General features: G+C 72.6%; 53 protein-coding genes and 1 tRNA gene (2 of these 54 only partly in view). 34 read left to right on the top strand and 20 right to left on the bottom strand.

Annotated elements, in window-relative coordinates:
- The 5 genes from HF995_RS09670 to HF995_RS09650 form a co-directional block, all read left to right on the top strand.
- On the top strand, positions 1 to 33 hold the final stretch of the coding sequence (locus HF995_RS09670) for a hypothetical protein (protein WP_168447546.1). Its footprint begins 825 nt before the window's first position; the window shows 33 of its 858 coding nt (coding positions 826-858); its start codon lies off the left edge, out of view; it ends in the stop codon at positions 31 to 33.
- Positions 15 to 1688: a murein biosynthesis integral membrane protein MurJ gene (gene murJ, locus HF995_RS09665; protein ID WP_350308827.1), complete on the top strand. Its 1674-nt coding sequence runs from the start codon at positions 15 to 17 to the stop codon at positions 1686 to 1688. The genes HF995_RS09670 and murJ overlap by 19 nt, the downstream gene beginning before the upstream one ends.
- 1 nt (position 1689) lies before the next feature.
- Positions 1690 to 2754, top strand: a complete 1065-nt coding sequence (locus HF995_RS09660) for a glycosyltransferase (protein WP_168447545.1) — start codon at positions 1690 to 1692, stop codon at positions 2752 to 2754.
- A 90-nt stretch (positions 2755 to 2844) separates the two neighbouring features.
- Positions 2845 to 4509 carry a CTP synthase gene (pyrG, locus tag HF995_RS09655; protein ID WP_350308826.1) on the top strand — a complete coding sequence of 555 codons (1665 nt, stop codon included), beginning with the start codon at positions 2845 to 2847 and terminating at the stop codon, positions 4507 to 4509.
- Positions 4506 to 5165: an NUDIX domain-containing protein gene (locus tag HF995_RS09650; protein WP_168447544.1), complete on the top strand. Its 660-nt coding sequence runs from the start codon at positions 4506 to 4508 to the stop codon at positions 5163 to 5165. Before pyrG ends, HF995_RS09650 begins: the two co-directional genes overlap by 4 nt.
- 104 nt (positions 5166 to 5269) lie before the next feature.
- On the opposite strand, the gene HF995_RS09645 is transcribed toward HF995_RS09650, so the two are convergent.
- The 3 genes from HF995_RS09645 to HF995_RS09635 form a co-directional block, all read right to left on the bottom strand.
- Positions 5270 to 6247: a COX15/CtaA family protein gene (locus HF995_RS09645; RefSeq protein ID WP_350308825.1), complete on the bottom strand. Its 978-nt coding sequence runs from the start codon at positions 6245 to 6247 to the stop codon at positions 5270 to 5272.
- 62 nt (positions 6248 to 6309) lie between these two features.
- Positions 6310 to 7092: an ABC transporter permease gene (locus HF995_RS09640; RefSeq protein ID WP_168447543.1), complete on the bottom strand. Its 783-nt coding sequence runs from the start codon at positions 7090 to 7092 to the stop codon at positions 6310 to 6312.
- Complete coding sequence (locus tag HF995_RS09635; RefSeq protein ID WP_350308824.1) at positions 7089 to 8027, bottom strand: ABC transporter ATP-binding protein; 939 nt, start codon at positions 8025 to 8027, stop codon at positions 7089 to 7091. The genes HF995_RS09640 and HF995_RS09635 overlap by 4 nt, the downstream gene beginning before the upstream one ends.
- A gap of 112 nt (positions 8028 to 8139) precedes the next feature.
- Between HF995_RS09635 and HF995_RS09630 the strand changes: the two genes are divergently transcribed.
- The 10 genes from HF995_RS09630 (at position 8140) to HF995_RS09585 (ending at position 18842) form a co-directional block, all read left to right on the top strand.
- A complete protein-coding gene (locus HF995_RS09630; RefSeq protein ID WP_168447541.1) occupies positions 8140 to 9900 on the top strand; it encodes a CDP-glycerol glycerophosphotransferase family protein in 1761 nt (586 codons plus the stop codon).
- 54 nt (positions 9901 to 9954) lie between these two features.
- A complete protein-coding gene (locus tag HF995_RS09625; RefSeq protein WP_168447540.1) occupies positions 9955 to 11718 on the top strand; it encodes a fibronectin type III domain-containing protein in 1764 nt (587 codons plus the stop codon).
- 284 nt (positions 11719 to 12002) lie between these two features.
- A complete protein-coding gene (locus tag HF995_RS09620) occupies positions 12003 to 12761 on the top strand; it encodes a helix-turn-helix transcriptional regulator (protein WP_286189426.1) in 759 nt (252 codons plus the stop codon).
- Positions 12758 to 14200 carry a Fe-S cluster assembly protein SufB gene (gene sufB, locus HF995_RS09615; protein WP_168447538.1) on the top strand — a complete coding sequence of 481 codons (1443 nt, stop codon included), beginning with the start codon at positions 12758 to 12760 and terminating at the stop codon, positions 14198 to 14200. The genes HF995_RS09620 and sufB overlap by 4 nt, the downstream gene beginning before the upstream one ends.
- Complete coding sequence (gene sufD / locus HF995_RS09610) at positions 14200 to 15432, top strand: Fe-S cluster assembly protein SufD (protein ID WP_168447537.1); 1233 nt, start codon at positions 14200 to 14202, stop codon at positions 15430 to 15432. Before sufB ends, sufD begins: the two co-directional genes overlap by 1 nt.
- Entirely contained in the window at positions 15429 to 15764 is a 336-nt protein-coding gene (locus tag HF995_RS09605) for a non-heme iron oxygenase ferredoxin subunit (RefSeq protein ID WP_168447536.1), read from the top strand. Before sufD ends, HF995_RS09605 begins: the two co-directional genes overlap by 4 nt.
- Before the next feature lie 20 nt (positions 15765 to 15784).
- Positions 15785 to 16540: a Fe-S cluster assembly ATPase SufC gene (gene sufC / locus HF995_RS09600; protein ID WP_168447535.1), complete on the top strand. Its 756-nt coding sequence runs from the start codon at positions 15785 to 15787 to the stop codon at positions 16538 to 16540.
- A gap of 126 nt (positions 16541 to 16666) precedes the next feature.
- A complete protein-coding gene (locus tag HF995_RS09595) occupies positions 16667 to 17938 on the top strand; it encodes a SufS family cysteine desulfurase (RefSeq protein ID WP_168447534.1) in 1272 nt (423 codons plus the stop codon).
- Between the two features lie 11 nt (positions 17939 to 17949).
- Positions 17950 to 18522, top strand: coding sequence for a Fe-S cluster assembly sulfur transfer protein SufU (sufU, locus tag HF995_RS09590; RefSeq protein ID WP_434060850.1), 573 nt, complete (start codon positions 17950 to 17952; stop codon positions 18520 to 18522).
- Positions 18519 to 18842, top strand: a complete 324-nt coding sequence (locus HF995_RS09585; protein WP_168447533.1) for a metal-sulfur cluster assembly factor — start codon at positions 18519 to 18521, stop codon at positions 18840 to 18842. The genes sufU and HF995_RS09585 overlap by 4 nt, the downstream gene beginning before the upstream one ends.
- Positions 18843 to 18909: 67 nt before the next feature.
- Here HF995_RS09585 and HF995_RS09580 read toward each other — a convergent pair whose 3' ends face one another.
- The 5 genes from HF995_RS09580 to HF995_RS09560 form a co-directional block, all read right to left on the bottom strand.
- A complete protein-coding gene (locus tag HF995_RS09580; RefSeq protein ID WP_168447532.1) occupies positions 18910 to 21222 on the bottom strand; it encodes a DEAD/DEAH box helicase in 2313 nt (770 codons plus the stop codon).
- A gap of 10 nt (positions 21223 to 21232) precedes the next feature.
- Positions 21233 to 22105, bottom strand: coding sequence for a KPN_02809 family neutral zinc metallopeptidase (ypfJ, locus tag HF995_RS09575; protein WP_168447531.1), 873 nt, complete (start codon positions 22103 to 22105; stop codon positions 21233 to 21235).
- Positions 22106 to 22124: 19 nt separating this feature from the next.
- The gene (locus tag HF995_RS09570) at positions 22125 to 22742 is read right to left on the bottom strand and encodes an energy-coupling factor transporter transmembrane component T family protein (RefSeq protein ID WP_168447530.1); all 618 of its coding nucleotides are present in this window, start codon (positions 22740 to 22742) and stop codon (positions 22125 to 22127) included.
- Positions 22743 to 22810: 68 nt separating this feature from the next.
- Positions 22811 to 23590 carry an energy-coupling factor ABC transporter ATP-binding protein gene (locus HF995_RS09565; RefSeq protein ID WP_168447529.1) on the bottom strand — a complete coding sequence of 260 codons (780 nt, stop codon included), beginning with the start codon at positions 23588 to 23590 and terminating at the stop codon, positions 22811 to 22813.
- Positions 23587 to 24255 carry a biotin transporter BioY gene (locus tag HF995_RS09560; RefSeq protein WP_168447528.1) on the bottom strand — a complete coding sequence of 223 codons (669 nt, stop codon included), beginning with the start codon at positions 24253 to 24255 and terminating at the stop codon, positions 23587 to 23589. Before HF995_RS09560 ends, HF995_RS09565 begins: the two co-directional genes overlap by 4 nt.
- A gap of 117 nt (positions 24256 to 24372) precedes the next feature.
- Between HF995_RS09560 and HF995_RS09555 the strand changes: the two genes are divergently transcribed.
- Positions 24373 to 25971, top strand: a complete 1599-nt coding sequence (locus tag HF995_RS09555; RefSeq protein WP_168447527.1) for an ABC-F family ATP-binding cassette domain-containing protein — start codon at positions 24373 to 24375, stop codon at positions 25969 to 25971.
- Here HF995_RS09555 and HF995_RS09550 read toward each other — a convergent pair.
- From HF995_RS09550 to HF995_RS09540, 3 genes are read right to left on the bottom strand one after another with little or no spacing between them, the layout of a single operon-like run.
- Positions 25944 to 26906, bottom strand: a complete 963-nt coding sequence (locus tag HF995_RS09550) for an SURF1 family cytochrome oxidase biogenesis protein (RefSeq protein WP_168447526.1) — start codon at positions 26904 to 26906, stop codon at positions 25944 to 25946. The two genes, HF995_RS09555 and HF995_RS09550, sit on opposite strands and share 28 nt — an antisense overlap.
- On the bottom strand, positions 26903 to 27130 hold the full coding sequence (locus HF995_RS09545) for a hypothetical protein (protein WP_168447525.1): 228 nt from the start codon (positions 27128 to 27130) through the stop codon (positions 26903 to 26905). Before HF995_RS09545 ends, HF995_RS09550 begins: the two co-directional genes overlap by 4 nt.
- The gene (locus HF995_RS09540; protein ID WP_168447524.1) at positions 27127 to 27525 is read right to left on the bottom strand and encodes a DUF3099 domain-containing protein; all 399 of its coding nucleotides are present in this window, start codon (positions 27523 to 27525) and stop codon (positions 27127 to 27129) included. Before HF995_RS09540 ends, HF995_RS09545 begins: the two co-directional genes overlap by 4 nt.
- A gap of 212 nt (positions 27526 to 27737) precedes the next feature.
- Here HF995_RS09540 and fabG point away from each other — a divergent pair, with 212 nt between their 5' ends.
- The 3 genes from fabG to HF995_RS09525 all read left to right on the top strand — a co-directional run bounded on the left by fabG (position 27738) and on the right by HF995_RS09525 (position 29796).
- Positions 27738 to 28424 (top strand): 3-oxoacyl-ACP reductase FabG, encoded by a 687-nt coding sequence (gene fabG / locus HF995_RS09535; RefSeq protein WP_350308823.1) that lies wholly within the window; start codon positions 27738 to 27740, stop codon positions 28422 to 28424.
- A gap of 70 nt (positions 28425 to 28494) precedes the next feature.
- On the top strand, positions 28495 to 29262 hold the full coding sequence (gene fabI / locus HF995_RS09530; protein ID WP_168447523.1) for an enoyl-ACP reductase FabI: 768 nt from the start codon (positions 28495 to 28497) through the stop codon (positions 29260 to 29262).
- A 12-nt stretch (positions 29263 to 29274) separates the two neighbouring features.
- Positions 29275 to 29796: a SixA phosphatase family protein gene (locus HF995_RS09525; RefSeq protein WP_168447522.1), complete on the top strand. Its 522-nt coding sequence runs from the start codon at positions 29275 to 29277 to the stop codon at positions 29794 to 29796.
- A 73-nt stretch (positions 29797 to 29869) separates the two neighbouring features.
- On the opposite strand, the gene serB is transcribed toward HF995_RS09525, so the two are convergent.
- Together serB and glgC are read right to left on the bottom strand one after the other, a co-directional pair.
- Entirely contained in the window at positions 29870 to 30541 is a 672-nt protein-coding gene (gene serB, locus HF995_RS09520; RefSeq protein ID WP_350308822.1) for a phosphoserine phosphatase SerB, read from the bottom strand.
- A gap of 58 nt (positions 30542 to 30599) precedes the next feature.
- A complete protein-coding gene (gene glgC / locus HF995_RS09515; protein WP_168447521.1) occupies positions 30600 to 31844 on the bottom strand; it encodes a glucose-1-phosphate adenylyltransferase in 1245 nt (414 codons plus the stop codon).
- A 116-nt stretch (positions 31845 to 31960) separates the two neighbouring features.
- Here glgC and glgA point away from each other — a divergent pair, with 116 nt between their 5' ends.
- Positions 31961 to 33175: a glycogen synthase gene (gene glgA / locus HF995_RS09510; protein ID WP_168447520.1), complete on the top strand. Its 1215-nt coding sequence runs from the start codon at positions 31961 to 31963 to the stop codon at positions 33173 to 33175.
- A gap of 37 nt (positions 33176 to 33212) precedes the next feature.
- Here the strand turns inward: glgA and HF995_RS09505 are convergent, their stop codons facing one another.
- From HF995_RS09505 to HF995_RS09495, 3 genes are all read right to left on the bottom strand, one after another.
- Positions 33213 to 33872, bottom strand: coding sequence for a response regulator (locus HF995_RS09505; RefSeq protein ID WP_350308821.1), 660 nt, complete (start codon positions 33870 to 33872; stop codon positions 33213 to 33215).
- A 28-nt stretch (positions 33873 to 33900) separates the two neighbouring features.
- Positions 33901 to 35235 (bottom strand): sensor histidine kinase, encoded by a 1335-nt coding sequence (locus HF995_RS09500; RefSeq protein ID WP_168447518.1) that lies wholly within the window; start codon positions 35233 to 35235, stop codon positions 33901 to 33903.
- Positions 35236 to 35368: 133 nt separating this feature from the next.
- Complete coding sequence (locus HF995_RS09495; RefSeq protein WP_168447517.1) at positions 35369 to 36223, bottom strand: Rv1486c family protein; 855 nt, start codon at positions 36221 to 36223, stop codon at positions 35369 to 35371.
- A gap of 49 nt (positions 36224 to 36272) precedes the next feature.
- Here HF995_RS09495 and HF995_RS09490 point away from each other — a divergent pair, with 49 nt between their 5' ends.
- The 5 genes from HF995_RS09490 to HF995_RS09470 all read left to right on the top strand — a co-directional run bounded on the left by HF995_RS09490 (position 36273) and on the right by HF995_RS09470 (position 41137).
- Complete coding sequence (locus HF995_RS09490; RefSeq protein ID WP_168447516.1) at positions 36273 to 37058, top strand: ABC transporter ATP-binding protein; 786 nt, start codon at positions 36273 to 36275, stop codon at positions 37056 to 37058.
- 131 nt (positions 37059 to 37189) lie between these two features.
- A complete protein-coding gene (locus HF995_RS09485; RefSeq protein WP_168447515.1) occupies positions 37190 to 37633 on the top strand; it encodes an NfeD family protein in 444 nt (147 codons plus the stop codon).
- Between the two features lie 44 nt (positions 37634 to 37677).
- Positions 37678 to 38874: an SPFH domain-containing protein gene (locus HF995_RS09480; protein WP_168447514.1), complete on the top strand. Its 1197-nt coding sequence runs from the start codon at positions 37678 to 37680 to the stop codon at positions 38872 to 38874.
- Positions 38875 to 38989: 115 nt separating this feature from the next.
- On the top strand, positions 38990 to 40201 hold the full coding sequence (locus HF995_RS09475) for an MFS transporter (protein ID WP_350308820.1): 1212 nt from the start codon (positions 38990 to 38992) through the stop codon (positions 40199 to 40201).
- A 39-nt stretch (positions 40202 to 40240) separates the two neighbouring features.
- Positions 40241 to 41137 (top strand): TrmH family RNA methyltransferase, encoded by an 897-nt coding sequence (locus tag HF995_RS09470; RefSeq protein WP_434060849.1) that lies wholly within the window; start codon positions 40241 to 40243, stop codon positions 41135 to 41137.
- Between the two features lie 3 nt (positions 41138 to 41140).
- On the opposite strand, the gene yczR is transcribed toward HF995_RS09470, so the two are convergent.
- Complete coding sequence (gene yczR / locus HF995_RS09465; RefSeq protein WP_168447513.1) at positions 41141 to 42574, bottom strand: MocR-like transcription factor YczR; 1434 nt, start codon at positions 42572 to 42574, stop codon at positions 41141 to 41143.
- A 61-nt stretch (positions 42575 to 42635) separates the two neighbouring features.
- Between yczR and yczE the strand changes: the two genes are divergently transcribed.
- Positions 42636 to 43325, top strand: coding sequence for a membrane protein YczE (gene yczE, locus HF995_RS09460; RefSeq protein WP_210727281.1), 690 nt, complete (start codon positions 42636 to 42638; stop codon positions 43323 to 43325).
- A 10-nt stretch (positions 43326 to 43335) separates the two neighbouring features.
- Positions 43336 to 44451: a carboxylate-amine ligase gene (locus tag HF995_RS09455; RefSeq protein ID WP_168447512.1), complete on the top strand. Its 1116-nt coding sequence runs from the start codon at positions 43336 to 43338 to the stop codon at positions 44449 to 44451.
- Between the two features lie 49 nt (positions 44452 to 44500).
- On the opposite strand, the gene HF995_RS09450 is transcribed toward HF995_RS09455, so the two are convergent.
- Complete coding sequence (locus tag HF995_RS09450) at positions 44501 to 45088, bottom strand: GNAT family N-acetyltransferase (protein WP_168447511.1); 588 nt, start codon at positions 45086 to 45088, stop codon at positions 44501 to 44503.
- Entirely contained in the window at positions 45085 to 45612 is a 528-nt protein-coding gene (locus tag HF995_RS09445) for a YbhB/YbcL family Raf kinase inhibitor-like protein (RefSeq protein ID WP_168447510.1), read from the bottom strand. The genes HF995_RS09450 and HF995_RS09445 overlap by 4 nt, the downstream gene beginning before the upstream one ends.
- A 131-nt stretch (positions 45613 to 45743) precedes the next feature.
- Here HF995_RS09445 and imuA' point away from each other — a divergent pair, with 131 nt between their 5' ends.
- The 5 genes from imuA' (at position 45744) to HF995_RS09420 (ending at position 53453) form a co-directional block, all read left to right on the top strand.
- Entirely contained in the window at positions 45744 to 46550 is an 807-nt protein-coding gene (gene imuA' / locus HF995_RS09440) for a DnaE2-dependent mutagenesis accessory factor ImuA' (protein ID WP_168447509.1), read from the top strand.
- On the top strand, positions 46547 to 48148 hold the full coding sequence (locus tag HF995_RS09435) for a DNA polymerase Y family protein (RefSeq protein WP_168447508.1): 1602 nt from the start codon (positions 46547 to 46549) through the stop codon (positions 48146 to 48148). The genes imuA' and HF995_RS09435 overlap by 4 nt, the downstream gene beginning before the upstream one ends.
- On the top strand, positions 48141 to 51557 hold the full coding sequence (locus tag HF995_RS09430) for an error-prone DNA polymerase (protein ID WP_168447507.1): 3417 nt from the start codon (positions 48141 to 48143) through the stop codon (positions 51555 to 51557). The genes HF995_RS09435 and HF995_RS09430 overlap by 8 nt, the downstream gene beginning before the upstream one ends.
- 165 nt (positions 51558 to 51722) lie before the next feature.
- Positions 51723 to 52172: a spore germination protein GerW family protein gene (locus HF995_RS09425; RefSeq protein ID WP_168447506.1), complete on the top strand. Its 450-nt coding sequence runs from the start codon at positions 51723 to 51725 to the stop codon at positions 52170 to 52172.
- Between the two features lie 39 nt (positions 52173 to 52211).
- Complete coding sequence (locus tag HF995_RS09420; protein ID WP_168447505.1) at positions 52212 to 53453, top strand: ADP-ribosylglycohydrolase family protein; 1242 nt, start codon at positions 52212 to 52214, stop codon at positions 53451 to 53453.
- 94 nt (positions 53454 to 53547) lie between these two features.
- Here the strand turns inward: HF995_RS09420 and HF995_RS09415 are convergent.
- A tRNA-Leu gene (locus tag HF995_RS09415) sits at positions 53548 to 53635 on the bottom strand.
- A 239-nt stretch (positions 53636 to 53874) separates the two neighbouring features.
- On the opposite strand from HF995_RS09415, the gene HF995_RS09410 reads away from it, so the two are divergent.
- The gene (locus HF995_RS09410) at positions 53875 to 55626 is read left to right on the top strand and encodes a GAF domain-containing SpoIIE family protein phosphatase (RefSeq protein ID WP_168447504.1); all 1752 of its coding nucleotides are present in this window, start codon (positions 53875 to 53877) and stop codon (positions 55624 to 55626) included.
- Between the two features lie 36 nt (positions 55627 to 55662).
- Positions 55663 to 56426, top strand: the 5' end (the start) of a protein-coding gene (locus tag HF995_RS09405; RefSeq protein WP_168447503.1) for a M3 family metallopeptidase. It continues 1321 nt past the right edge of the window; only the first 764 of its 2085 coding nucleotides appear in the window; its start codon is at positions 55663 to 55665; its stop codon lies off the right edge, out of view.

Here is a 56426-nt window from a genome sequence, read left to right as displayed (position 1 = left end):
TCCGCACTCGACTCGTGGGGCAGACGGCCGTGAACCTGAGGTCGCGCTCGGGCCGGATCGCCACGGGCCTGGTCGGCGCGGCCGCGATGATCACGGCGATCACGCTCCTCTCGCGGATCCTCGGCTTCACCCGCTGGATGGTGCAGGCCGGCACAGTCGGCTACGGCGCCACGGGGACTGCATACGCGTCCGCGAACGCGCTGCCCAACGTCCTGTTCGAGGTCGCCGCCGGCGGCGCCCTCGCGGGCGCCGTCGTGCCGCTGCTCGCCGCGCCTCTCGCGCGAGGCGCACGCGCCGAGGTCGACCGCATCGCGTCCGCGGCGCTCACGTGGACTGCGACGATCCTCGTCCCGCTCGCGGTCCTCGTCGCGGTCCTCGCCGAGCCTCTCGTCACCGTCTTCCTCGGCGCTGGAGCACCGAGCGCGCAGCTCGAGCTCACCGCGCACTTCCTGCGGGTGTTCGCCTGGCAGGTCCCGCTCTACGGCCTCGGCGTCGTGCTGACCGGGGTGCTCCAGGCGCAGAAGAGGTTCTTCTGGCCCGCGTTCGTCCCGGTCCTGTCGACGCTCGTCGTCATCGGCGCCTACATCGTGTTCGGCGCCACCGCCGACGGTGCCCAGGACGACCTCGCCGCGCTCCCGGCCCGAGCCGTCGCCTGGCTCGCATGGGGCACGACCGCTGGCGTCGTCGCCCTCTCCGTCCCGCTGCTCCTGCCCACCGCGCGCGGCGGTGTCAGGCTTCGCCCCACCTGGCGCTTCCCCGAGGGCGTCGCGAGGCGCGCGCGGAAGCTCGCCGCCGCCGGGGTCGTCGCAGTCCTCGCGCAGCAGCTCTCGCTCGTCGCCACGATCTGGCTCGCGAACAACCGGGGCGGCGAGGGCACCTTCGCCGTCTACCAGTACACGCAGGCCGTGTACGTCCTGCCCCACGCCGTGCTCGTCGTCCCGCTCGTCACGAGCGCCTTCCCGCGCATCGCCGACGTCGTCCACCAGCCTGAGCGTCTCGGCCGCCTCGTGTCACTGACCACTCGCGCGGTCCTCGTGCTCGGCGCGGTCGGCGCGAGCGCCCTCGTCGCCGCAGCCCCGCAGGTCGCCACGGTGTTCTCGACCGTAGGGCACGGCGACGACCAGGTGATCGCCGCCATGGCGCCCGCCCTGAGCTGGATGGCCCCAGGACTCGTCGGGCTCGGCGTCATGCTGCACCTGACCCGCGTGCTCTATGCGCTCGAGAGGTCACGCGCCGCGGTCCTCGCGTCGTCGGTCGGCTGGGCCGTCGGCATCGTCACCTCGGCCGCCCTGGCGGTCACCGCCACGTGGGGCGGGCGAGACGCCACGGCGACCCTCGTCGCCCTCGGCATCGGCGGGTCGGTCGGGATGCTCGTCGGCGCGGTCGCCGCGATCGTCGTGCTGCGCCGCACCGCGGGAGCGGACGCATCGCGAGGAGTCGCGCGGACAGCCGGCGTCGTCGCGTGCGTGGGAGCCGCGGGCGCGGTCGCCGGGCGCGTCGTCGCCGACCTCGTCGTGGAGGCGTGGCCGGGCACCACCGGGACCGTCGTGGCAGGTGGCGTCGGCGGCATGCTCGCCGTCGTCGTCGTCCTCGCCGGCGCGTGGGGCGTCGACCGCGGCTCCGTGCGCGAGATGCTCGGACGTCCACACGCCGCGCGGGTCGCCGCCGCAGCGACGGAAGGGGAGTGACATGCGGATCTTGCAGGTGCTCGGGACGAGTGCGGGCGGGGTGATCCGGCACGTCTCCGCCGTCTCGGTCGCACTCGCGGCGCACGGGCACGACGTGCGCGTCGCAGGCCCCGCGTCCTCCCGCGGGCTGCTCCACGAGGGGCTCCCGCTCGCTGCCGTCGAGATCGGCCCACGGCCCGGGCCGGGCGACCTCGCTGCGGTCCGTGCGCTGCGCGAGACCATGGCGGGAGCAGACGTCGTCCACGCGCACGGCCTGCGCGCCGGTGCCTTCGCCGTGATGGCTGCGCGGACGAGACGCTCGCGACCGCGCGTCATCGTCACCCTTCACAACCTGCCGGTCGGCGGTCGCGCGGTGCGGGCCGTCTCTGCGGTGCTCGAGCGGGTCGTCGCGCGCGGCGCCGACGTCGTCCTCGGTGTGAGCGGCGACCTCGTCGCCCGTGCCGCGACGCGGGGCGCGCGTGGCGCCGAACGGGCGCTCGTGCCCGCTCCCGCCGTGCGTGCGGTCAGCGACGACGACGTCGCTGCGGTGCGCGCGGAGCTCGACGTGCCGGGCCGGCTCGTGCTCACCGTCGCGCGCCTCGCCCCTCAGAAGGGCCTCGACACGCTGCTCGACGCCGCCGAGCGTCTCGCGCGCGACGTCCCCGACGTCACGTGGTGCGTGGCCGGAGACGGACCGTTGCTCGGCGAGACCGAGGACGAGATCCGACGCAGGTCGTTGCCGGTGCGCATGCTCGGCGCCCGCTCGGACGTCGCCGCGCTCCTGCGCGCCGCCGACGTCGTCGTGAGCACCGCCGTGTGGGAGGGCCAGCCGATCGCCGTCCAGGAGGCGCTCGGTGCAGGTGCTGCGCTCGTCGTGACCGACGCAGGCGGCACGCGCGAGGTCACGGGGGAGCGGGGCGCAGTCGTCGTGCCCGTCGGCGACTCGACCGCGCTCGCGCGCGAGACGGCCGCGCTGCTCGTCGACGACACCAGACGTGCAGGTCAGGGCGACCACGCGGCCCGACGGTCCCGGGAGCTCCCCACGAGCGACGACGTGGTCGCACAGCTCCTGCGGGTCTACCGATAGCTCCGCACGGCGGAGAGTCCGGCAACTGTGATGCTGCCGACGCGGCGGGTCCGGGGGCGGGCGGCCAACTCACTGATAGAGTGGAATCCCGTGGTAGAGCATGCGAATCGACTCTCCGGGCGGTCGGAATCCACGACCCGGCACATCTTCGTGACCGGAGGCGTCGCCTCCTCACTCGGCAAGGGACTGACGGCCTCGAGCCTCGGTCGCCTTCTCCGTTCTCGCGGCCTCCGCGTGACGATGCAGAAGCTCGACCCCTATCTGAACGTCGACCCGGGAACGATGAACCCGTTCCAGCACGGCGAGGTCTTCGTCACCGAGGACGGTGCCGAGACGGACCTCGACATCGGCCACTACGAGCGCTTCCTCGACGTGCCGCTCTCGGCGAGCGCGAACGTGACGACCGGCCAGGTCTACTCGCACGTCATCGCCAAGGAGCGCCGCGGCGAGTACCTCGGCGACACCGTCCAGGTCATCCCGCACATCACCGACGAGATCAAGACGCGGATGCGCGCCCAGGCGAGCCCCGACGTCGACGTGATCATCACCGAGATCGGTGGCACCGTCGGCGACATCGAGTCCCAGCCCTTCCTCGAGGCGGCCCGCCAGGTCCGCCACGAGCTCGGCCGCGACGACTGCTTCTTCCTGCACGTCTCCCTCGTCCCCTACATCGGCCCGTCGGGTGAGCTCAAGACGAAGCCGACGCAGCACTCTGTCGCCGCGCTGCGCAGCATCGGCATCCAGCCGGACGCGATCGTCCTGCGCGCCGACCGCGACATGCCCGAGTCGATCAAGCGCAAGATCGCCCTCATGTGCGACGTCGACAACGAGGCTGTCGTCACGTGCAAGGACGCGCCGAGCATCTACGACATCCCCAAGGTGCTGCACGCAGAAGGCCTCGACGCATACGTCGTGCGTCGCCTCGGCCTGCCGTTCCACGACGTCGACTGGGACGGCTGGAGCCAGCTCCTCGAGCGCGTGCACAACCCTGAGCGTCACGTCGAGGTTGCGCTCGTCGGCAAGTACATCGACCTGCCGGACGCATACCTCTCCGTGACCGAGGCGCTGCGTGCTGGCGGCTTCGCCAACAACGCGAAGGTCGCGATCCGCTGGGTCGCGTCCGACGAGTGCCAGACGCCCGAGGGTGCCGACCAGGCGCTCGGCGGTGCGGACGCGATCCTCGTGCCCGGTGGCTTCGGCGTCCGCGGCATCGAGGGCAAGCTCGGTGCGCTGCGCTGGGCGCGCGAGAACGGGGTGCCGACGCTCGGAATCTGCCTCGGCCTGCAGTCGATGGTCATGGAGTACGCCCGGAACGTCGTCGGCCTCGAGGGCGCCTCGTCCTCGGAGTTCTCGGACGACACCGCGCACCCCGTCGTCGCGACGATGGAGGAGCAGCAGGCATTCGTCGACGGCGCTGGCGACCTCGGTGGGACGATGCGCCTCGGCGCGTACGACGCCATCCTGACGCCCGGCTCGGTCATCGCGGGGGTCTACGGGAGCACGCACGTCTCGGAGCGTCACCGCCACCGCTACGAGGTCAACAACGCGTACCGGGCTCAGCTCGAGGAGGCAGGCCTGGTCTTCTCGGGAACGTCGCCCGACGGCACGCTCGTCGAGTTCGTCGAGCTTCCCGCGGACGTGCATCCGTACTACGTCTCGACGCAGGCCCACCCCGAGTTCAAGTCGCGACCGACCAAGGCTCACCCGCTGTTCGCCGGCCTGATCGCCGCGGCCGTGGCTCAGCAGGACTCATGACCGACCCCATCTTCGACCGCGTCGCCCCACGCCCCGTCGTCGACCGCAGCGCGGTCCACGACGGGGTCGTGTGGGACGTCGTGAGCGAAGACGTCGACCTCGGCGAGGCCGGGGTCGTCACCCGCGAGTGGGTCGACCACCCTGGGGCCGTCGCGACGATCGCGATGGACGACGAGGGTCGCGTCCTGCTGCTGCGCCAGTACCGCCACCCGGTACGCCGCGAGCTCTGGGAGCCGCCCGCCGGCCTCCTCGACATCACCGCAGAGGACGCGTGCGTCGCCGCGCAGCGTGAGCTTGCGGAGGAGGCGGACCTGCGTGCCACGACCTGGCACGTGCTGGCCGACTACTTCACGACCCCGGGCGGCAACAACGAGGCGCTGCGCGTCTTCCTCGCCCGGGACCTGAGCCCCGTGCCCGAGTCCGAGCGCCACGTCCGCGAGGACGAGGAGATGGACATGGTGCCGCACTGGCTGCCGTGGGATGAGGCCGTCGAGTCGGTGCTCGCCGGTCGCCTGCACAACCCGTCGACCGTCGTCGGCGTCCTGGCTCTCGCCGCCGCGATGAACCAGGGTCTCGAGACGCTCAGGCCGGGCGACGCGCCGTGGCCCGAGCGGCGCGACGGCGTCCCCCCTGGCCGGCGAGGCCACGGAGCGTGACGACGCGCGCATGACGGAAGGCGAGAGGGGCGGACCGATGGTCCGCCCCTCTCGTCGTACCTGGCGGGAGGCTTACCTCCCGGACGACGCCCTCGGCGCCCCGGTCACGAGCGACGCTCGTCGACCCGCGTGCGGGTCGACAGGACGAGGTTCGCCGCAGCTGCGGTCGACAGGGCAGCGCCCAGCATGTGCAGCAGCACGAGAGTGATCGGCAGGTCGGTGAAGTACTGCGTGTAGCCGATGACCGCCTGCAGCGCGATGACCGCGCCGACGAGGATCAGCGCGCGACGGGGGCGCTCCGTGTCGGCCGTGCTGCGGGACGCCCGCACGACGAGCGCGGCCAGCACGACGACGGACGCGATGTAGACCCAGACGCTCACGCCGTGCAGCTTCGCGGCGTGAGCGGGGTCGAGCGCGAAGCGGTAACCGACCTCCTCGTCGCCCGAGTGCGGGCCCGCGCCCGTCGTGATGACGCCCAGGACGAGCATCGGGACGGCAAGGACGCCGGTGAGAGCGGCCACCGCGCGCGCCGGCGACGGGAGAACGGGGCGCGCGGGCCCGTCGCCCTCTCCGTGGCGCACGATCAGCCACGTCGACGCGGCGACGAGGCCGAGCGAGATGAACATGTGCGAGCCCACCACCGCGGGATGCAGGTCCACGAGCACGGTGATCCCGCCGACGACGGCCTGGACGACGACCCCGATGATCGGGACGAGGCCGAGCACCCGGTAGGAGAGGGCTCGATCACGCTGGCGCCACACCGCGACGGCCGTCAGCCCCGCGACGACGCACAGCACGAACGTGAGCGTCCGGTTCCCGAACTCGATCGCCGAGTGGAACGTCGCCTCCGGGTGGTAGACCGGTGTGAAGCTCCCCGGCTCGCACTGCGGCCACGTCGAGCAGCCGAGACCGGAGCCGGTCAGACGGACGAGGCCACCGGTGACGATGATGCCGATCTGGGCTACGAGGTTCGCGACGAGGATCGCCCGGCGCCGGGTGTCGGTCCACCGCACGAACCTCTCGAGCGGACCGCGCGGCGGGGTCGTGGTCGTCTGGGCAGGGGCGGCGTCCGGGGTCGTCACGGTCCCTACGCTATTCCTCACGCGCTGGGCCGGACGAATCTGGCACCGTGATGCTCGTCGCGTCAGCTCCAGCGGAACGTGCGGGAGGTCGCCCAGCCGAGCCCGAGGGTCCACGCGACGAGCGCCGCGACGTCGCGCAGCGCGACTCCGCCGTCGAACGCACCGCGCATCGCCTCACCGAGCGCACCCGAGGGCAAGAGACGGACGATGTCGCCGGCGACGCCCGGGAACGACGACGTCGGGACGAGCGCGCCGCCGACGAGCGTGAGGACCACGAGCAGGAGGTTGGCCAGCGCGAGCACAGCCTCGAACCGGAGCGTCCCCGCGATGAGCATCGCCAACGACGTGAACACCGCCGTCCCGAGAGCACCGACCAAGAGCGCCGCCAGGACGTCGGGCGCTCCGGGACGCCAGCCGAGCACGACGGCACCGCCGCCGACGACGAGTGCCTGGACGACCTGGAGCACGAGGACCGCTGCGACCTTGCCGCCGAGCAGCCCGAACCGCCCGAGCGGGGTCGTCGCCATGAGACGCAGCACGCCCCCGCGCCGGTCGAACGACGTGGCGATCGCCTGCGACGTGAAGGCCGCAGCCATGACGGAGAGCGCGAGCACGCCCGGCGTGACCACGTCGATGCGCGCGCGCCCGCCCAGGTCGATGTCGACGACGCCCGTCCCGCCGAGGACCACGAGCGCGACGAGAGGGAGCAGCAGCGTCACTAGGACCTGCTCGCCGTTGCGGAAGATCGACGCGATCTCGAACGACGTCTGAGCGCGCAGCCGTGCACTCGCCGGAGCAGCAGCGGGCGCGGGGGCAGGGACGGGTCCCGGGGTCGTCGCGCTCATCGCATGGTCCTTCCGGTGAGGTCGAGGAAGAAGTCCTCGAGCGTGCGGCGCCCGAGGTCGAACCTCGTGACGAGCAGGTTCTCGTCGGCGCACCAGGTGAGCACCGCGGCGAGAGCGCCGGGATCGAGCGGACCAGCGACGCGCAGGCGCGTCGCCTCGGTCGACTCGACCGTCCACGCGGCGTCACCACCCAGACGGTCGTGCAGGCGAGCGCTCGCGTCGTGGGGGAGCGGCGCGTCCGTCTCGAACGTCGCGACCTGGTCGCCCGAGCCCGTCGTCAGCTCGGCGGGCGTGCCCTGCGCGATGACCCGTCCGTGGTCGACGACGACGACGTCGTCCGCAAGCTCGGCCGCCTCGTCCATGAGGTGCGTCGTCAGGATGATCGACGTGCCGACGTCGCGCAGGGCGCGGACGAGGTCCCACACGGCGAGGCGGCTCTGCGGGTCCATGCCGGCGCTCGGCTCGTCCAGGAAGACGACCTCGGGACGCCCGACGAGCGCGCACGCGAGCGCGAGACGCTGCCGCTGGCCGCCGGAGAGACGACGCACGGTCGTCGTCGCGAAGGACCCCAGGCCGAGACGCTCCTCGAGGTCGGCGACGTCCCACGGGTTGCGGTGCATGCGGGCGACGTGGCGGAGGACCTCGCCCGAGCGCTTCTGCGCGGGCAGACCGGAGTCCTGGAGCATGACGCCCACGCGAGGGCGCAGCTCCACGGCGTCCGCGCGGGGGTCGAGCCCGAGCACCCGGACGGTCCCGCCGTCCGGGACGCGCAGGCCCTCGCAGCACTCGATCGTCGTCGTCTTGCCGGCTCCGTTCGGGCCCAGGACGGCCGTGACGCTGCCTGCGGCCGCTGTGAGGCTCAACGAGTCGACGACGGTCACGCCGTCGTACTTCTTGACGAGGTCCGTGACCTGCACGGCCGGGGTGGTGGGCACGGTCACCGAGTCTAGGACGAACGTCGCGTGCCCCGTCGACCCGCGGCCCACGAGGGCGGCGCCGTCCCAGCCGGTGCCCGGCGCAGCGCGACGACATCGGTACGATCTGGGCATGACTTCGCAGCACACGGGCGGTCGCGCCCTCCTGGCGGCAGTGCGTCGACGCGCGGAGGCTCGAGACCTCCTGCGCGTCACGATCGCGGTCGTCGCCCTCGTCCTCGTGATGGTCGCCCCCGGCACGCCGTTCCGCGCAGGGGGAGCGGCGCTCGCGACGCTCGTGCTCGTGGAGATGCTCGCCCGGCCGTCCGGCCCGGCGCGACGGGCGCTCAGCGCGAAGGGGGCCGACGTCCTGGCGCGCGACCTTCAGGCGCGCACGGTCGTCGTCGTCGCCCTCGCGGCAGCGGCTGCCCCGACCCCAGGCTCTGCCGCGGGGACCCTCGTCTGGACGTGGGCGGCCGTCCTCGTCGCCTCCGCCGCAGCCGAGTCGCCGCTCAAGGCGTTCGGCAGGATCGCGCCGCTGCGCGTCGCCAACATCCCCTCGATGGGACAGGCGCCGGCCCGGCTGCAGCCGGGTATGTGGGTGCTCGCCGTCGCGGCGAGCGCCGTGGCCCTCGCGCTCGCCGCTGTCGCCGGGCTCGTGGACGCGCCGGTCGTCGCAGGTGCGCTCGCGGTGGCGGGCCTCGCCGGGCACGCGGTCCTCGCCGTGATCACGCTCGCGCGGATCATCCCCGTCGCGCGGCAGCGCGCTGCGCTGCGCGCCTTCCTCGCGGACCTTGCCCCCAAGATCGCGATCATGCACACCGGCGGCGAGTCGAGCGCTTCCTACCAGATCCCGATGTGGGAGCCGCACGTCCGTGCTGCTGGGCTGCCCTACATCGTGGTCGCGCGCTCTGCGGCGACCGTCCGCAGCATCGCGAAGCTCACGCCTGCGCCCGTCATCTGTGCGAACGACTCGGACCGGGGACTGCTCGACGCCGTGATGGTGCGCAGCCTGACGCTCGGGGTGTTCCTGCGCAACGCGAAGGAGAACCGCCCCTACCTCGCCTACCGCCACATGCGGCACGTCTTCCTCAACCACGGCGACTCGGACAAGCCCGCGAACTTCAACCCGATGCATCGCGAGTTCGACCGGGTCTTCGTCTGTGGCGAGAAGGGCGTCGAGAGGTACGCCGAGCACGGCGTCGAGATCCCGCGAGAGCGTTTCGTGCTGGTCGGACGGCCGCAGATCGCTGACATCGTCAGGACCGACCGCCACGTGTCCGAGGTGGCCGAGCAGCGGGTGCTGTACGCGCCGACCTGGTACGGCAAGCACACGTACGACCGCTACACGTCGCTCCCGGTCGGGACCGAGATCGTCGCCGCACTGCTGCGGCGCGGCGCGACGGTCACGTTCCGTCCGCACCCGGTGAGCGAGATCATCCCCTCCGACCGGGAGCAGTGCGAGGCGATCCGCGCGATGCTCGAGGCGGACTCGCGTGAGTCGGGAAGGGCCCACACGTTTGGTCGGGCTGCCGAGAAGGACCGGACCGTCGCGGACTGCATCAACGACGTCGACGCGCTCGTCTCCGACGTCTCGTCGGTCACCTCGGACTTCCTCCAGTCAGGAAAGCCGTTCGCGCTCGTCGCGATGACGTGCTCGGGCGCCGAGTTCGTCCGCGAGTTCTCGGTCGCCCGTGCCGCGTACGTCATCGAGCGAGACCTGAGCAACCTCGACACCGCGCTCGAGCAGCTGCTCGTCTCCGACCCGCTGCACGACGAGCGGGAACGTGTCCGCGTCCACACCCTGGGCGACTTCGACGGCAACGAGGCGCACGACGCGTTCGTCGCGGAGGTGAAGGCGCTGGTCGCGCTCGGGCCCCGTCCCCGGGCCTGAGTCGTCGGTCACGAAAGGCTTCATCCAGAGCCCCGCATGACCGATGGTGGGTGTGTGAAGAACACCTCGATCCTCTCCCGGTCCGCCCTGGCCGGTGCTGTCGCGCTCTCGGTCCTCGTCGGTGGAGCCGTCATCCCCGCAGCCTCCGCGACCACCGCGCAGTCCGCGCCTGTCGCGACCTCCGTGGTCGCGGCCAAGAAGGCCAAGACGCCCAAGCGCGTGACGGGTGTCAAGCTCGCCAAGGGCGGCAGCCGGAACCACAACGTGCGTGTCGGCTGGACCTGGCAGAAGGGCGTCAAGCGCTACGAGGTCCAGGTGGCGACCGACAAGGCCTTCAAGAAGGACAGGGTCAAGACGGTGCGCGCCAACACCACCAGCAAGCCTGCCGGTGGCCGGCTCGAGGTGACGGTCGAGGGTCTCAAGAACGCGACGACCTACCGGGTCCGTGTGCGTGCCGTCGCCAAGAACGGCGCCAAGGGCGCGTGGTCCGCCCCGAAGAAGGTCAAGACCAAGGTGCACATCCCCGAGCGCGTCACGTCGCTCGTGGCGACGCCCGGCCCCAAGCCGGGTGAGGTCCGCCTCACGTGGAAGCACAAGACGACGTACACGACGCACTACCGTCTCGAGCTCGCCTCGACGGTGTTCAACGACCAGAAGTCGAACCTGCCGAAGAAGGGTCGCAAGCACGTGCGGCTCACGATCCCGGCGAAGGGCAAGTCGTACGTCATCCCCGCCTCCGTAACGGCAAAGCTCGGCCTGCACCCGGCGAGCGGCAACCACCTCTACTACCGCTTCCGTGCGCTCAACAAGGGCACGGCTGGCACCAAGATGCGGCTCTACCCGTCGCTCCACGCCGTGCAGCCCGCCCGTCAGGCAGGCACGACCGCCGGGATGGTCCCGCTCAAGGTCGGCTCGTACAACGTCGTGTCGGCGCGCGTCGGCGCCAACTCCCAGCCCAGCAAGCCCTGGTCGAAGCGCAAGGGCAAGGTCGCGTCCACGATCGTCGCCTCCGGTGCGAGCGTCGTCGGCCTTCAGGAAGTCTCGCCCAGCACCGAAGAGGTGAGCGCAGACGGACGGACCCGGCAGACCGAGTCCCTCCTCGCGGCCGTCCGCAGCGCCGCGAAGAACGCCGGGAGCAGCGCGGACTACGCGATGGTCCGCGTGAGCCCTTACGTCAAGCCGCGTTCGGTGTACGGCAGCCAGGGCCAGCGGATCCTCTACGACAAGAACCGCCTGACCCTCCTGAGCGACTGCCCTGACGACTCTGCGGGCGGTTTCTACTCGGGCAGCTGCACGGCGAACCTTGCGGCGAACGCGTCGGACTCGAACGAGGACAAGCGGAAGTTCGCCTATGCCAAGTTCCGTGACAACAAGTCGGGCGGCGAGTTCTGGTTCGTCTCGACGCACCTCGACCCGCGCCAGGGTGCCGAGTCCCTGCGTGGCCGTCAGGCGCAGTCGATCATCTCGACGATGAGCCGTCTCAACACCCAGAAGCTGCCCGTCCTGGTGACGGGTGACCTCAACTCGTACCAGAACAAGTCTGCGGGCAACGCCCCGCACGACGCGTTCGTCGGTGCCGGCTTCCGCGACTCGTTCACGGCGACGAAGAAGAAGAACGCGGAGTTCTCGACGCTCAACGACTGGTACACGACGGTCAAGAAGTACGACCAGGGCTTCGGGGTGCGTCTCGACTACATCCTCGGTCAGGGCGTCGGCGACTTCACGAACCACGTCAACGAGATGGCACGCACGGACAGTGCGCGAGGCTCGGACCACAACATGGTCCACGCGACGGCCTACCTGCCGGTCCGCTCCTGAGCTGACACGACGACGAAGGGCCCGAGGCATGAGCCTCGGGCCCTTCGTCGTCGTGTGGCGTGTCGCACAGGGGGGGCGAGGGTGTGCGGCGGTCGTGCCCGTCGTGGCGCGACGCGGGGGCCATGCCTGGGTGCGAGCAGGCAGTGACGTTGGTCCTACTGAGGTTCACCTTCCTTGCAGCGGCACATTTATGCAACGACAATGTTCGGTATATGCGCGCCGCTGGCGTGCTGGCGTCCCCGCTGCCGGAGGCGCGCCGACCGGACGTCCTCAGGAGGTGGCAGTTGACGCACGTCGATCCAGCCCACCCCGTCGCCGACCCGAGCACCCGGGACCGGGTGCTCGAGCTGATCATGTCCGACGGCCCCATCAGTGCGGCCGAGCTCGCCGAGCGCCTCGACCTCACGTCGGCAGCGATCCGCCGCCACCTGTCCGGGCTCGAGGGCGAGCAGCTCGTCGCCGTGCACGAGTCAGGTCACACCGGGCTTCGCGGGAGGCCCGCGCGCCGGTACGTCGCGACCGTCGCGGCGCAGGGTGCGCTCTCCGCCGGATACCCGGAGATCGCCCTCCAGGCGCTCGAGTACCTCGCCCGCGCGGTGGGGACGGACGGCGTCGAGGCCTTCGCTCAGGACCGGCTCGACGAGACGGCCGCGCGCTACGCGCGGCACATGACCGCCGACGACGTCCAAGGTCGCGTCGACCAGCTCGCGGCGGCACTCCACGAGGACGGCTTCGCGCCCAGCGTGCGCCCCGTTGCGGGAACCACGATGGTCCAGCTCTGCCAGGGCCACTGCCCCGTCGCGCACGTCGCAGCCCGGTTCCCGCAGCTGTGCGACGCCGAGACCCGCCTCTTCTCGCGGATGCTCGGCACGCACGTCCAGAGACTCGCGACGCTGGCCGGCGGCGGCCACGTCTGCACGACGAACATCCCGGTCGGGGCGTGGCAGCCTCACCCGCCACCGCCGTCGCCCGCCGAACAGCACGACCACCCGACCTCGACCCACCACCGGCCCCACAGCCGGTCTGCGGAAGGATCACCATGACCGCACCAACCGAGAACGTCGTCCAGGCGCCCTCGACCGACGACGAGATCATCGCCTCGATCGGCTCGTACGGCTACGGCTGGCACGACAGCGACGCTGCCGGCGCCACGGCGCGCCGCGGACTGGACGAGGACGTCGTGCGCAACATCTCGGCGCTCAAGAACGAGCCCGAGTGGATGCTCAAGACCCGCCTGAAGGCGCTGCGCCTGTTCGAGAAGAAGCCGATGCCGAACTGGGGCGCCGACCTGTCCGGCATCCACTTCGACGACATCAAGTACTTCGTCCGCTCCACCGAGAAGCAGGCCACCAGCTGGGAGGACCTGCCCGAGGACATCAAGAACACGTACGACCGCCTCGGCATCCCCGAGGCCGAGAAGCAGCGCCTCGTCGCCGGTGTCGCTGCCCAGTACGAGTCCGAGGTCGTGTACCACCAGATCCGCGAGGACCTCGAGGAGCAGGGCGTCATCTTCGTCGACACCGACACGGGCCTGCGCGAGTACCCCGAGATCTTCGAGCAGTACTTCGGGTCCGTCATCCCGTCGGGCGACAACAAGTTCGCGGCCCTCAACACCGCCGTGTGGTCGGGCGGCTCCTTCGTCTACGTCCCGCCGGGCGTCCACGTCGAGATCCCGCTGCAGGCCTACTTCCGCATCAACACGGAGAACATGGGCCAGTTCGAGCGGACGCTGATCATCGCCGACGAGGGCTCGTACGTGCACTACGTCGAGGGCTGCACCGCGCCGATCTACCAGTCGGACTCGCTGCACTCGGCCGTCGTCGAGATCATCGTCAAGAAGAACGCCCGCGTGCGGTACACGACGATCCAGAACTGGTCGAACAACGTGTACAACCTCGTCACGAAGCGAGCCACGGCCGCCGAGGGTGCGACGATGGAGTGGGTCGACGGCAACATCGGCTCCAAGGTCACCATGAAGTACCCGGCGATCTACCTCATGGGCGAGCACGCCCGCGGCGAGACCCTGTCGATCGCGTTCGCCGGCGAGGGCCAGCACCAGGACGCGGGCGCCAAGATGGTGCACGCCGCGCCGCGCACGTCGTCGTCGATCGTGTCGAAGTCCGTCGCCCGCGGCGGCGGACGCACGTCGTACCGCGGCCTCGTCCAGGTCCTCGAAGGGGCCGAGCACTCGGCGTCCAACGTCCTGTGCGACGCCCTCCTCGTCGACCAGATCTCGCGCTCCGACACCTACCCGTACGTCGACGTCCGCGAGGACGACGTCTCGATGGGCCACGAGGCGACCGTCTCCCGCGTCAGCGAGGACCAGCTCTTCTACCTCATGTCCCGAGGCATGGCCGAGACCGAGGCCATGGCCATGATCGTGCGCGGGTTCGTCGAGCCCATCGCGCGTGAGCTGCCGATGGAGTACGCCCTCGAGCTCAACCGCCTCATCGAACTCCAGATGGAAGGGTCCGTCGGCTGATGACCACCGCAACTCCCGAGACGCTGAGCACCGACCACAGCCAGGCAGGGCTCGACGGCGCCCACTCGCACGGCGCGGTCGTCCCGCAGGGCTCGCGCGCTGAGCGCGTCACCTCCTTCGACCTCGCGGCGATCCCCGTGCCCACGGGCCGCGAGGAGGAGTGGCGGTTCTCGCCCGTCCCCCGCCTCGCGCCGCTCTTCGACCACGAGATCGCCGGACACGGCGTCCGCACGACCGTCGTCGCCCCCTCCGACGTCTCTGTCGAGATCGTCGGGCGCGACGACGAGCGGCTCGGCCGCGCCGGCCGCCCGGGCGACCGCTCCGCCGTCGTCGCCTGGAACGCCGTCCAGGAGGCCACGGTCGTCACGATCCCCGCCGAGACGGTCACCACGGGTGCGACGTCCATCCGCGTCGAGGGCATCGAGGGCAAGGGCGACGAGGCGACGGCGACGCACCTCCTCGTGCGCGCCGAGCACCACGCCGAGGCCGTCGTCGTCATCGACCACACGGGTGACGCCCTCCTCACCGAGACCGTCGAGATCGAGGTCGGCGACGGCGCGCACCTCACGGTCGTCTCCGTCCAGGACTGGTCCGCCGGTGCCGTGCACGCGAGCTCGCACCGCGCGCGGCTCGGCCGCGACGCCAAGCTCAAGCACGTCGTCGTCACGTTCGGCGGCGACGTCGTCCGCATCACCCCCGACGCGGAGTTCGAGGCCGAGGGCGGCGAGGTCGAGATGCTCGGCCTCTACTTCGCGGACTCGGACCAGCACCAGGAGCACCGCCTCTTCGTCGACCACAGCGTGCCGAACTGCCGCTCCCGCGTGACCTACAAGGGCGCGCTCCAGGGTGAGGGCGCGCACGCGGTCTGGGTCGGCGACGTGCTGATCCAGGCGGCCGCGAGCGGGACCGACACGTACGAGCTCAACCGCAACCTCGTCCTGAGCGACGGCGCCCGCGCCGACTCCGTGCCGAACCTCGAGATCGAGACCGGCGAGATCGAGGGGGCCGGTCACGCGAGCGCGACCGGGCGCTTCGACGACGAGCAGCTGTTCTACCTGCAGGCCCGCGGCATCCCCGAGATCGACGCGCGCCGGCTCGTCGTGCGGGGCTTCTTCACCGAGCTCATCCAGGAGATCGGCGTGCCCGAGGTCGAGGAGCGTCTCGTGGCCTCGATCGAGGCCGAGCTCGAGAAGTCCATGTCCGTCCTGACCGGGGCGAGCGAGCAGGCATGACCGCTCAGGTCGCCTGCCTGGCCCAGGACGTCCCCGTCGAGGGGACGTTCCGGGTCGAGCTCGAGAACGACGAGGGGCGCCTCGTCGAGGTCGCCGTCGTCCGCGACTCCGACGGCGAGCTGCACGCCGTGTCCGACATCTGCTCGCACGGCGCCGTCTCGCTCTCCGAGGGGGAGGTCGAGGGCTGCCTCATCGAGTGCTGGCTCCACGGCTCCCGCTTCGACCTGCGGACCGGCCAGCCCGACTCGCCGCCCGCCGTGCGCCCCATCCCCGTGTACCCCCTGACCCTCGACGGTGACGACGTCCTCGTCGACGTCGACACCACCGTCTGAAACAGCTTCCGAGGAGAACAATGTCCACCCTGGAGATCCGCGACCTGCACGTCAGCGTCGAGACGAAGGAAGGCGCCAAGCAGATCCTGCGCGGCGTCGACCTGACGATCAACGCCGGTGAGGTCCACGCCATCATGGGCCCGAACGGCTCCGGCAAGTCCACCCTGGCGTACTCGCTCGCCGGGCACCCGAAGTACACGATCACGGGCGGCACCGTGACGCTCGACGGCGAGGACGTCCTCGCGATGAGCGTCGACGAGCGTGCCCGGGCGGGCATGTTCCTCGCCATGCAGTACCCGGTCGAGGTCCCCGGCGTCTCGGTGTCGAACTTCCTGCGCACGGCGAAGACCGCGATCGACGGTCAGGCTCCGGCGCTGCGCCATTGGGTCAAGGACATGAAGTCTGCGATGGCGAACCTGCGCATGGACGACTCGTTCGCCGAGCGGTCCGTCAACGAGGGATTCTCCGGCGGCGAGAAGAAGCGCCACGAGATCCTTCAGATGGAGCTTCTCAAGCCGAAGGTCGCGATCCTCGACGAGACCGACTCTGGCCTCGACGTCGACGCCCTGCGTGTCGTGTCCGAGGGTGTCAACCGTGTCATCGCGAGCGGTGAGGTCGGCACGCTGCTGATCACGCACTACACGCGCATCCTGCGCTACATCAAGCCGGACTTCGTGCACGTCTTCGTCGACGGTCGCATCGCGGAGGAGGGTGGCCCCGAGCTCGCCGAGCGTCTCGAGAACGAGGGCTACGACCGCTTCCTGGCCAAGGCCTGACCGAAATCTGTACGCGTCGCCCGGCCCGGCCCGGCCCGTCCGGACCGGCCCGGGCGACGCAGCACGACCCACGCTGCACCGCCGTCCCGCACGGGACGGTGGACGACGACCAAGGCGGTGCCTGACATGCTGACCGAGACCGAGCTGGCGGCGGTGCGCGCGGACTTCCCGTTGCTCGCCCGGACGCTGCGCGACGGGCGACCGCTCGTGTACCTCGACTCGGGCGCCACGTCCCAGAAGCCCGACCCGGTGCTCGACGCCGAGCAGGACTTCTACCTGCAGCGCAACGCCGCTGTGCACCGCGGTGCGCACCAGCTCGCGGAAGAGGCCACCGAGGCGTTCGAGCAGGCACGCTCGAAGGTCGCCGCGCTGGTCGGCGCGGACGACGACGAGATCGTGTGGACCTCGGGCGCGACCGCCGCGATCAACCTCGTCGCGTACGCCTTCTCGAACGCGACCGCGGGGCGCGGTGGAGTCGAGGCGGCACGCTTCGTGCTCGCCCCGGGCGACGAGATCGTCGTGACCGAGGCGGAGCACCACGCGAACCTCGTGCCGTGGCAGGAGCTCGCCGCCCGCACGGGGGCGGTGCTGCGCTGGCTCGAGGTGGACGACGACGGTCGCGTCCGGGTGGACCAGGCCGACGACGTCATCGGGGAACGCACCCGCATCGTCGCGTTCACGCACGTGTCGAACGTGACGGGCGCGATCACGCCCGTGGCACCGCTCGTCGCGCGCGCGCACGCCGTCGGCGCGGTCGTCGTCCTCGACGCGTGCCAGTCGGTCCCGTACATGCCGGTCGACCTGCATGCGCTCGGGGTCGACTTCGCCGCGTTCTCGGCGCACAAGATGCTCGGCCCGACCGGGGTCGGCGCGCTCTACGGTCGCCGCGAGCTGCTCGCCGCGATGCCCCCCGTCACCACGGGCGGGTCGATGGTCGAGGTCGTGACGATGACGGAGACGACGTACGCGCCGCCGCCGCAGCGCTTCGAGGCCGGCACGCAGCCGGTCGCCCAGGCGGTCGCGATGGGTGCCGCTGCCGACTACCTGCGCGAGCTCGGGATGGAGGGCGTGCTCGCCCACGAGCGCGCGCTCGCCGCAGAGCTGCTCGAGATCCGCCACATCCCCGGTGTGCGGGTGATCGGACCGACGGACGTGAACGACCGCCTCGCCGTCGTGTCGTTCGTCGTCGACGGCGTGCATGCGCACGACGTCGGCCAGGTGCTCGACGACGACGGCATCGCCGTGCGCGTCGGCCACCACTGCGCGCAGCCCCTGCACCGCCGCTTCGGTGTCGCCGCGACCGCGCGCGCGTCGGCGTCGGTCTACACGACCTCCGAGGAGGTCGCCGCCTTCCGGGAATCACTCGCGAGGGTCCGGACGTTCTTCGGACTGTCCTAGGAGGGTCAGACGTGTCAACGAACGCGATGGAACAGCTCTACCAGCAGGTCATCCTCGACCACGCGAAGACGCCCCACGGGCGCGGCCTCGTCGACGCCGCCCCGGGGCGCGCGTGCGGCGAGTCGCACCAGATCAACCCGACGTGCGGTGACGAGGTCACGCTCCGCGTGACCGTCGACGCTGCCGACGACGGCGCGCTCACGCTCGGCTCGGTCACCTGGGAGGGCCAGGGGTGCTCGATCTCCCAGGCGTCGCTCTCCGTGATGACCGAGCTCGTCGAGGGCGGCTCGGTCCAGCAGGCCGAGCAGCTCGGCGACCTCTTCCGCGACCTCATGGGGACGCGAGGCAAGGGGCTCGACGACGACACGGCGGAGGACCTCCTGGGTGATGCCTCGGCGTTCACGGGCGTCTCCCGCTACCCGGCGCGCATCAAGTGCGCCCTGCTCGGCTGGGCGGCGCTGCGCGACGCCCTCGTGCGCACCGACACGCTCGGCCGCGACGCCTCGGCGACCATCGCCGCGACGGCGTCGGCCCCGCACACCACCACCTCGAACCCTGCTCCCGACTCCCAGGAGATCTCATGACCACCCACCAGGCGCCGACCGCGGCGGACGTCGAGGAGGCGATGCGTGACGTCATCGACCCGGAGCTCGGCATCAACGTCGTCGACCTCGGGCTCGTGTACGGCATCACCGTCGACCAGAACAACACGGCCATCATCGACATGACGCTCACGTCCGCGGCCTGCCCGCTGACCGACGTCATCGAGGACCAGACCGGCCAGGCCCTCGAGGGCATCACCGACGGCTACCGGGTCAACTGGATCTGGATGCCGCCGTGGGGCCCGGAGAAGATCACGGACGACGGCAAGGACCAGCTCCGCGCCCTGGGGTTCAACCTCTGAGCCTGTCGGTCCCGCCCCCGAGAGCCGCACCCCTGTGGGGTGCGGCTCTCGCTGCGTCCGACGGCGGTCAGCCCGGTGCGGGGAGCTCGTCTGGTGCGGCGCTGTCGAGCTCGTCCCACCACGGTCCGTAGCCGAGGCGGGCCTGCTCGGCCGCGACGACCTCACGGGCGAGATCTCCGCGGGCGGCGTCGACCGAGCCGACCGCCGCCTGCGCGAGGGAGGACACGCGGACGTAGTCGTCGAAGACCTCGCGCTTGCCCTCGAGGATCTCGACGATGCGCTCGTCGACGCCGTCAGCGCCGAGCAGTCGGTGGACGCGCACGGGGCGCACCTGACCCATGCGGTGGGCGCGGGCGACCGCCTGGTCCTCGAGGCTCGGCGTGAGCTGCGGCTCGCACAGCACGACGACGCTCGCCACCTGGAGGTTGAGGCCCGCGCCGCCGACGGAGATCTGCGCGACGAGCACGGCGGCGTCGTCGGCCGTGAACGCGTCGACGAGCTCGCCCCGGCGCGCGACCGGCACGTCCCCGGTGAGCGGCCCGTGGACGGTAGCGCCACGCTCGGCGAGGGCCTGAGCGACGAGGTCGAGGGTCGCGCGGAAGTAGGAGAAGACCAGGACGGAGTGGCCTTCGTCGAGAGCCTCGTCGACGAGCTCGAGCAGGCGGTCGAGCTTGGCCGGGGGAGCGTCGGTGCCGCCCGGGGCGTGCCACGCTGCCTGGCGCATCGCCATGAGGTTGCCGCTCGCGACGGCGGCGCGATAGTGCGTCTCCTCGGGCGCCCGGAGCTCGACCCAGTCGTCGGACGCCACCACGCCGGGGAGCTCGACGAGGACGTCCGACTGGTTGCGTCGCAGGTACACGTGGGCGACGGCGCTGCGGAAGGCCTCAGGCCCGACGAGACCGAGGTGACGAGGCATCGGCTCCGACAGGCCCGGGTGCAGCAGCTCGACGAGCGCGAGGAAGTCCTCGAGGCGGTTGTCCATGGGCGTGCCCGACATGAGCAGGACTCGCGCGCACCGCTGTGCCCACGCGGCGACGAGCCTCGACCGTGCGGCCTTCGGGTTCTTCACCTGCTGCGCCTCGTCGACCACGAGCAGCCCGACGCGCGCGAGGTCGGCAGGGGCCGCGGGCGTCCCCGAGAGGTCAGGTGTGGGATGAGCGAGCGGGTCGAGCGGCACGTGCGCGAGCCCCTCGAACGTCGTGAGGCCGACACCACCGTCGCGTTCCCACGCCGCGAGCGCATCGGCGCGGCCCGACCCGTGGATGCGGTGCACGGCGAGAGCGGAACGTCCGCGCACCTCGTGCTCCCAGTTCGCGAGCAGCGACGCGGGGCACACGACGAGGAAGCGTCGGTGGCCGTCGGCGGCGAGATGGGCGATCGTGGCGAGCGCCTGCACGGTCTTGCCGAGGCCCATCTCGTCGCCGAGCAGGACGCGCCCCTGCTCGAGCGTGAAGCGTGCCCCGAACTCCTGGTAGCCGCGCAGCGAGACCTTCAGCAGCGTGGTGTCGAGCGGGTGCGCGTCGACGCGGGCGACGAGGTCGGCGGGCAGGAGGCCTCGCGTCGCCAGGGCGCCCGCCGCGTGCGGCACGATCCTCTGGAGGGCTGTGTAGTACTCCGCGGAGCGTCGGGCGTACTCGTCTGCGAGCGCGATCCCGTGCGGGTCGGGCACCGCGATCTCAGCCTCTGCCCGGGCGACGATGCCGGGCAGGTCGTGGGCGACGAGGAGCTGGTCCCAGTCGTGCAGCTGCGCGAGAGCGGCGTGGGTGCGGCGGCGGGTGCGGGGCAGCGTGAGGAGCATGCGCGCCGCGTGCCGCGCAGGTGCGGCGTCGTGCGTCGCCTGCCCGGCAAAGCGGAGGTAGTCGTCGAGCAGCTGTCGGTGGGGCGTGACGAGCGGGGACACCCGCTGGAACCTCCGGAGGAGTGCGAGCAGGTCGCGAGCCTCTCGGGGTTCGGGCAGGCCGGCCCGGTCGAGCGTGATGCGCAGGGGGCGCAGCGTGACGGCGGCCTTGGCGAGCTGGTCGACGGCGGCCACGACGCCCCGGGCGGTCGCCTCGCCGACGCCGGGGATCGCGTCGAGCGTCGCCGCGTCGACGCCGAGGAGGTCTGCCGCGGTCGTGTACCCCGCGGTCTGGACGGCGGTGAGCCGCAGGTTGCGGTCCGTCGTCACGCCGAGTCGTCCCACGGGGACGTGGGAGAGCTCTTCGCGCGCCCGCCGCCGCTCGTCGGCGCGCACCCACGACGTGACCGCCATCGCGACACCGTCCAGGTGGTCGACGACGGCGCGCACCTGCGTGACGAGTGCCGTGTGGCGGTCGACCAGCGCGCGTGCCTCGGGTCCGGGACGGACAGGCGAGCGCAGGGCAGGAGCGGGAAGGGCCACGAAGGAAAGGCTAGAGCGCGTCCGCGGCGAACGTGTCGCACGCCGTCGCGCCGCGCTCGTAGCCGTTCGTGAACCAGGTCTGGCGCTGCTCGGAGGAGCCGTGCGTCCACGTCTCGGGGCTCACCTGGCCGGCGCGCCCCTGGATGCGGTCGTCCCCGATCGCTGCGGCGGTGTCGAGGGCGTCGGCGATCTCGGCTGTCGTGGGGGCCTTGAGGAACGCGGTGCCGGAGTCGTCGCGCGTCTGGGACGCTCCGCCGACCCAGGCGCCCGCGTAGCAGTCGGCCTGGAGCTCGAGGCGCACGGAGTCGCTCGTAGGTCCGGTGCCGTCGCGGTCGATCGCGGACATGGTGCCGGTGAGGTTCGAGATGTGGTGGCCCCACTCGTGCGCGACGACGTACATCTGCGCGAGGTTGCCGCCCTGCGCGCCGAGGCTGCCGCGGAGCGCGTCGTAGAAGTCGGTGTCGAGGTAGATCAGCTGGTCTGCGGGGCAGTAGAACGGGCCGACGGCGGAGCTCGCCTGGCCGCAGGAAGTCTGGACCTGGCCCGAGAAGAGCGTGACGTTCGTCGGCTCGTAGCGGTTGTCTCCGACCGACGGGTACGCGCCCGTCCAGAACTCCTCGAGCGAGGTCGCGGCGCCGACGACGCGGCACTCGACGTCCTCGTTCGCGGACGCACCGGTCGAGCAGCGGGCGAGGTCGTCGTCGGTCGCGGTGCTCTGCGGCGTCGAGCTGCCGCCGAGGATGCCCGACAGGTCGATGCCGAACAGCTGCCCGATGAGGAGGATCGCGACGACGCCGACACCTCCGCCGATCGCGATGCCCTTCGTGCCTCCCGCGCGGCGGACCCTGCTCGTGTCGAGACGCGCGTCGTCGTTGAACGTCATGATCTGAAGGTAAGCGACCCTAGGCGTCGTCGCTCGTCCCACGGGCGGCGAGCGCCTCGCCCGTCCGGTGCGCCATCGCGACCGTGCGCACGACGGTCGGCACGAGGCGCGCCCGTGGGGAGCGCTCGAGGCCGCGCGCCATCGCGGCGTCGCGCGACTCCCGCTCGACCTGTGCGACGGCGGGGACAGCGCGGAGCATGAGCGCGACGGCGAGAGCGACGCTCTCGGGCCGGACGTGCCGCCCGACGACGGGGAGCCGGGCTGCGCGGTGCAGCGCTGCCGTGAGCATGTCGAGCAGCGCGTCCGCGCGGGTCGTCGCCGTGAGCAGGGCTGCGGCGAGGACGGTCGCGGCGAGGCCGAGCGACGTCGCGAGCGCGGGCGCGAGGCCTGCGCTCCACGCCTGCACCGCGGCGAGGACCACGAGCATGACCAGCACAGCGCGTGCCTGTCGGAGCAGGACGCTCACGCCGACGCGTGCGAGACCCGTGACGAGGAGGACGGCAACGAGCGCGCCCGCGGACAGGGGAGCGGAGCGCACGACGGCGAGGACCGTCCCGAGGACCGCGAGCGCGGCGAGCTTCACGCCGGCGGGCGCGCGGTGGACGGCGGAGCCGCCCGGCACGTGCAGCCCGAGCATGCTCGCGCCGGCCGTGAGCCCGTGCGGGCGCGGGCGTGCCCCTCGTCGGCGGGTGCGGCGCGGCCAGCTCACTCGCGCCCCGGCGGGATCAGGCTGGACGCGAGCATGCGCTCGCGGTAGGCGGCGATCCCTGCCGCGGGATCGCCGTCGTGCACGACGCGGCCGTCCTCGACGACGATCAGCCGGTCCGCGGTCGCTGCGGCCGCGAGGTCGTGCGTGACGTGCACGACCTGCTGCGGCAGGTCGGCGAGGAGCGCGTCGACGTGCGCCGTCCAGCGCAGGTCGAGGAGCGTCGTCGGCTCGTCGCACACGAGGATCCTCGGCTCGGTCGCGAGCACGCCCGCGAGGGCGAGGAGCTGCTTCTGGCCGCCGGAGAGGGCGTGCACGGAGACGTCGGCGCGGTCGGCGAGGCCGAACCGCGCGAGCACGTCCCGTGCCCGCGCCGCACGCCGTACGGCGTCGCGCTCGTGGCGGCGGAGGGACAGCAGGACGTCCTCGAGCGGGGTCGGCATGACGAGCTGCGCGTCCGGGTCGCTGAACACGAAGCCGACGACGGACCGCACCCGGGCGCCGTCGCGCCGGGTGTCGAGACCGTGCACGCGGACCGACCCTGCGGTCGGCAGCACGAGACCGTTGAGCAGGCGAGCGAGCGTCGACTTCCCGCTGCCGTTGGGCCCGACCACCGCGACGCGCCGCTCGGTCAGCCGTAGCGAGACGGGGTGCAGGATCGTGCGCACGCCGCCGGGGGACGACCGATCGACGACGCGGACCTCTGCCCCGTCGAGCTCGATGGCCTCGTCGGGTTCGACGGCGCCGTCGGGCTCGGTGAGGCGGCCGCGACTGCTCATGCGGCCTCGTGCCTGCGCCGCAGCGCCGGGAGCAGGTCGGGGAACGCGCGGTGCACCGCGGGGGCGGTGACCGTGACGAGCGCGACCTTGGCGAGGTCGAACGGCACGAAGATGTTGTTGAACGCGACGGCCGCCTCGAGCGACATGCCCGCCCGCCACGCCATCACCGGGACGCCGACGGCGTAGATCACGAGGGTGCCCACGATCCCGGCGAGGAGCGTCACCGCGACGAGCGCGACGCCCCGGCGGCGCATGGCCGCGACGATCGCGCCCGTGGCGAACGCCGCGAGGGGGAACGCGAGGAGGTAGCCGGCGGACGGACCGGCAAGGACGGCGAGCCCACCCTTCGCCCCTGCGAGCACGGGCAGCCCGACGAGCCCGACCACGAGGTGCAGGAGGACGGCAAGAGGTCCGAGCCGCGGACCGAGCACCGCCCCGGCGAGCAGCACCGCGAACGTCTGCAGGGTCACAGGGACGGGAACAGCGCCGAACGTCACTGCGAGCAGGGAGCAGACCGCCAGGAGCGCGGCGAACGTCGCGACGAGCGCGATCTCGGTCGGTGCCGACCGCGCCCGTGGCGCGAGCGGTGCGTCCGGGACCGGCGCGGCATCGCCGGGAGCGCTCGCCACGGTGGCGTCAGTGGGGTCGACGGTGCTGCCGGGCATGGGTGGGACCTCCGATGAGTCGGGTATCACGTCGTCGGGAAACGGTAGGCACCGGTAAACTCGGGGGCGTTTGTGCCGCCGACCAAGGCTGGCCACCACCGCATGGAGGAAACCTCAGTGATCACTGCCCAGGGCGTCGAGATCCGGGTCGGAGCCCGCCTCCTTCTCGAACCGACGACCTTCCGTGTGGCCGCAGGCGACAGGATCGGGCTCGTCGGTCGTAACGGTGCCGGCAAGACGACGCTGACGAAGACCCTTGCGGGCGAGACCCAGCCGACCGCCGGCACGATCTCCCGGTCGAGCGAGATCGGCTACCTCGCGCAGGACCCGCGGACGGCCGACCCGGAGCAGCTCGCGATGGACCGTGTGCTGTCCGCGCGCGGCCTCAGCGAGATCGTGCGCGGCATGCGTGAGGCCGAGGGACAGATGGCCTCGGCCGTGCCGGAGACCGCTGCGGCAGCGATGGAGCGGTACCCGCGCCTCGAGGAGCGGTTCCTCGCGGCGGGCGGCTACGCCGCGGAGTCCGAGGCCGAGCGCATCACCGTGAACCTCGGCCTCGACGAGCGGGTGCTCTCGCAGCCGATCGGCACTCTTTCCGGTGGTCAGCGTCGCCGTGTCGAGCTCGCCCGGATCCTCTTCTCGGGCGTCGACACCCTCCTGCTCGACGAACCCACGAACCACCTCGACCACGACTCGATCGTGTGGCTGCGCGAGTACCTGCGCACCTACTCGGGCGGTCTCGTCGTCATCTCCCACGACGTCGAGCTGCTCCGCGTCGTGTGCACGAAGGTCTTCTTCCTCGACGCGACCCGCTCCACGATCGACCAGTACAACCTCGGCTACGACGCCTACGTCAAGCAGCGTGAGACCGACGAGAAGCGTCGCCGTCGTGAGCGCGCGAACGCCGAGAAGAAGGCGGCGACCCTCACGGCTCAGGGCGAGAAGATGCGCGCCAAGGCGACGAAGGCGGTCGCGGCGCAGAACATGCTGCGTCGCGCCGAGAAGCTGCTCGAGGGACTCGAGGGCGAGCGCGTGAGCGACAGGGTCGCAAAGCTGCGCTTCCCGAAGCCTGCGCCGTGCGGCCGCACCCCGCTCACCGCGGAAGGCCTGACGAAGGCGTACGGGTCGCTCGAGGTGTTCACGGGTGTCGACCTGGCGATCGATCGTGGCTCACGCGTCGTGATCCTGGGTCTCAACGGCGCGGGCAAGACGACGATGCTGCGCATCCTCGCGGGGGTCGAGCAGCCGGACACGGGAGCCGTCGTCCCGGGGCACGGTCTGAAGATCGGCTACTACGCCCAGGAGCACGACACGCTCGACATGTCGATGACCGTCGTCGAGAACCTCCGCCACGCTGCCCCGGACCTCACGGACACCGAGGTGCGTTCGGTGCTCGGCTCGTTCCTCTTCTCGGGCGACGACGCCGACAAGCCGACGAAGGTGCTGTCCGGCGGGGAGAAGACGCGCCTCGCGCTCGCGACGCTCGTCGTGTCGTCGGCCAACGTCCTCCTCCTCGACGAGCCGACCAACAACCTCGACCCTGCGAGCCGCGAGGAGATCCTCGGCGCGCTCAGCACGTACGAGGGTGCGGTCGTCATGGTCACGCACGACGAGGGCGCGGTCGAGGCGCTCACGCCCGAGCGTGTCCTCCTGCTGCCCGACGGCGACGAGGACCTCTGGAACGACAGCTACGCCGAGCTGGTGTCGCTCGCCTGACCGTCGTGCGCGGCGTCGATCTCGGCGTCCTCGGCGTCCTCGTCGCTCACGCGACGAGGACGGCGGTCGGTCGCCCCGGGACGTCGCCCTGACACCCACGCCACGACGTCGGGGGCGGTGCCCGCGGGCAGGTCCGTCACGCTCGTGGAGAGGCCCGCTCGCTCGTCCGCCTCACGGCGCTCGCGGCGCAGCAGCACGAAGAACCCGCCGATCGCCCCGGCCGCGAACACGCACCACTGGAACGCGTACGACAGGTGCGACCCGAGCGACGTGTCGGGTGCCTGCAACGGTCGCAGCGCCGTCTCGGGAGCAGGGGACTCGGAGACGAGGGCGAGGTAGCCGCCGACCGTCGCGACGTCGTCGGCTGACAGCCCGCCCGCGGCGAGCACCTGCGCGTTGTTGATCGCCTGGACCTGCCCGGCGGGTGCGCCGCGCCCGCTCGGCGCCTCCTGGGCGCGCAGACGAGCCGTGAGCGTGACCGTCCCGGAGGGCGGGGCGGGCAGGGTGTCGGGCGCGGACGCGTCCGCTCCGATCGGGATGAAGCCGCGGTCGACGACGACCGTGACCGCCGGGTCCTGCGCCTGGAACGGGGTGAGCACGTGAAAGCCCGCCGTCGAGTCGACGGGACGGTTGCGCAGCAGGACCGTCGCGTCGTCGAGGTACGTGCCTGTCACGGTGACCGTGCGCCACACGAGCGGCGCAGCCACGGTCGCGCCCGGCCCGGGGAGGAGCTCGGCGAGCGGTACGGCGGGTGCGGTGTAGTTGGCCGTGACGATCGCGACGGCGTCCCGCTTCGACTCGTAGCGGTGCCACTGCCAGCGCCCGGCTGCGAGGCACAGGAGCGCGACGACGACGACGCCGACGAACAGGACCACCCACTCGCGCCGCGTCCGCGCGCGGGCGCGCTCGGGCGCATCGGGCGCGGACGCTGTCACGGCTCGAGCTCCGCGACCGGGATCGTGCCCTTCCGAAAACCCCGCAGGTCGAGGAAGTTCTCGAGGTGGTCACGGTGGTCGTCGCACGCGAGCCACACCTTGCGCCGCTCGGGTGCGTGGATCTTCGGGTTGTTCCACAGCACGGCCCACACGGCGTCGGCGCGGCAGCCCTTGCCGCTGCACACGAGCTCGCGGTCGACGGGGTCGGGGTCGGGCGTGGTCAATGTGCGCTCCTGGGTCGGTGGCCGTCCGATGGGTCTTCCCCATCGTCCCAGGTCCGTCCCGCGCCCGGCGAACCAGGACCCTCAGGCTCAGGGGTGGGACGCGCCGGGAGCGCACGCGTGTCGATCAGCGTCGCCATGGTGCGGCGGTCGCGGCCTGCGTTGACGAAGAGGACGGCCGTGTACGGCAGGACGACGGCGCCCGCGACGAACACCCAGCGCAGCATCCCGGGCACGAAGATCGCGAGGAAGATGCACACGAGCCGGATCGCCATCTGGATCAGGTACGCGCGCATGCGCCGCCGCTGGTCCTCCTCGAGCGACAGGGGCGCGTCGGACACGCGCTGCACGGGGACGTCGTCGGAGCGTCGCCGCTGCCGTCCCGCGCCTCGAGTCATCACCTCAAGAGTCTAGGCGCGGCTCCGCGACGCTTCGGTTGCGCGCGATGTGATCTTTGTGGGAAGTCCACAAGAGGTGCGTGGCATCCGTGCGTGCGCCGTTCACAGGCCTCACGGCGCGCCCCGGGTAGCGTCGGGAGGACGCGGGCGCACCACGCCTGCCCCGAGCACGACGACCTGGAGGACATGTGACCGAGCCGCGCACCGTTCTGGTGACCGGAGCCAACCGCGGGATCGGCCGCGCGATCGCCGAGCGCTTCGTCGCGAACGGCGACCGCGTCGCGACGATCTACCGCAGCGGCGACCTGCCCGACGGCGTGCTCGGCGTGGTCGGCGACGTGACCGACACGGCGTCGGTCGACGCGGCGTTCGACAAGGTCGAGGCCGAGCTCGGACCGGTCGAGGTCCTCGTCGCGAACGCGGGCGTCACGAAGGACCAGCTCCTCATGCGGATGACCGACGAGGAGTTCGAGACGGTCCTCGACGTCAACCTCACCGGCACGTTCCGCTGCGTGCGGCGTGCGTCGAAGGGCATGATCCGCATGCGCCGCGGGCGGATCGTCCTCATCTCCTCGGTCGTCGGCCTGTACGGCGGCCCGGGCCAGGTGAACTACTCGTCCTCGAAGGCCGCGCTCGTCGGCATGGCTCGTTCGATCACCCGTGAGCTCGGTGGGCGCGGCATCACCGCGAACGTCGTCGCCCCCGGCTTCATCGAGACCGCGATGACCGCCGAGCTCCCCGAGGAGCGGCAGAAGCAGTACCGCGCCACGATCCCCGCCGGGCGCTTCGCGTCGCCCGACGAGGTCGCCGGCGTCGTCCAGTTCCTCGCCTCGCCCGACGCCGCCTACGTCACCGGGGCCGTGATCCCCGTCGACGGCGGCCTCGGCATGGGCCACTGACAGGCACGCACCAGCAACAGACCTCCCGCGGCCCGCGCACGCACGGACCGCGACGAAGAAAGGACCACGCATGGCTCTTCTCGACGGCAAGAAGCTCCTCGTCACCGGGGTGCTCACCGACCACTCGATCGCCTTCCACGTCGCCCGCCTCGCCCAGCAGGAGGGAGCCGAGGTCGTCCTGACGTCGTTCGGCCGCCAGCTGCGCCTTACGCAGGCGATCGCGAAGCGCCTGCCCGCCCCCGCGCCCGTCATCGAGCTCGACGTCACCGACGAGGGCGACCTCGAGGCGCTCGTCGGCCGCGTCTCCGAGCACGTCGACCGTCTCGACGGCGTCGTCCACTCGATCGGCTTCGCGCCGCAGTCCGTCATGGGCGGCAACTTCCTGTCGGGCCAGTGGGCTGACGTCGCGACCGCGCTCGAGGTGTCCGCGTTCTCGCTCAAGTCCCTCGCGGTCGCGGCGAAGCCGCTCATGTCGCAGGGCGGCTCGATCGTCGGCCTGACGTTCGACGCGAGCTTCGCATGGCCCGTTTACGACTGGATGGGCGTCGCCAAGGCGGCGTTCGAGTCGACGTCGCGCTACCTCGCGCGCGACCTCGGACCGGAGGGCATCCGCGTCAACCTCGTCTCCGCGGGCCCGATCCGTACGACCGCGGCCAAGTCCATCCCGGGCTTCGAGAAGATGGAGGGCGGCTGGCCCGAGCGCGCCCCGCTCGGCTGGGACCAGACCGACCCCGAGCCCACGGCGCGTGCGGTCGCGGCGCTGCTGTCCGACTGGTTCCCGGCGACGACCGGCGAGATCGTGCACGTGGACGGGGGAGTCCACGCGATGGGCTTGTGAGACTCTAGGGCCATGCCCGGAACTGAACGCACCCTGGTCGTCCTGCGACACGCGAAGGCCGAGCCGGCCGACGGCGCCGCAGACGAGCTTCGTCCGTTGGCCCTCCAGGGCCGCAAGCAGGCGACCCGCCTCGGCAAGCACCTCGCCGAGGGGGGCCTCCTCCCGGAGGTCGTGCTCTGCTCGACAGCGTTGCGCACCCGCCAGACGTGGGAGCTCGCGAAGGCCGCTCTGAAGCAGGCCGAGCCGCAGGTCGAGATGCGGGACGAGCTCTATGCCGCGTCGCCGTCGGGCCTGCTCGCAGCAGTGCGAGGCATCGATGCGCGCGTGCGGACCGTGCTCCTCGTCGGGCACGAGCCCGCGGTGTCGGGGCTCGCGGGGGCGCTCGCAGCCCCCGGCTCCGACCAGGGTGCGCTCGCTCAGGTCCGTGCCGGCGTCCCGACTGCGGCGTTCAGCGTCCTGACGGCAGACGTGCCGTGGGAGCAGTGGGGCAACGACGTCGCCCAGCTGACCGGAGTGTTCCGTCCCGAGGTCTGAGCACGACAGACGACGAGGCCCACCCCTGACGGGGTGGGCCTCGTCGTGTCAGGGCGCGTCTGCGTCCCTCGCGTCAGCGAGCGGCGATCGCCGCGTCGATCACCGCGACCGCGGCGTCGAGCCGAGGCCCGGGGACGGCGTACGGAGCGACCGCCTCGACGACGGGCTTCGCCTGGAACGCGATCCCGATGCCCGCGGCGCCGATCATGTCGAGGTCGTTCGCCCCGTCGCCGATCGCCACCGTGCGTGACATCGGGACGCCCTCCAGCTCGGCGAACTCGCGCAGCGTGCGCTCCTTGGCCGCGCGGTCGATCACGGGCCCGGTCGTCCGGCCGGTCAGCGCCCCCTCCCGCACCTCGAGGCGGTTCGCGCGGAAGCGGGTGATGCCGTGGCGAGCCGCGAGCGGTGCGACGACCTCCTCGAAGCCCCCCGACACGAGGCCCACGGCCCAGCCGCGGCTGCGCGCGACGTCGAGAAGCTCGACCGCGCCGGGCGTCAGACGGACCTCGGCGAGGACGTCGTCGAACACGGAGACGGGCAGGCCCGCGAGCGTGGCGACGCGGCGCTCGAGCGAGGCCGCAAAGTCCAGCTCGCCGCGCATGGCTGCCTCCGTGACGGCCGCGACCTCGTCCTTGCGGCCGGCGCGCTCGGCGAGGAGCTCGATCACCTCGGCGGTGATGAACGTCGAGTCGACGTCCATCACGAGGAGGTGGCGGTCGGTGCGGGCGGGCTCGGTCGCAGTCACAGGCTCACGATAGGGACCAGCCCCGCGCACGCGCGTCGGTGCCCGCGACCCGGACGCTTCACGCGTCCCGGACGACCGTTCCCTTCGGGATGACCGTCAGCCCGCTCTCCGTGACCGTCAGGCCGCGAGCACGGTCCGCCTCGGGGTCGAAGCCGACGCGGACGTTCTCCGCGATCACACAGTTCTTGTCGATGATGCACCGGTTGATCTGCGCGTGCCGTTGCACCTCGACGTTGTCCATGAGGACGGAGTCCGCGACCGACGACCACGAGTGGAGGAACACGCCCGGGGAGAGCACCGAGCCGGCCGCCTCGCCGCCCGACACGATCACGCCCGGCGACACGAGCGAGTCGACCGCATGACCGACCCTCCCGCCGCTCGCGTGGACGAACTTCGCGGGCGGCAGGCCCACGTAACCCGTGTAGAGCGGCCACAGCGTGTTGTACAGGTTGAACACCGGCTGGACCGCCATGAGGTCCCGGTTCGCCTCGTAGTACGAGTCGAGCGTCCCGACGTCGCGCCAGTAGTCGCGGTCGCGGTCCGTCGATCCCGGCACGTCGTTGCGGATGAAGTCGTAGACGGCGGCAGTGCCCCGCTCGACGAACATCGGGACGATGTCGCCACCCATGTCGTGGCGGCTCGTCAGGCTCGCAGCGTCCTGCGTCACGGCCTCGACGAGCGCGTCCGCGTCGAAGACGTAGTTGCCCATCGAGGCGAGCACCTCGCCGGGGGAGTCGGGCAGGCCGACCGGGTCCGTCGGCTTCTCGAGGAAGGCGCGGATCTTCGTGGCGTCCGCGGGGTCGGTGTCGATGACCCCGAACTGGTCCGCGAGCGCGATCGGCTGCCGGATCCCCGCGACCGTGAGCTGGGCTCCGGACTCGATGTGCGCGTCGACCATCTGCTTGAAGTCCATGCGGTACACGTGGTCCGCACCGACGACGATCACGATGTCGGGCCGCTCGTCCGAGATGATGTTGAGGCACTGGTAGATCGCGTCGGCGCTGCCGAGGTACCAGTGCTTGCCGACCCGCTGCTGCGCGGGCACCGAGGCGACGAAGTTGCCCAAGAGGTGCGACATGCGCCAGGTCTTCGTGATGTGCCTGTCGAGCGAGTGCGACTTGTACTGCGTCAGCACGACGATCTGCAGGTAGTGGGAGTTCACGAGGTTCGACAGCGCGAAGTCGATCAGGCGGTAGATCCCGCCGAAGGGGACGCCGGGCTTGGCCCGGTCTGCCGTCAGCGGCATCAGCCGCTTGCCTTCGCCACCTGCGAGGACGATTGCCAGGACCCGGGGAGCTGCCATGCCTCGACACTAGTGGCCGGTGTGGCCTTGCGCACAGGTGTGCGGCCCGTTTCTCGTGTCGTGTCGCAGCGAGCGGTCAGAGCGTCGGCGTGCGCGCACGCGCTACCGTGTCGCCTGTGAGAATCGACCTCCTGACCCGCGAGTTCCCTCCCTACGTCTACGGAGGAGCGGGGGTCCACGTCGCCGAGCTGTCTGGCGTCCTGCGCGCGCACGCCGACGTGCGCGTGCGGTGCTTCGACGGTCCGCGCGACCAGACCGAGCACCCCGGCGTCACGGGGTACGTCGCACCTGACGAGCTCGCCGCCGCCAACCCCGCGTTGAGCACGTTCGGCGTCGACCTCGCGATGGCGGCGGACGTCGCGGGCGCCGACATCGTGCACTCGCACACCTGGTATGCGAACCTCGCCGGGCACCTCGCCGGCCTGCTGAACGGCATCCCGCACGTCGTGTCCGCGCACTCCCTCGAGCCGTTGCGCCCCTGGAAGGCCGAGCAGCTCGGCGGTGGCTACGCCCTGTCGAGCTGGGCGGAGCGCACCGCCTACGAAGGTGCGGCCGCGATCATCGCCGTGAGCGGCGGCATGCGCGAGGACATCCTGCGGGCGTACCCCGACGTCGACCCCGCGCGCGTGCACGTCGTGCACAACGGCATCGACCTCGCGCGGTGGCGGCGCCCTGAGGGCGCCGCGGCCCAGGTCGCGCAGGACGCCGTGCGGGGTCTCGGCATCGACCCGGGCCGTCCCGCGGTCGTGTTCGTCGGTCGGATCACCAGGCAGAAGGGCCTGCCGTACCTGCTCCGCGCGGTGGAGAGCCTCCCCGCTGACGTGCAGGTGATCCTCTGCGCGGGCTCGCCCGACACCCCGGAGATCGCGACCGAGGTCGGGGAGGCCGTGGCCCGCCTGTCAGCGAACCGCTCGGGTGTCGTGTGGATCGAGGAGATGCTGCCGCGCGACGTGCTGATCGCTGTCCTCGCGGCCTCGACCGTGTTCGTGTGCCCCTCGATCTACGAGCCCCTCGGGATCGTCAACCTCGAGGCGATGGCCGTGGGCCTGCCCGTCGTCGGCTCGGCGACTGGAGGCATCCCCGAGGTCATCGTCGACGGCGAGACCGGCCTCCTCGTCCCGATCGAGCAGGCGCAGGACGGGACGGGCGAGCCGGTCGACCCAGACCGGTTCGTCGCGGACCTCGCTGCCGCGCTCGCGGCCGTCGTCGCAGACCCTGAGCGGGCCGCCGCGATGGGCGCGGCGTCACGTCGCCGCGTCGAGGAGCACTTTGCGTGGGAGGCGATCGGCGAGCGGACGATGGACATCTACCGCTCGGTCCTCGCGGTCTGAGCGCTCACCGGTAGTCCCGGCACAGGGCGCGACGGCGTCACACCCCGAGGTATCGCAGCACCGCGAGCACCCGCCGGTTGTCGGCGGAGTCCTGCGGGAGGCCGAGCCGCTCGAAGATCGACGTCACGTTCTTCTCGACCGCACCCGCCGACAGGAAGAGCGACGAGGCGATCGCCGCGTTGGACCGGCCCTGCGCCATGAGGCCGAGGACCTCGCGCTCACGCGGGCTCAGCGCCGTCAGGCTCTGGTCGCGGCGCGACGCGCCCATGAGCTGGCTGACGACCTCAGGGTCGAGGACCGTGCGGCCCTGCGCGACCTGCTCGAGCGCCGCCATGAACTCGCCGACGTCCGCCACCCGGTCCTTGAGAAGGTAGCCAACCCCCTGCGCGCCCGACGCGAGGAGGTCCGACGCATAGCGCGTTTCCACGTGCTGCGAGAAGACGAGGACGCCGAGGTCCGGGTGCGCCGCACGCAGGGCGACGGCAGCGCGCAGTCCCTCGTCCGTGAACGTCGGCGGCATCCGCACGTCGGTGACGACGACGTCGGGCAGGTCGCCCGTGCGGGCCAGGTGGGCGACGTGCGCCTCGAGCGCTGCCGCGTCCCCGACGGCTTCGACGACGTCGTGCCCGCGACGGGCGAGGAGGGCGACGAGCCCGTCCCGCAGGATCGCAGAGTCCTCCGCGACGATCAGGCGCACGTGCTCTCCTTGCATGCAGGTCGATATGTCATCCGGCCTGGACAGGAACGGTGACGGTGACCACCGTAGGCCCTCCGTGCGGGCTGTCGATGGTCAGCGTGCCGTCGACGGAGCGGACACGCTCGGCGAGCCCCGCGAGCCCGGTGCCCGACCAGCCGGGTCCCGCAGCCGGCGGGACGACGACGGCGCCGCCGCGGCCGTCGTCGCGCACCGTGACGTGCAGCGCCCCGGGACGCTGCACGAGCTCGACGTCGACCCGCGTCGCGTCCGCGTGCTTGGTCGCGTTCGTGATGAGCTCCGCGACGCCGAAGTAGACGATCGTCTCCGCCGCAGGGGAGGCGTGCGTCGCGCCGTCGGAGCGGGTCGCGTGGAGCCGCACCGGGATCGCCGACCGTGCGGCGAGCGTCTCGAGCGCGACCTCCAGCCCCGCCTCGAGCGCGGGCGGCCGGATGGTCCGGGCGATCTCGCGCAGCTCCGCGAGCGTCTCCTTGGTGGACGCGTGCGCGGTCTCGAGCAGGTCCGACGCCTCGGCCGGCGCCGTGCCCAGGAGCTCCTTCGCCTCGCCGAGCTGCATCGCGACCGCGACGAGCCGCGCCTGGGTGCCGTCGTGCAGCTCGCGCTCGATGCGACGCAGTCGCGCGTCCGCGTCCTCGACCGTCCTGCTGCGCGACTCCTCGAGCGCCGCGACACGCAGCTCGGTCGCGGTCGGCGCGAGCATGCTCGCCGTGAGCCACCGCCACACGTCCGCAGCGGCACGGTTGACCACGACCCAGACGAGCAGCGACACCGCCCCGATCGCGACGAGGAGCAGCTGACGGCCCGGCGTGTCGAAGAACCAGCCGCCGTTGATCTGAGCCCCGCGGTGCATCTGCCCGTCCCACCCGACCTGGGTGGGCAACGACCAGGACCAGGCCCAGTGGGTGACGCCGCCCACCCCGAGGGCCAGGAACGTCCAGGACACGGTGAAGCTCACGATCGCGACCGGCAGCGACACGGCGCCGAACAGCAGGGCGCGCCACCCGGGAGCGTCCGTGAGCATCGCCCACAGGCTGCCGCTCACGCTCGTGCGTCGACGACGGCGCGGCGGCGCCGCGACGTCGGCCCCGAGCAACCCGCGTGCGAGGCCGCGGTACATCGCACCCCACCCGCGCCCGGCCACGACCATCGCCCCCGGGACGAACAAGCCCACGACGGTCACGAGCAGACCACCGATCAAGGACACGGTCGTCACGGTCCACGTGAAGGCGAACGGCGCGAGCAGCATCGCGACGTTGACGTACGCGAAGTGGCGCCACGACTGCCGGTGCGCGAGAGCCCGCCACGCGGGAATGCGTTCGGGGCGGTTGACGGCGGGGGTGGTCATGGTGTCCTCCTGGCTCGGGTCCACCCATCGTCGTGCGCGTCCCACCTCGTCCGGCAGCCGGAGGACACCCGCTGCGGCGGGGGAAAACCCGACCGTCCGGCCAGGCGTGCGCGCGGCGCACGGCCACGCCGGGTCACAGGTGCGTGACGTCGACGTCGTCGGCCGGGAGGAACGTCGCCGCCGACAGCGCTCGGCGCGCCGCGCGCTCGACCTCGCGCAGCGCCGTCGTGCGCTGGTCCGCCTGCCAGAGGTTCGTCGCCCCGCCGTCGTTCTGAGTCGCGAGGGCGACGATCGCGCGGAGGCGAGCCGCCATCGTGAGGACCGTGACGTTGCGCTGCGGCACGTCCTCGGGCAGGTCCCACGCAGGGACGAGCCCCGAGCGCAGGTGGTCGATCTCCCGCGCCGCATCCTCGCGCCAGCTGGCGACGTCGAGGTCGACGAGCGCACCGGTCGCCTGGATGACCGCGTGCCTCATCGCGTTCTCGGCGTCCGCGAGCGTCCCCACCGCGTCGAAGAACCGGTGCGCCCACGGCCCCGTCTCCGTCACGTGCCACGTCACGCAGTGACCGCGCTCCCAGACCGACCCGAACTCGACGACGTCAGGCACTGCGACGGCGTGGTGCGTGCCGCACGTCAGCAGGACGCACTCGCCCGCCCCGACGGCCCGGTCGGGAACCATCGCGGGCAGGCCGTCCGTGTCGCCCGGGGGCGGCAGGAGCGCGACGGCGGCGCAGCCCTGCGCGATCCACCCCTCCACAGTCCTGCGGAAGGCCGAGCCGTCGGACGCGAGGAAGGCAGCTGGCCCCGACTCGGGCACGTCGTCCCCGGGGACGTAGAGGTCATGCGGCTCGTCGTCGCCCCGCACCGCCGCAGCGACCCGTTCTGCGTGGTCGGAGGGGGCTCCCGGACCGCCACGACGGGACGCTGCGGTGAGCCACAGCGCGAGCCGCACCGACCGTGGCAGCGCGACAGATGAGGTCCCGGTCACGTGTCAAACCTACCCCGGTCTGAAGCCTCAGCGGATAGGCTCGGTGACCATGACCGAGGTTCTCGCCCTGCACGACGTCACCGTCCGCCGCTCCACCACCACGATCCTCGACAAGGTCACCTGGACCGTCCAGGACCAGGACCGATGGGTCGTCCTCGGTCGTAACGGAGCAGGCAAGACGACGCTGCTGTCGATCGCCGCCGGGCGCATGCACCCGACGTCCGGCACCGCGGACCTCCTCGGCGAGAGGCTCGGCCGCACCGACCTCCAGGAGCTGCGCCCGCGCATCGGCCTGTCGAGCGCCGCGCTCGCTGAGCACATCCTCGGTTCCGAGACGGTCCGCGACGTCGTCCTCACCGCGGCGTACGGCATGACGGGACGGTGGCGCGAGCAGTACGAGGACTTCGACCTCGGCCGCGCCGACGACCTCCTGCGGCTCTTCGGGATGGGGGAGCTCGCCCACCGCACCTTCGGCACGCTGTCCGAGGGCGAGCGCAAGCGCGTCCAGATCGCCCGCGCCCTCATGACCGACCCTGAGCTGCTGCTCCTCGACGAGCCGGCGGCGGGCCTCGACCTGGGCGGCCGAGAAGAGCTCGTCGCCGCGCTCGCGGAGCTTGCGGGGGACCGACGGTCGCCCGTGATGGTGCTCGTCACGCACCACGTCGAGGAGATCCCGCCGAACTTCACGCACGCGCTGCTGCTGCGCGGCGGTCAGGCTTTCATGGCCGGCCCGCTCGCCCAGGTGCTCACGAGCGAGAACCTCTCGGAAGCGTTCGGCCTGCCGCTCGTCGTCGAGTCCCGCGAGGGCCGGTACACCGCCCGCGGCCTGCGCTGACGCACGCCCCGCGCGGGCGTGCCACGCCCCCCAGCGGTGTCGCCCGAGGCGCCGTTACGGTAAAGTCTCAGTAAAGCACCGCTGTGCAGCCGCCGCGACGTCGCGGCAGTCCTGAGAGGGGGAGGGAGACCATGGACTGGTACTGGTGGCTCATCATCATGTTCGCGCTCGTCGCGATCGAGGCACTGACGCTCGACCTCGTGCTGTTCATGTTCGCCGGCGGCACGCTCGCGGCGGGCATCGTCTCCGCCGCCGGGCTCGACCTGCCGTGGCAGGTCGTGGCGTTCGCTGTCGTCTCGGCCGTCCTCCTCGTCGCGCTGCGCCCCTTCCTCCTGAAGAACCTCCGGGCCCGGGGAGAGCCGCTCGTCGAGACCAACGCGGCCGCGAACGTGGGCCGGGAGGCGGTCGTCGTCCAGGAGGTCACAGGAACCTCGGGCCTCGTCAAGCTCCGGGGCGAGGTCTGGAGCGCGCGCGTCGACGACGACGTCGTGATCCCTGTGGGTGCCGAGGTGCGCGTGAGCCGCATCGACGGTGCGACCGCCGTCGTGGAGCAGCAGCAGTCCGCAGGTGCCTGACCCTCTAACCTCTGCAAGCCCGGAACACCAGGAGCTGAACTTCTATGGGTGAAGACCTCTCATTCGTCTACGTCTTGCTGATCATCGTCGCGATCTTCGTGCTGATCGTCATCGGCAAGAGCGTGCGGATCGTGCCGCAGACGCAGGCGTGGCTCGTCGAGCGTCTCGGTCGCTACAACCGAACGTTCGAGGCAGGCCTGCACCTGCTCATCCCGTTCGTCGACCGCGTGCGCGCTCAGGTCGACCTGCGCGAGCAGGTCGTGTCGTTCCCCCCGCAGCCCGTGATCACGTCCGACAACCTGGTCGTGAGCATCGACACCGTCATCTACTTCCAGGTGACCGACCCCAAGTCGGCCGTCTACGAGATCGCCAACTACATCGTCGGTATCGAGCAGCTGACCGTCACGACGCTGCGCAACGTCATCGGTTCGATGGACCTCGAGCAGACGCTCACGAGCCGCGACCAGATCAACGGCCAGCTCCGCGGCGTCCTCGACGAGGCGACCGGTCGCTGGGGCATCCGTGTCAACCGCGTCGAGCTCAAGGCGATCGACCCGCCCGCGAGCGTCCAGGGCTCCATGGAGCAGCAGATGCGCGCTGAGCGTGACCGCCGTGCGGCGATCCTCCAGGCGGAGGGCATCAAGCAGTCGCAGATCCTCACGGCCGAGGGTGAGAAGCAGGCCGCGATCCTCCGCGCCGAAGGGTCGGCCCAGGCCAAGATCCTCGAGGCCGAGGGTGAGTCCCGCGCGATCCTCCAGGTCTTCGACGCGATCCACGAGGGCGACGCCGACCCGAAGCTGCTCGCGTACCAGTACCTCCAGACGCTCCCGCAGATCGCGAACGGGTCGTCGAGCAAGATGTGGCTCGTCCCGACCGAGTTCACCTCTGCCCTCGGCGCTGTCGTCGCCGGGCTGGGCGGCGAGACGCCGAGCGCACCCGCCCCGGCTGCGAGCGAGCCGCGGCGCGCCCGCCCGCGCTTCCAGAGCGCCGGGCTGGTCGATCCGGCCGAGGCGCTCGCCGAGGCTCGCCGCCAGGTCCAGGAGGCCACCGCGGACGCGACGACCGCAGGCCAGCGGTCTGGTCGTCCGTTCGACCCGAGCACGGAGGCCGGACAGCACCCCGGTGCGCCGGTGCCTCCGCCCGCCGCTCCGCCGGTCCAGCAGGCGCCGCCCGCACCGCCGGCTGCACCGTACGCACCGCCCGCGACAACCACAGGCGAGCCTCCCGCTCCCCAGCAGTGAGCACCGACGCCACGAGGGCGCGCCGCTACCGTTGCGGCGCGCCCTCGTGGCGTCTGCACGTCGAGTCGCCGCGTCGCACATACCGAATCGTTTCGATGCCTGTCATCATGGTGCGGTGAGCAGCCCCCAGACCATCGCCGCGCCGCTGCGCCGCGACCGGTACACGATCACCACGTACGGCACCTTCGCCGTCTGGGGGTGGTTCCTGTACTCCTTCAGCCCGTCTGTGCCGCTGCTCGCCGAGGACCTCGGCGTCTCGAAGGCCGCCGGCGGCCTGCACGGCACGGCCATGGCCCTCGGCGCGATCTCCGCCGCGCTCTTCACACCGCGCCTCGTCGCCGCGATCGGCCGGCGCAACGCCATCACGTCCGGGCTCCTCCTCGTCGCCGCAGGCGTCGCCGGGCTCGTCGCAGGCCCGGTGCTCGCCGCGACCCTCGGGAGCATGTTCGTCCTCGCCGTCGGCGGCAACGTCGCCGTGTCGGCCTCGCAGGTCGGCATCTCCGACCACCACGGCCCCTCGGCCCCCGCCGCGATCACCGAGGCGAACGGTGTCGGGTCCGGCGTCGGGCTCTTCGCACCCCTCGCCGTCGGACTCGCGGTCGGGGTCGGCTGGGGATGGCGGGCCGCCGTCGTCACGACGGTCGTCCTCGCCGTGGCCGTCGCCTGGGCGACGTCGCGGCTGCCCGACAGCGGCCGCCGCCCGACGGCCCCGACGCACGAGAAGGCGGACGCGGCCGAGATGCCCGTCGCGCCCACGCGCGCCCTCGGACCCGGTTCCGTCTGGTTCCTCGTGACCCTCGTCGCCGCAGTCGCCCTCGAGAACGCGACGACCTACTGGTCGACGTCTCTCGTCCTCGAGCGCACCGGCGCCGACGCGAGCATCGCGACCGCGACCACCGCAGGGCTCATCGCCGGCATGACTGCGATGCGCTTCGTCGTCGGCCCGCTCACGCGGCGCTGGCACAGCGCCCACCTCCTCGCCGTGAGCTTCGGGATCTCGGTGGTCGGCTGGGCCGTGCTGTGGACCGCGACGTCCCCGGCCGTGGCGCTCGTCGGCCTTGCCGTCGCCGGCTTCGGATACGGCGCCCAGTACCCGCTCTCGGTCGCGCTCGTGCTCGGCATCGCCCGCGAGGCTGCCGACCGGGCGCAGGCCGTCGCGACGTTCACCGGGGGAGCCGCAGTCGGCCTCGCGCCGTTCATCCTCGGGGCCGTCGCCGACGCCGTCGGCATGCACACCGCGTTCCTCGCGGTGCCCGTCCTCGCGGTCCTCGGCGGCACGGGCGCGATCCTCGGGTGGCGCCGCGCCCACGCCCACGCCCTCCTGTGACCCGACCGCCCCACGCGCACGCTCCTGAGAGAATGTCGTGTGCCCACGAACGTCGCCCCGCCTGACCTGTCCGACCTCAACCTCGTCGAGATCACCGACCCCACGGCGGACGAGCTCGCCGACTACGTCAGGCTGACCGACGTCGTGCTGCGGTCCAAGCACGAGCCCGCTAAGGGGCTGTACATCGCCGAGAGCTCGACCGTGATCCGCCGCGCGATCGCCGCGGGGCACCGACCCCGGTCGTTCTTCATGGAGCACAAGTGGCTCCCCGGGATGGCCGACGTCCTGCGACGGTTCCCCGACGTCCCCGTCCACGTCGCCGACGCAGCCGTGCTCGAGTCCGTCACCGGGTTCCACCTGCACCGCGGCGCCCTCGCAGCGATGCACCGGCCACTGCTCGCGAGCGTCAGCGACCTGCTCGCGTCCGCGCGCGGCGGGCTCGGTGCGCGCCGCGTCGTCGTGCTCGAGGACATCGTGGACCACACGAACGTCGGCGCCGCGATGCGCGCGTGCGCGGCGATGGGCGTCGACGCGGTGATCATGACGCCGTCGTGCGCCGACCCGCTCTACCGGCGCGCCGTGCGCGTCTCGATGGGCACCGTCTTCCAGGTGCCGTGGACCCGCTTCGACGCGTGGCCGGCAGCGCCGCGCGGCGCCGAGCCGGCGGACGGCGTCGACCTGCTGCGAGAGCTCGGGTTCACCGTGGCAGCGCTCGCCCTCGAGGACGACTCCGTCAGCCTCGACGCGCTCGAGTCGGACGCCCCGCAGAGGCTCGCGCTCGTGTTCGGTACCGAGGGGGACGGGCTCAAGCCGCGCACGATCGCGGCGTGCGACGTGACCGTCAAGATCCCCATGGCGGGCGGCGTCGACTCGCTCAACGTCGCGTCCGCCGTCGCTGTCGCGACGTGGGCGACGAGGGTCCGCGCCGTCGTCTGACGATCAGACCGGGACGCTCGCGTCGCGGAGCTCGGCACCGGGGCGCTCCGGCGCGGACGTGACCGCGTCCCACGCGCGCACGAGGATGTCGACCGCCTCGTCGAGCACGTCCGGCGCGGCGGTGATCGGGATGCGCAGGTGCCGCTCGAACTCGCCCCCGGTGCCGAAGCGCGGCCCGGCCGAGATCGCGAGGCCGCGAGCGCGGGCCGCGAGCGCGAGGCGCGAGCTGTAGGCCTCGCCGAGGCCGACCCACAGGGCGAGGCCGCCGTGGACGTGCGGGACGTCCCAGGTCGGGAGCCGCTCCGCGAGGCGGGCGGTCAGGTGGTCGCGCGACGCGCGCAGCTGGGCGCGTCGCGTCTCCGCGACGTCGGCGAGGTACGGCAGAGCGTGCAGCAGGACGAGCTGCTCGAGGATCGGCGTGCCGAGGTCGTGGACGTGGCGTGCGGCGACGAGGCGCGTGATCGTGTCGGTGTCCGCGCGCACCCAGCCGAGCCTGAGACCGCCCCAGAGCGTCTTGCCGACCGAGCCGATCGTCACGACCTGCGTGCCCGGGGTGGCGTGCCGTGCGAACGGCGTCCATGGTGTGAGGCGGTCGATGTCGAGCTCGGCGGTCGTCTCGTCGACGACGACGATCGTGCCGCTGCGTGCGGCGGCGTGGCAGACGGCGGTCCGCAGGTCGTGCGGCATGATCGCGCCGGTCGGGTTGTGGTGGTCGGGCATGAGGTGGGCCACCGCTGGCCCGGACGCGATCGCGCGCAGCAGTCCGTCGGCATCCCAGCCGGCCCGCGCGTCGACCGGCACGGCCAGCGGCCGGGCGCCCGCGGCGACGAGCGCGTCGAGCGCGTGCGGGTAGGTGGGCATCTCGATGACGGCGCGGTCGCCAGGGCGCACGTGGGTGCGTGCGACGAGGCCGATCGCGTGCTGGGCGCCGAGCGTCACCATGACCTGCTCGGGCGTGGTCGGCAGGCCGAGCGCGGTGTACCGGTCGGCGAGGGCTGCGCGGAGCGCGGGGAGGCCGACGGGGTCGTAGTCGTGGCGCAGGAGGTGCCGGGGGAGGTCGGCGGCTGCGGCGGTCGCTGCGGCCGCGACCTGCGAGGCGGCGGGCATGGTCGCCTTGGTGAGGTCGAGCGCGGGGGCGTCCGGCCCGGGCGTACCGGGCCGGGAACCGGGGGCGTGAAGGAGGGAGCCGGACCCGCGGCGGCTGGTGAGGAAGCCGTCGGAGCGCAGGGCGGCGTAGGCCTGGGAGACGGTGGTGCGGCTCACGTCGAGCGCCTGGGCGAGGTCGCGCTCGGACGGCAGGCGGGTGTCTGGCGGGATGCGGCCGTCGATCGAGAGGAGGCGGAGCCGGTCGGCGAGGGCGCGGTAGAGCGGGGCGTCGTCCGGCAGGCCCTGGAGGAGCGGGACGAGGGCGTGGGCGCTCAGCGTGCGGTCGCTCATGGAGCCACCGTACGCGAATTGGCTCCTTGTGGGGAGGCCACTTTCAGGGTGGGATCGACCCATGAAGATCGATCAGGCAGAGATCGCCGCCCCGGCCTCGCGCGAGACGCCCACGACGGCCCCCGGGTCGCTGACGCCACGCAGCGGCTACCTCGCCCCCCGCCTCGCCCAGCTCGTCGCCGGGCTCACGGCGTTCGGCTTCTCGATCGCGATGGTCGTGCACGCCGGTCTCGGGGTCTCCCCGTGGGACGTCCTCTCCCAGGGCCTCGCCCTCGCGACCGGGTGGACCTTCGGGCTCGTCACCTGCGCCGTCGGCGCCGTCGTGCTGCTCGCCTGGTGGCCCCTGCGCACCCGGCCGGGGATCGGGACCGTGCTCAACGTCATCATCGTGGGGCTCGCCGCGGATCTCGGTCTCGCCGTCCTCGCGCGGCTGCCCGAGCCGTTGCCGCTCGCAGCCCGCGTCGCGCTCCTGGGCGGCGGCGTCGTGCTGCTGGCTCTCGCGAGCGGCGCCTACCTCGCGGCCCGGCTCGGCCCGGGCCCTCGCGACGGCCTCATGACCGGGCTCCACGACCGGTTCGGGTGGCCGATCGCCGTCGCGCGCGCCGTCGTCGAGCTCTCCGTGCTCGGGCTCGGGTGGGCGCTCGGGGGCGACGTCGGGCTCGGCACGCTCGCGTTCGCCCTGCTCGTGGGGCCGCTGTGCGGCCTGACGATCCCCTGGTTCGCCGGTCGCGCGCCGTGGCTGCGCGTGTGAAACTCGCCAGATGCGAGACGATCTGCGGACAGTCGGTGTCGAGGAAGAGTTCCTCCTGGTGGGTGACGACGGGACCCCTGTCGCGGTCGCGACGGAAGCGCTCGAGAAGGCGCCCGCTGACGTCGTCACGCCGGTAGGCGACGTGCCGGGCGGAGGTCTCGAGCACGAGTTCATGCAGGAGCAGATCGAGACGGGGACCCGGCCGTGCCGCGACCTCGAGGATCTGGCCCGTGAGGTCCGCGCCGGCCGCGCCCGGGTCCAGCACGCGGCCGCCGCGGTCGGCGCGCACGCCGTCGCCCTCGCGACGAGCCCGGTCGACGTCGCGCCCACGACCGTCTCGAAGCTCCGGTACATGCGCGCCGCGAGCACGTTCGGCCTCACGGCGGCCGAGCAGCTGACGAGCGGCTGCCACGTGCACGTCTCCGTCACGGACGACGACGAGGGGGTCGCGGTCCTCGACCGGATCGGCCCGTGGCTCTCACCTCTCCTCGCGCTCAGCGCCAACTCGCCGTTCTGGCAGGGCAAGGCCAGCGGGTATGAGAGCTTCCGGTCGCAGGTGTGGTCGCGCTGGCCCACGGCTGGCCCGTCGCGCGAGTTCGGCAGCGCCCGGGCGTACCGAGACGCCGTCGCCTCGCTCGTCGCGACAGGGACGGTGCTCGACGACGCGATGATCTACTTCGACGCACGCCTCTCCCAGCGCTACCCGACCGTCGAGATCCGCGTCGCGGACGTCTGCCTCGACCCGCGGACGCCAGTGATCCTCGCGGCGCTCTCGCGCGCGCTCGTCGAGACCGCAGCGCGCGCCGCAGCCGCGGGAGAGCCCGCCCCGGGGGTGCCGACCGAGCTGTTGCGCACCGCGTCGTGGCGCGCGGGGAGATCCGGGCTCACGGGCGACCTGCTCTCGCCGACGGACATGCGTCCACGCCCGGCGCACGACGTCGTCGGGCAGCTCGTCGCGCACGTGCGCGACGCTCTCGTCGACGCAGGCGACCTCGACCTCGTCACCGACCTGCTCGGCGAGCTGTGGTCGACGGGCAACGGCGCGCAGCGGCAGCGCGCGTGGCTCGCCGAGACGGGCGACAATGCCGAGGTCGTCGCCAGGGCGTGCGCCGTCACCCTCGAGTGAGACGGGCCGCGGTCGCGTCCGTCAGTGGGTGGACGTCAGCGTGTGGATGTCAGGACGCGACCGTGCGGCACATGACGAAGTCGTCGTGCGTCTGGGTGCCGACCACCATCTGCTTCGTGCCCACCACCGCGAAACCGTTCTTCGCGTAGAACCGCTGGGCGCGCTCGTTCTGCTGGTTGACCCCGAGCCACACCGAACGGACGCCGCGGGCCGCCGCCTCCGCGACGACGGCCTCGACGAGAGCCGCCGCCGCCCCCGTCCCGTGCGCGTCCGGGTGCGCGTAGCACTTGCTCAGCAGCACGGTCGGGGTCGCGACCGGGACGTCCGTCGGGGGAGGCGGCTCGGCCCACACGAGCAGCGCGTACGCGATGAGCGGCAGACGCTCGGCGTCGTGGCGGCCGTCGAAGCCCTGCTCGGCGCCGGGCTCCGCGACGAGGAGCGTCGTCAGCGGGGACAGCAGGTGCTCGGCGAAGTGGTCCGCCGTCAGGTTGTTGCTGCAGAAGTCCTCGACGTCGCGCGGGTCGATCCCGGGCGGGCACGCGAGCGGGAACGTCAGCTGCGCCAGCTCCGCAAGAGCGTCGGCGTCCGCGAGCACCGCGCGCCGGACCCGGGCGACCGGGACCTGCAGGTCGGTCATCGTGCGAACGTCGGGGTGAGCACGGCGCGCGCGATCGTGTGGAACAGCGCCGTGAACGCGACCTTCGTCGGGCTGTCCTCAGGGTCGAGGCCCAACGTGTCCACGTCGAGCGCGTGCACCGCGAACGCGTACCGGTGCGGGCGGTCGCCGGCGGGCGGCGCAGCGCCCTCGTAGCCGAACGTGCCGCCGTCGGCGCGGACGTGGAAGGCGGCGCCCGAGAGCATCAGGTCGCTCTCGCCGTCGCCCTGCTCGAGCGACGTCGTGGTCGCCGGGAGGTCGACGACGGTCCAGTGCCAGTAGCCCGCAGGGGTCGGGGCGTCCGGGTCGAAGCACGAGACGACGAACGACTGGGTCTGCGCCGGGAAGCCGCTCCACTCGAGGTGGGGCGACGTGTTCCCGCCGTCAGCGGTGTGCAGCAGGGGCAGCGTGCCGCCGTCGACCATGTCCTCGCTCGTCACGGAGAAGGACGGGACGGGCGGCAGCGAGGCGTACGGGTCGGGTGCAACGGGTCGCGTGAGGTCCATGCCCCCATCATGAGCCCTCGTCGGGCCCGGCGAGGTGCGACAGGCCTCGCCGGTTCATCGGTGTCAGCCGCGCCGCGTATCATCGAACATGTGTTCGACAGTGTGGCGATGGTCCGGGGAGGTGGTGCGCGATGAGCGCGCAGGCGATGGCGGTACCGGACCTCGGGCGCGCGGAGCGGGCGCTCGCGGCGCTGCGCCAGGCAGAGCATCGCACAGGGGCGCGACGCGTCGAGATGCCGGACCGTGCGGCCGCCCTGCTCGGCGTCCGCACGCGTGAGCGTCCCGCGCTGCCCGTCCCGCACGAGCTCTCCGACCTGCTCCCGCACGGGCTGACCCGGGGCAGCGTCACCGAGGTCACCGGCTCGCTCGCGCTCGTCCTCGCGCTGCTCGCCGAGGCGTGCGGCCGCGTCGACGAGCTGGGGGAGGAGCCGTGGGCCGCCGTCGTCGGGCATCCCCGGGTGGGGCTGCTCGCGGCGGCGTACCTCGGCGTCCCCCTCGACAGGCTCGTCCTCGTCCCCGAGCCGGGCGACGGCGCCGCTGCGGCGGTGGCTGCGCTCGTCGACGGCATGGATGTCGTCGTGCTCGGCGACCTCCCGCTCCTCGACGCCGACCGGCGGCGTCTGACGGCGCGCGCTCGCGAGCGCGGCACCGTCCTGCTCAGCACCGCGCCGTGGCGCGGGGCGGGCGCGGTGCTCCGCGCGACCGGGGTCCGGTGGCGTGGGCTCGGTCAGGGGACGGGTCGGCTCGTCGCCCGCGAGCTCACGGTCGAGCGCGCGGACCGTGTCCGTGCGCGTATCGACGTCGTGCTGCCGTTCGGGGAGCAGCCCGTCGTGGCCCCTCGCGCTGCAGCCGACGCCACCGCACCGCACGTCCCGGCGGCTGCGCCGCAGGTCTCGCCGGCCGCCGTCGCGCAGCCTGCGCTGAGGCTCGTCGGATGAGCACCCGCACCACCGCCGTGTGGGTGCCCGACTGGCCGGTCGTCGCCGCCGCGACCGCGGCGGACGTACCCGCGCACCTGCCCGTCGCGGTGCAGGACGCCCGCGCGGTCGTCGCGGTGGGTGCCGTCGCCCGGCGCTCAGGCGTCCGCCGTGGCATGCGGCGGCGTCAGGCGCAGGAGGCGTGCCCCGGGCTCGTCCTCCTGCCCGTCGACGAACTGCGGGACGCCCGTTTCTTCGAGCCCGTCGCGGTCGCCGTCGAGCGTGTCGTCGCGGGCCTCGAGGTCGCACGTCCCGGGCTGCTCCTCATGCCCGCGAGCGGGGCGGCCCAGTTCCACGGTTCGGAGGAGGAGCTTGCCGCCGCGATCGTCACGCACGTCGCGGACGCGACCGGGCACGAGTGCCAGGTCGGCGTCGCCGACGGCATCCTCGCGGCGGTCCTCGCCGCACGCGAGAGCCGGGTCGTCCCGGCAGGGGAGAGCCGTGCCTACCTCGCTCCGCGGTCCTTGGGCGACGTCGTGCACGTCGCGATGAGCCGCGACCGCGTCACCCAGGTCCGCGACCTCGTCGACCTGTGGAACAGGCTCGGGCTGCGCCGCGCGAAGGACCTCACCGCGCTCGACCTCGCCGACGTCGCCTCCCGCTTCGGGGAACCCGGCGTGTGGGCGCACCGCCTCCTCGACGGGGACGACCTCCGCCCGCCCGCGCGCCGCAGGCCTGAGGACGACGTCGAGGCGTCGTGCGAGCTCGACCCGCCAGCGCACCGCGTCGACACCGCAGCCTTCGCCGCGCGCCGGCTCGCCGAGCAGCTGTACGCCGACCTGGTCGACCGCTCGGCGTCCTGCACCCGGCTGCGCATCTCCGCCCGGACCGAGGACGGGCGCGAGCACGTGCGCACGTGGCGGACCGACGCCGCCGCGCTCGGCGGCCTCACCGTCGGCCGTCTCACCGACCGCGTCCGCTGGCAGCTCGAGGGCTGGCTCGCCGAGGGGGGACGCACCGAGTCGGCCGACGGCGGGCTCGTCCGGCTCGTGCTGACCGCCGAGGACCTCGTCGACGTGGGCACCCAGCAGGGAGGCCTGTGGGGTGGCGCCGAAGGCGCGCACCTGCGGGCAGCCCGAGCGCTCGAGCGCGTCCAAGGGCTCCTCGGCGCGCGGTCGGTGCTGTCCGTGCGCCTCCAGGGCGGGCGTGGCCCCCGTGACCAGGTGCACCTGGTGCCCTGGGGCGAGGAGGACCCGGTCCGCCGCGACACCACCGCGCCCTGGCCAGGACGGCTACCGGACCCGCCCCCGAGCGAGGTGCTCCCCGAGAAGGCCCCGGTGCGGCTCCTCGGCCCCGCGCGGGAACCGGTGCTCGTCGACCGCCGGCTCATGATGAGCGCCGCCCCGACCATGCTCGCCCCGCCGCCGGGTGAGGACGGCACAGCGGCCGCCGTGCGCGCCTGGGCAGGCCCCTGGCCGCTCGCGCAGCGCTGGTGGCGCGAGGACGCAGAACGCAGCGTCTACCTGCAGGTCCTCGTCGAGGAGCCCGCCGGGACGAGCCGCGCCCTCCTCCTGTCGAGCTCGCGCGGGAGCTGGTACGTCGAGGCGAGCTATGACTGACCACGTCCCTTACGCCGAGCTGCACGCCCACTCGGCGTTCAGCTTCCTCGACGGCGCGAGCCAGCCCGAGGAGCTCGTCGCCGAGGCGGTCCGGCTCGGCCTCGACGCGCTCGCACTGACCGACCACGACGGGCTGTACGGCGTCGTCCGCTTCGCCGAGGCTGCTCGCCGCGCCGACCTGGCCACCGTGTTCGGTGCCGAGCTGCACCTGCCCACCCCCGAGGACCTCCTGCGCGGCAGCGACGAGCCCGAGCAACCGACCGGGACCCCGGACCCGCGCGCGACCCACCTGCTCGTGCTGGCCCGCGGCCCCCGCGGGTACCGCTCGCTGTCCGCCGCGATCGCCGACGCGCACCTCGCGGGCGGGCGCAAGGGCGTGCCCCGCTTCGATCTCGAGGACCTCGCCGCACGCGCCGACGGCGACTGGCTCGTGCTCACCGGCTGCCGCAAGGGATCGGTGCGCCAGGCGCTGCGCGGCGCCGGGTGCCCCCGGCCGGCCCACCCGCCAGCCCGTCTCCCGGGCGGCAGGCGTCGCCCCGTCCCGTGCCCGGTGCACGGCACCGAGCCCTGCACCGCCGCCCGGACCCGGGACGCGCGCCGCGAGCTCGACCGGCTCGTCGATCTCTTCGGCCCGGGCAACGTGGCGGTCGAGATCACCGACGGCGGCGACCCGTACGACGGCGAGCGCAACGCGGCCCTCGCAGATCTCGCCGCAGCCGCCGGTGTGCCGCTCGTCGCGACGGGCAACGTCCACCACGCCCGGCCGCAGGACGGCGAGCTCGCCGCAGCCCTCGCCGCGGTCCGGGCCCGCCGGTCGCTCGACGACATGGACGGGTGGCTCCCGGGGGCGGCGACCGCCCACCTCAGGTCAGGCGCCGAGATGCTCGTCCGGCACCGAGCGCACCCCGAGGCGGTCGCCACGGCTGCGCAGCTCGCTGCAGAGTGCGCGTTCGACCTGCACCTCGTCGCCCCCAGCCTGCCGCCGTATCCCGTGCCCGAAGGGCACGACGAAGCGTCCTGGCTGCGCGAGCTGGTGCAGGTCGGTGCACGTGAGCGGTACGGGCCGCCCGAGGACGAGAACGTCGCGGGGGCGTGGGCGCAGATCCACCACGAGCTCGACATCATCGAGACGCTCGGGTTCCCCGGCTACTTCCTCATCGTCTACGACATCGTCGAGTTCTGCCGTCGCCACGGCATCCTCGCGCAGGGCCGCGGGTCGGCCGCGAACTCCGCCGTCTGCTACGCCCTCGGTATCACCGCCGTCGACGCCGTGCGCCACGGCCTGCTCTTCGAGCGCTTCCTCGCACCGGAGCGTGACGGCCCGCCCGACATCGACGTCGACATCGAGTCCGCGCGCCGCGAGGAGGTCATCCAGCACGTCTACGAGAGGTTCGACCGCCGTCACGCCGCCCAGGTCGCCAACGTGATCTCCTACCGCCCCAAGTCCGCGGTGCGCGACGCCGCCCGCGCGCTGGGGTACGACGTCGGCCAGCAGGACGCGTGGAGCAAGGGGATCGAACGATGGGGCTCCCTGCGGGGCACCGAGCCGGACAGCCCGTGGTGGACAGTCTCCCGTGCGGGAGCGGTCACCGCGCAGCCCGTCGCACAGCCTCGGCTGAGCGAGGACGGCCGCGATGTCGTGCCCGAGCACAGGCCGCCGTCCCTCCAGGAAGAGGGCAAGGTCCCCGAGCCCGTCATCGACCTCGCGGAGAAGATGCTGCGCCTGCCCCGGCACCTCGGCATCCACTCGGGCGGCATGGTCCTGTGCGACCGGCCCGTCGTCGAGGTGTGCCCGGTGGAGTGGGCCCGCATGCCCGGACGGACCGTGCTGCAGTGGGACAAGGACGACTGCGCCGACGCAGGTCTCGTGAAGTTCGACCTCCTCGGGCTCGGCATGCTCACCGCGCTGCGCATCGCGTTCGAGCACGTCCACGAGCACGAGGGTGTCGAGCTCACGCTGCACGGCCTGCCCCCCGAGGACCCAGGCGTGTACGAGCTGCTGTGCGCCGCCGACACGATCGGCGTGTTCCAGGTCGAGTCGCGCGCCCAGATGGCGACCCTGCCGCGCCTGCGGCCGCGCACCTTCTACGACATCGTGATCGAGGTCGCGCTCATCCGCCCCGGACCGATCCAGGGCCAGTCCGTGCACCCGTACATCGAGCGTGCCCGCGGCAGGCAGCCGGTCACCTACCTCCACCCGCGCCTCGAGAAGTCCCTCGCCAAGACGCTCGGCGTACCGCTCTTCCAGGAGCAGCTCATGCAGATGGCGATCGACGTCGCGGACTTCACCCCCGCCGAGGCCGACCAGCTGCGGCGTGCGATGGGGTCCAAGCGCTCGACCGAGCGCATGGAGGCGCTCCACGCCCGCCTCATCGACGGGATGGCGGCGAACGGCGTCGAGAACGACGTCGCGGAGCAGATCTTCGACAAGCTCAAGGGCTTCGCGGACTTCGGCTTCCCCGAGTCGCACGCCTACTCGTTCGCCTACCTCGTGTACGCGAGCGCGTGGCTCAAGGTGCACCACCCCGCCGCCTTCTACGCGGGCCTGCTCGCCGCCCAGCCCATGGGCTTCTACTCGCCGCAGACGCTCGTCGCCGACGCCCGCCGCCACGGTGTGACGGTCCTGCGGCCCGACGTCCAGCTCTCCGGCGTGCAGCCCGTCCTCGAACCGCTGCCCGGAGGTGACGGTGCAGCCAGGCCGCGCCGCGACCTCGCGGTGCGGCTCGGGCTCGGAGGCATCCGCGGCGTCCGGGACACCGTGGCCGAGCGGATCGTCGCCGCACGTGCCGACGGTCCGTTCGTCAGCCTGCGCGACCTCGCCCGCCGTGTGGACCTGACTGTCGCCCACCTCGAGGCGCTCGCGACCGCAGGAGCCCTCGACTGCTTCACCGGCGCCCGGCGCCCCGCCCTGTGGGCCGCCGCCGCGCTCGCCCAGGAAGGCCCCGACACGCTCCCGGGCGTGAGCGTCGGCGTCGAGGCGCCCACCCTGCCCGGGATGGACGACGTCGAGACGTCCGTCGCGGACGTCTGGGCGACCGGCATCTCGCCCGAGTCCTACCCGACGCAGTTCGTGCGTGACGGCCTCGACGCGGCAGGGGTGCTCACCGTCGCGAAGGCGACCGTCCACGAGGCCGAACGGCGGGTCGCCGTCGCCGGTGTCGTCACCCACCGCCAACGCCCCGGAACCGCACGTGGCGTCACCTTCCTCTCGCTCGAGGACGAGACCGGCCTCCTCAACGTCGTGTGCAGCCCCGGGCTGTGGTCACGTTTCCGGCAGGTCGCCCGGACGAGCGCCGCCCTCGTGGTGCGCGGCCGGCTCGAGCGCGCCGACGGCGCGACCAACCTCGTCGCCGAGCACCTCGCGCCGCTCTCCCTCCAGGTACCGACCAGGTCGCGCGACTTCCAGTGAACCGGCGTGCCGAGGCCCGCGTGCGGGGCGACGATGAGAGAGGTCCTGCACGGATCACGGAGCCGGGACGACCGAGGGGTCGTCCCGGCCTCGTGCTGTCCGCCCCGCTCCTCTGCGCGCAGCGGAGACGGACGCTCGTCGACCTGCGGGCTCGGTTGCGTCAGGATGAAGGGGTCGACGTACACCCTGGAGGGCGATCTCGTGAACATCACCGACCATGCGAGCCTTGCGGTCGAGGCCGCGCGCGACGCCCTCACCGTCCGCCGGGCGTTCGGAGAGCCCTACGAGGTGGACGGTGCGACGGTGATCCCGGTCGCGAGGGTGGTCGGCGGTGGGGGCCACGGCTTCGGCACGGGGTCGACACCCGACCTCGTGCGCGCGGCGCATGCGTCGGACGACGGCGCCACGGCCAGCTCGAGCGCTGCGGAGGCGTCAGGGGGCGGCGGAGGGTTCGGCGTGCGCGTCCGCCCCGTCGGTGCGTACGTCGTCTCGGGTGGCACGGTCACCTGGCGACCCGCGCTCGACCTCAACCGCGTGATCCTCGGCGGTCAGCTGGTCGGTGTCGTCGTCGCGCTCGCGGCGATCAGCGCCCTGCGTCGCAGCCGCCGCCGGTGACGACCATGGGAGCGTCGCAGAAGTGAGCGCGGGAGCAGCGTGCTGAGGGAGCTGCGGCTCGGTCTCGTGTCACGGCTGAGCCGTGGCCGGCGGCGCGACGAGGCAGCGGACCAGGACGTACCTGCCACGTCGCAGGACGGCGCCCCGGTGGCCGGGGTCGACGACGGCCTCGTCGACCTCGCGCCGGGCGAGGCCGTCGACGACGACGGCCCGGTCGACCTCGCCCCGCCGCCTCCCGTCCCGGCCCCGACGGGCGCGCAGGTGCGCCGCGCGGTAGGCGCGGTCGTCGCGGCGTCGGCCGGCGACGCGCTCGGGGCCGGATATGTCGGGCGCGGCCCTCTCGCACCGACGGTCCCTGTCGCGATGCTCGCGGTGGCCGGTCAGGACCCGGGGGAGTGGACCGGGGCGACAGAGCTCGCGATCCCCGTGCTCGAGGTGCTCGCGCGCGGCGGTGACCTGCTCGACGCCCGGGAGCAGGACGCCGTCGTCCGGTCGTGGCTCGACGTGCTCCGCCGCGGCCAGCAGCTCGACCCCGCGACGACGGCGGTGCTGCGGCTCGTGTCCGACCAGCTGGACCGGTCGCCGGGGCTGCCTGCCGCGCAGTGCGCGCGCCGCAACGCCCGTCGGCGCCACGAGCGTGAGCGTGGTCCTGTGACGAGCGGCTGTCTGGTGGTGGCCGCCGTCGCAGCGCTCGGCTTCCTCGAGCCCGAGGGTGCGCCGCGTCTCACGCGGGCGGTCAAGGCGCTCGTCACGACTCTCCACGGGGGGCCTGAGGCGCTCGCGCCGGCGCTCCTGTGGGCCCACGCGACCCGTGCGGCGATCCTTGACGGCCCGGGACCGCTCGACTCGGGTCTCGCCTCTGTCCCGGGGCACCTGCGCCGCCGGTGGGAGGACCACGTGGCGGAGGCGGCGGCGGCCGCGCCGACGTTGTTCGAGAACGACGGGCTGGCCGTCGAGGCGGTCCAGGTGGCCTGGTCGGCGCTAGTGTCGACGGCGAACGGCCGGGGTGGCACGCATCTTGAGCGTGCGCTCGTCGCAGCGGTCCAGGCGGGTGGCGACACGGCGACGACGGGATGGGTCACGGGGGTCGTCGCCGGTGCTCACTACGGTGTGACGGCGGTCCCGGAGGCCTGGGTCGACCAGCTGCACGGGCGGCTCGGGCGGGACGGCGCGGACCTGGCGCGGCTCGCGGAGCGCGCCGTGCTGGCGACCTACGAGCGAGCGGTGTCGCGGCTCGCTGGCGCTGACTCAGAGGGTGCGGGGGACGAGCCTGCCGGATGAACGTGACGTAGAGCACGTGCCGGGGGATGCAGGTCAGGCGGAGCGTTCGGGAGAGACGACGAAGGCCCAGGATCCGTGGATCCTGGGCCTTCCGTGGTGTCCGGAGGGGGACTTGAACCCCCACGCCCGATAAAGGGCACTAGCACCTCAAGCTAGCGCGTCTGCCATTCCGCCACCCGGACGAGTGGAACCTTCTGGGCTTTGGCCCGTCTGGCTGCGGGAAGAAACATAGCACGGCTCGAGCCTGAAGTTCACATCGGCGTGGTCGCGCTCCCGCCAGCCCCACGGCGGGTGGCGCGAGCCGGCAGGTGGACCTGCCCTCGGGTCGCAAGGACGCGCTCTCGGTACGCGTCCAGCAATCCGTCAGGTGCCGCGGCGAGGCATCGTCGAGGTGCGGCGATGCATCGTGGACAATGGTCGAATGATCACCGACCCGCGGGGCCACCGCGAGACGACCGGGCCAGCGGCCCCGAACGGCCTCGCGGACGAGGAGCTCGACCGGATCGCAGCGATCGCTGCGTCCGTGTCCGGCGCTGATGCGGGCGTCGTCGCGCTCGAGAGCCCGACCGGGTACGCGCTGCCCGGCGCGTACGGTCTGCAGGAGTCTCTCGACTTCGCGCGGGAGGTCGCGGACGAGGCGCCCTTGACGGACGCGATCGTGCGGAACGCCGCCCCCCAGGTCGTCAACGACGCGGAAGCCGATGAAGACCTCGCGCGGCGCGGCTGGGCACAGTTCTGGGGCTTCCGGTCGTACGCAGGCGTGCCGGTGCGTGACGTGCACGGCCACGTGGTCGGTGCGCTCAGCATCATGTCGCGCGAGCCGCGGGACTTCGACAACACGACGGTCGCGCGGCTCACGGAGCTCGCGGCGGTCTGCTCCGCGCGCGTCGTCGCCCGGGAGATCCTCGAGCGGCTCAGCACGGCGGAGCGCAGCGCGAGCACGGTCGACCGGATCAACCGCGTGCTCCTGACGTTCAGCGAGGGGCTCGGTGCGACGGCGACGACGCAGGACGTCGCCCGCGTCGTGACCGAGCTCGCGCACGCCCAGCTCGACGTCGCCTACAGTGCCGTGATCGTGCAGGTCGACGGCCGCTTCGACGCTGTCGAGGGCTCGCACCTTCCTGAGGACCTCCCGATGGAGTACTCCGAGCTGCAGGCGTCGGCGGACCATCCCGGGCCGCACTCGGTCGCGGACGGGCAGGCACGCTTCTATCCGTCGCGCTCCGACGTCGTCGCGGAGTACCCGCACCTCTCCGGGCACACGTCCGCGTACGTCGACGCGGAGGTCTACCTGCCGTTCCGTGTCGAGCGTGCCGACGACGCGCCTCTCGACGGGTGGCTCTGGCTCGGATGGTCGGACGAGCACGTCACGACGCCGCAGACGCAGCGGATGAAGCGGGCCGTGACGACCTACGTGGCGCGGGCGCTCGAGCGTGCCGAGCTGCTCGCGGCTCGCGCTGCGGTCGCGTACACGCTCCAGTCGGCGCTCCTGACGAAGCTCCCGGAGGTGCCGGGGCTCGAGCTCGCGGCACGCTACCTCCCTGCGAGCCGTGGGGAGCAGGTGGGTGGTGACTGGTACGACGCGATCCACGTCCACGGCGCGACGACGCTGATCATCGGCGACGTCGTCGGGCACAACATCGCCGCGGCCGCGCAGATGGGCAACCTTCGCTCGATGCTGCGCGGCTTCGTCGCCGACTCCCTCGAGGCGCCATCGCGACTGTTGAGCCGTCTCGACGACGCGAACCTGCGCCTGTCGACGCGCACGATGGCGACGGCTGCCGTCGCGCAGGTCATCCCGCCGTTCGTGGAGGGCGGGCCGGCGCGCGTGGTGTGGTCGAGCGCTGGGCACCTGTCGCCCGTCGTCGTCGACGTCGCGGGCGGCGTCAAGGTGCTGCGGGGACGTTCTGACCTCATGCTCGGCGTCGCACCGGGGGCGAACCGCGCGGACCACGAGCACGTCCTGGAGCACGGCGACACGATGCTCCTGTTCACGGACGGACTCGTCGAGCGGCGTGGCAGGCCGATGGCGAGCTCGCTGACGCAGCTCGCAGAGATCCTCGCGGACCTGGCGCAAGCACCGCTCGAGCGCCTCGTCGCTGACATGGTCGAGCGGATGGGCGCGGCGAGCGAGCGAGACGACGTCGCGGTCCTGGCGGTGCGGCTCGTCTGAGCGCTTGCCGCACGCGCGCGGTGTCAGACTGTCCCGGTGACAGCGCCGACCCTCGACCCGGACAACCCTCTCGCGAGAGCCTCGGCACTGCCGTACGGCCTCCCGGACTTCGCGAGCATCCGCGTGGAGCACATCGGCCCTGCGATCCGCGCCGGCATCGCGCAGGAGGTGGCTGAGGTCGAGGCGATCGCGTCGGACGCGTCGCCCGCGACGGTCGAGAACGTGCTTGACGCGCTCGAGCTCACAGGCGATCTTCTCGACCGGGCCCTGACCGTCATGTCGGCGCTGCTGGACGCAGACCCGACTCCGGAGCTCGAGGACCTCGAGGACGAGCTCACGGCGGAGCTGTCGGCGCACGACGACGCGATGGCGATGCACGCGGGCGTCCGCGCGCGCCTGGTCGAGCTGGCCGAGCGAGTCCGGCGCGGGGAGGTCGCGTGCGACGAGCCAGCACGGCGCCTCCTCGACGACCGGCTGCGCGACGTCCGGCGGTCGGGTGCGGACCTGCCGGCGGAGCAGCGCGAGGAGCTGCTGCGCATCAACGTGCGGCTCGCCGAGCTCGAGTCCGCGTTCTCTCGCACGGTGGTCGCGGCGTCGACAGCGGCGGGCGTGCACGTCCGCGACGTCGGGCGCCTCGCCGGCCTCACCGAGGACGAGATCGCGTCGGCGCGCGCCGCTGCCGAGGACGCCGGTCAGGACGGGTGGCTCGTCGCGCTCGGCTCACCGACCCAGCAGGAGGTCCAGGCGAGGCTCGCGGACCGCGGTCTGCGTGAGGAGGTGCACCGCGCCGCGACGGCGCG

The organism is Sanguibacter hominis ATCC BAA-789, from assembly GCF_012396185.1.
In the GTDB taxonomy this organism is placed as follows: Bacteria; Actinomycetota; Actinomycetes; order Actinomycetales; family Cellulomonadaceae; genus Flavimobilis; species Flavimobilis hominis.
Note: the sequence above shows the minus strand (reverse complement) of the source record. Positions and strands in the feature narration are given on the sequence as shown.

Excerpts from the sequence above, each read along its gene's own strand:
- HF995_RS09660 (WP_168447545.1), top strand. The coding sequence starts at position 1,690 with ATGCGGATCTTGCAGGTGCTCGGGACGAGTGCGGGCGGGGTGATCCGG.
- HF995_RS09650 (WP_168447544.1), top strand. The coding sequence starts at position 4,506 with ATGACCGACCCCATCTTCGACCGCGTCGCCCCACGCCCCGTCGTCGAC.
- HF995_RS09640 (WP_168447543.1), bottom strand. The coding sequence starts at position 7,092 with ATGAGCGCGACGACCCCGGGACCCGTCCCTGCCCCCGCGCCCGCTGCT.
- HF995_RS09630 (WP_168447541.1), top strand. The coding sequence starts at position 8,140 with ATGACTTCGCAGCACACGGGCGGTCGCGCCCTCCTGGCGGCAGTGCGT.
- sufB (WP_168447538.1), top strand. The coding sequence starts at position 12,758 with ATGACCGCACCAACCGAGAACGTCGTCCAGGCGCCCTCGACCGACGAC.
- sufD (WP_168447537.1), top strand. The coding sequence starts at position 14,200 with ATGACCACCGCAACTCCCGAGACGCTGAGCACCGACCACAGCCAGGCA.
- HF995_RS09605 (WP_168447536.1), top strand. The coding sequence starts at position 15,429 with ATGACCGCTCAGGTCGCCTGCCTGGCCCAGGACGTCCCCGTCGAGGGG.
- sufC (WP_168447535.1), top strand. The coding sequence starts at position 15,785 with ATGTCCACCCTGGAGATCCGCGACCTGCACGTCAGCGTCGAGACGAAG.
- HF995_RS09595 (WP_168447534.1), top strand. The coding sequence starts at position 16,667 with ATGCTGACCGAGACCGAGCTGGCGGCGGTGCGCGCGGACTTCCCGTTG.
- HF995_RS09585 (WP_168447533.1), top strand. The coding sequence starts at position 18,519 with ATGACCACCCACCAGGCGCCGACCGCGGCGGACGTCGAGGAGGCGATG.
- ypfJ (WP_168447531.1), bottom strand. The coding sequence starts at position 22,105 with ATGACGTTCAACGACGACGCGCGTCTCGACACGAGCAGGGTCCGCCGC.
- HF995_RS09570 (WP_168447530.1), bottom strand. The coding sequence starts at position 22,742 with ATGCTCGGGCTGCACGTGCCGGGCGGCTCCGCCGTCCACCGCGCGCCC.
- HF995_RS09565 (WP_168447529.1), bottom strand. The coding sequence starts at position 23,590 with ATGAGCAGTCGCGGCCGCCTCACCGAGCCCGACGGCGCCGTCGAACCC.
- HF995_RS09560 (WP_168447528.1), bottom strand. The coding sequence starts at position 24,255 with ATGCCCGGCAGCACCGTCGACCCCACTGACGCCACCGTGGCGAGCGCT.
- HF995_RS09540 (WP_168447524.1), bottom strand. The coding sequence starts at position 27,525 with ATGACTCGAGGCGCGGGACGGCAGCGGCGACGCTCCGACGACGTCCCC.
- fabI (WP_168447523.1), top strand. The coding sequence starts at position 28,495 with ATGGCTCTTCTCGACGGCAAGAAGCTCCTCGTCACCGGGGTGCTCACC.
- HF995_RS09525 (WP_168447522.1), top strand. The coding sequence starts at position 29,275 with ATGCCCGGAACTGAACGCACCCTGGTCGTCCTGCGACACGCGAAGGCC.
- glgC (WP_168447521.1), bottom strand. The coding sequence starts at position 31,844 with ATGGCAGCTCCCCGGGTCCTGGCAATCGTCCTCGCAGGTGGCGAAGGC.
- HF995_RS09500 (WP_168447518.1), bottom strand. The coding sequence starts at position 35,235 with ATGACCACCCCCGCCGTCAACCGCCCCGAACGCATTCCCGCGTGGCGG.
- HF995_RS09490 (WP_168447516.1), top strand. The coding sequence starts at position 36,273 with ATGACCGAGGTTCTCGCCCTGCACGACGTCACCGTCCGCCGCTCCACC.
- HF995_RS09485 (WP_168447515.1), top strand. The coding sequence starts at position 37,190 with ATGGACTGGTACTGGTGGCTCATCATCATGTTCGCGCTCGTCGCGATC.
- HF995_RS09480 (WP_168447514.1), top strand. The coding sequence starts at position 37,678 with ATGGGTGAAGACCTCTCATTCGTCTACGTCTTGCTGATCATCGTCGCG.
- yczR (WP_168447513.1), bottom strand. The coding sequence starts at position 42,574 with ATGAGCGACCGCACGCTGAGCGCCCACGCCCTCGTCCCGCTCCTCCAG.
- yczE (WP_210727281.1), top strand. The coding sequence starts at position 42,636 with ATGAAGATCGATCAGGCAGAGATCGCCGCCCCGGCCTCGCGCGAGACG.
- HF995_RS09455 (WP_168447512.1), top strand. The coding sequence starts at position 43,336 with ATGCGAGACGATCTGCGGACAGTCGGTGTCGAGGAAGAGTTCCTCCTG.
- HF995_RS09450 (WP_168447511.1), bottom strand. The coding sequence starts at position 45,088 with ATGACCGACCTGCAGGTCCCGGTCGCCCGGGTCCGGCGCGCGGTGCTC.
- HF995_RS09445 (WP_168447510.1), bottom strand. The coding sequence starts at position 45,612 with ATGGACCTCACGCGACCCGTTGCACCCGACCCGTACGCCTCGCTGCCG.
- imuA' (WP_168447509.1), top strand. The coding sequence starts at position 45,744 with ATGAGCGCGCAGGCGATGGCGGTACCGGACCTCGGGCGCGCGGAGCGG.
- HF995_RS09435 (WP_168447508.1), top strand. The coding sequence starts at position 46,547 with ATGAGCACCCGCACCACCGCCGTGTGGGTGCCCGACTGGCCGGTCGTC.
- HF995_RS09430 (WP_168447507.1), top strand. The coding sequence starts at position 48,141 with ATGACTGACCACGTCCCTTACGCCGAGCTGCACGCCCACTCGGCGTTC.
- HF995_RS09425 (WP_168447506.1), top strand. The coding sequence starts at position 51,723 with ATGAAGGGGTCGACGTACACCCTGGAGGGCGATCTCGTGAACATCACC.
- HF995_RS09410 (WP_168447504.1), top strand. The coding sequence starts at position 53,875 with ATGATCACCGACCCGCGGGGCCACCGCGAGACGACCGGGCCAGCGGCC.